Source organism: Cohaesibacter haloalkalitolerans, assembly GCF_003574655.1.
Classification (GTDB): domain Bacteria; phylum Pseudomonadota; class Alphaproteobacteria; order Rhizobiales; family Cohaesibacteraceae; genus Cohaesibacter; species Cohaesibacter haloalkalitolerans.
In genome coordinates, this window is the sequence record NZ_QNUM01000003.1 from 288,358 (window position 1) to 346,028 (window position 57,671).

Annotated in this window: 45 protein-coding genes and 1 tRNA gene (1 of these 46 running past the window's edge); 22 read left to right on the forward strand and 24 right to left on the reverse strand. The window is 56.4% G+C overall.

Going from position 1 to position 57,671, the window contains the following annotated elements; all coding sequences use genetic code 11:
• Nucleotides 1-55: 55 nt before the first annotated feature.
• From lon to DSL70_RS08875, 6 genes are all read right to left on the reverse strand, one after another.
• Nucleotides 56-2,482, reverse strand: a complete 2,427-nt coding sequence (gene lon / locus DSL70_RS08850; protein WP_245418139.1) for an endopeptidase La — start codon at nt 2,480-2,482, stop codon at nt 56-58.
• Between the two features lie 390 nt (nt 2,483-2,872).
• The gene (gene clpX, locus DSL70_RS08855) at nt 2,873-4,141 is read right to left on the reverse strand and encodes an ATP-dependent Clp protease ATP-binding subunit ClpX (protein WP_119307552.1); all 1,269 of its coding nucleotides are present in this window, start codon (nt 4,139-4,141) and stop codon (nt 2,873-2,875) included.
• 264 nt (nt 4,142-4,405) lie between these two features.
• Complete coding sequence (gene clpP, locus DSL70_RS08860; protein ID WP_119307553.1) at nt 4,406-5,053, reverse strand: ATP-dependent Clp endopeptidase proteolytic subunit ClpP; 648 nt, start codon at nt 5,051-5,053, stop codon at nt 4,406-4,408.
• Between the two features lie 485 nt (nt 5,054-5,538).
• A complete protein-coding gene (tig, locus tag DSL70_RS08865) occupies nt 5,539-6,888 on the reverse strand; it encodes a trigger factor (RefSeq protein WP_119307554.1) in 1,350 nt (449 codons plus the stop codon).
• A gap of 262 nt (nt 6,889-7,150) precedes the next feature.
• Nucleotides 7,151-7,235, reverse strand: a tRNA-Leu gene (locus DSL70_RS08870).
• Nucleotides 7,236-7,528: 293 nt separating this feature from the next.
• On the reverse strand, nt 7,529-9,187 hold the full coding sequence (locus tag DSL70_RS08875; protein ID WP_245418140.1) for an NAD(P)H-hydrate dehydratase: 1,659 nt from the start codon (nt 9,185-9,187) through the stop codon (nt 7,529-7,531).
• Here DSL70_RS08875 and DSL70_RS08880 point away from each other — a divergent pair.
• The 4 genes from DSL70_RS08880 (at nt 9,186) to DSL70_RS08895 (ending at nt 12,429) form a co-directional block, all read left to right on the forward strand.
• Nucleotides 9,186-9,503, forward strand: a complete 318-nt coding sequence (locus tag DSL70_RS08880) for a hypothetical protein (protein WP_119307555.1) — start codon at nt 9,186-9,188, stop codon at nt 9,501-9,503. The genes DSL70_RS08875 and DSL70_RS08880 overlap by 2 nt on opposite strands.
• Before the next feature lie 432 nt (nt 9,504-9,935).
• Nucleotides 9,936-10,274, forward strand: a complete 339-nt coding sequence (locus tag DSL70_RS08885) for a P-II family nitrogen regulator (RefSeq protein ID WP_119307556.1) — start codon at nt 9,936-9,938, stop codon at nt 10,272-10,274.
• Nucleotides 10,275-10,424: 150 nt separating this feature from the next.
• The gene (glnA, locus tag DSL70_RS08890) at nt 10,425-11,834 is read left to right on the forward strand and encodes a type I glutamate--ammonia ligase (RefSeq protein ID WP_119307557.1); all 1,410 of its coding nucleotides are present in this window, start codon (nt 10,425-10,427) and stop codon (nt 11,832-11,834) included.
• Nucleotides 11,835-11,997: 163 nt separating this feature from the next.
• A complete protein-coding gene (locus DSL70_RS08895) occupies nt 11,998-12,429 on the forward strand; it encodes a hypothetical protein (RefSeq protein WP_119307558.1) in 432 nt (143 codons plus the stop codon).
• Nucleotides 12,430-12,479: 50 nt separating this feature from the next.
• Here DSL70_RS08895 and DSL70_RS08900 read toward each other — a convergent pair whose 3' ends face one another.
• Together DSL70_RS08900 and DSL70_RS22220 are read right to left on the reverse strand one after the other, a co-directional pair.
• Nucleotides 12,480-13,097: a histidine phosphatase family protein gene (locus tag DSL70_RS08900; RefSeq protein ID WP_119307559.1), complete on the reverse strand. Its 618-nt coding sequence runs from the start codon at nt 13,095-13,097 to the stop codon at nt 12,480-12,482.
• Between the two features lie 62 nt (nt 13,098-13,159).
• A complete protein-coding gene (locus DSL70_RS22220) occupies nt 13,160-13,333 on the reverse strand; it encodes a hypothetical protein (protein ID WP_162916486.1) in 174 nt (57 codons plus the stop codon).
• 436 nt (nt 13,334-13,769) lie between these two features.
• Here DSL70_RS22220 and parE point away from each other — a divergent pair, with 436 nt between their 5' ends.
• The 7 genes from parE (at nt 13,770) to DSL70_RS08940 (ending at nt 21,358) form a co-directional block, all read left to right on the forward strand.
• Nucleotides 13,770-15,833: a DNA topoisomerase IV subunit B gene (gene parE / locus DSL70_RS08910; RefSeq protein WP_119307561.1), complete on the forward strand. Its 2,064-nt coding sequence runs from the start codon at nt 13,770-13,772 to the stop codon at nt 15,831-15,833.
• On the forward strand, nt 15,823-16,218 hold the full coding sequence (locus tag DSL70_RS08915) for a TIGR02301 family protein (protein WP_162916488.1): 396 nt from the start codon (nt 15,823-15,825) through the stop codon (nt 16,216-16,218). Before parE ends, DSL70_RS08915 begins: the two co-directional genes overlap by 11 nt.
• A gap of 217 nt (nt 16,219-16,435) precedes the next feature.
• Nucleotides 16,436-16,714 (forward strand): hypothetical protein, encoded by a 279-nt coding sequence (locus DSL70_RS08920; RefSeq protein ID WP_245418141.1) that lies wholly within the window; start codon nt 16,436-16,438, stop codon nt 16,712-16,714.
• A gap of 180 nt (nt 16,715-16,894) precedes the next feature.
• The gene (locus DSL70_RS08925; protein ID WP_162916489.1) at nt 16,895-17,623 is read left to right on the forward strand and encodes a hypothetical protein; all 729 of its coding nucleotides are present in this window, start codon (nt 16,895-16,897) and stop codon (nt 17,621-17,623) included.
• Nucleotides 17,624-17,764: 141 nt separating this feature from the next.
• Nucleotides 17,765-18,235 carry a hypothetical protein gene (locus tag DSL70_RS08930; protein WP_162916491.1) on the forward strand — a complete coding sequence of 157 codons (471 nt, stop codon included), beginning with the start codon at nt 17,765-17,767 and terminating at the stop codon, nt 18,233-18,235.
• Between the two features lie 228 nt (nt 18,236-18,463).
• The gene (locus DSL70_RS08935; RefSeq protein WP_119307565.1) at nt 18,464-20,002 is read left to right on the forward strand and encodes a DEAD/DEAH box helicase; all 1,539 of its coding nucleotides are present in this window, start codon (nt 18,464-18,466) and stop codon (nt 20,000-20,002) included.
• A gap of 363 nt (nt 20,003-20,365) precedes the next feature.
• Entirely contained in the window at nt 20,366-21,358 is a 993-nt protein-coding gene (locus tag DSL70_RS08940; RefSeq protein ID WP_245418142.1) for a GGDEF domain-containing protein, read from the forward strand.
• 82 nt (nt 21,359-21,440) lie between these two features.
• On the opposite strand, the gene DSL70_RS08945 is transcribed toward DSL70_RS08940, so the two are convergent.
• The 7 genes from DSL70_RS08945 to DSL70_RS08975 all read right to left on the reverse strand — a co-directional run bounded on the left by DSL70_RS08945 (nt 21,441) and on the right by DSL70_RS08975 (nt 28,845).
• Nucleotides 21,441-21,827: a HesB/IscA family protein gene (locus DSL70_RS08945; RefSeq protein ID WP_119307567.1), complete on the reverse strand. Its 387-nt coding sequence runs from the start codon at nt 21,825-21,827 to the stop codon at nt 21,441-21,443.
• Nucleotides 21,828-21,943: 116 nt separating this feature from the next.
• Nucleotides 21,944-22,282, reverse strand: a complete 339-nt coding sequence (locus DSL70_RS08950; RefSeq protein ID WP_245418168.1) for an SUF system Fe-S cluster assembly protein — start codon at nt 22,280-22,282, stop codon at nt 21,944-21,946.
• Between the two features lie 118 nt (nt 22,283-22,400).
• On the reverse strand, nt 22,401-23,651 hold the full coding sequence (locus DSL70_RS08955; protein WP_119307568.1) for a cysteine desulfurase: 1,251 nt from the start codon (nt 23,649-23,651) through the stop codon (nt 22,401-22,403).
• 70 nt (nt 23,652-23,721) lie between these two features.
• On the reverse strand, nt 23,722-25,029 hold the full coding sequence (gene sufD, locus DSL70_RS08960) for a Fe-S cluster assembly protein SufD (RefSeq protein WP_119307569.1): 1,308 nt from the start codon (nt 25,027-25,029) through the stop codon (nt 23,722-23,724).
• Nucleotides 25,030-25,042: 13 nt separating this feature from the next.
• On the reverse strand, nt 25,043-25,795 hold the full coding sequence (gene sufC, locus DSL70_RS08965; protein ID WP_119307570.1) for a Fe-S cluster assembly ATPase SufC: 753 nt from the start codon (nt 25,793-25,795) through the stop codon (nt 25,043-25,045).
• Between the two features lie 126 nt (nt 25,796-25,921).
• On the reverse strand, nt 25,922-27,406 hold the full coding sequence (gene sufB / locus DSL70_RS08970) for a Fe-S cluster assembly protein SufB (RefSeq protein ID WP_119307571.1): 1,485 nt from the start codon (nt 27,404-27,406) through the stop codon (nt 25,922-25,924).
• 251 nt (nt 27,407-27,657) lie between these two features.
• Nucleotides 27,658-28,845, reverse strand: coding sequence for a cysteine desulfurase family protein (locus DSL70_RS08975; protein WP_119307572.1), 1,188 nt, complete (start codon nt 28,843-28,845; stop codon nt 27,658-27,660).
• A gap of 364 nt (nt 28,846-29,209) precedes the next feature.
• Here DSL70_RS08975 and DSL70_RS08980 point away from each other — a divergent pair, with 364 nt between their 5' ends.
• Nucleotides 29,210-29,908, forward strand: a complete 699-nt coding sequence (locus DSL70_RS08980) for an alpha/beta hydrolase (protein ID WP_119307573.1) — start codon at nt 29,210-29,212, stop codon at nt 29,906-29,908.
• A gap of 69 nt (nt 29,909-29,977) precedes the next feature.
• Here DSL70_RS08980 and DSL70_RS08985 read toward each other — a convergent pair whose 3' ends face one another.
• Complete coding sequence (locus DSL70_RS08985) at nt 29,978-30,583, reverse strand: class I SAM-dependent methyltransferase (RefSeq protein ID WP_119307574.1); 606 nt, start codon at nt 30,581-30,583, stop codon at nt 29,978-29,980.
• A gap of 43 nt (nt 30,584-30,626) precedes the next feature.
• On the reverse strand, nt 30,627-31,766 hold the full coding sequence (locus DSL70_RS08990) for an anhydro-N-acetylmuramic acid kinase (RefSeq protein ID WP_205563206.1): 1,140 nt from the start codon (nt 31,764-31,766) through the stop codon (nt 30,627-30,629).
• Between the two features lie 151 nt (nt 31,767-31,917).
• Between DSL70_RS08990 and tyrS the strand changes: the two genes are divergently transcribed.
• On the forward strand, nt 31,918-33,174 hold the full coding sequence (gene tyrS, locus DSL70_RS08995) for a tyrosine--tRNA ligase (protein ID WP_119307575.1): 1,257 nt from the start codon (nt 31,918-31,920) through the stop codon (nt 33,172-33,174).
• A gap of 151 nt (nt 33,175-33,325) precedes the next feature.
• On the opposite strand, the gene DSL70_RS09000 is transcribed toward tyrS, so the two are convergent.
• Nucleotides 33,326-36,736, reverse strand: a complete 3,411-nt coding sequence (locus tag DSL70_RS09000) for an AsmA-like C-terminal region-containing protein (RefSeq protein WP_119307576.1) — start codon at nt 36,734-36,736, stop codon at nt 33,326-33,328.
• A 278-nt stretch (nt 36,737-37,014) separates the two neighbouring features.
• Between DSL70_RS09000 and bcp the strand changes: the two genes are divergently transcribed.
• Together bcp and DSL70_RS09010 are read left to right on the forward strand one after the other, a co-directional pair.
• Entirely contained in the window at nt 37,015-37,500 is a 486-nt protein-coding gene (bcp, locus tag DSL70_RS09005) for a thioredoxin-dependent thiol peroxidase (protein WP_119307577.1), read from the forward strand.
• A 282-nt stretch (nt 37,501-37,782) separates the two neighbouring features.
• Complete coding sequence (locus DSL70_RS09010; protein ID WP_119307578.1) at nt 37,783-39,288, forward strand: M23 family metallopeptidase; 1,506 nt, start codon at nt 37,783-37,785, stop codon at nt 39,286-39,288.
• Nucleotides 39,289-39,703: 415 nt separating this feature from the next.
• Here the strand turns inward: DSL70_RS09010 and prfB are convergent.
• From prfB to DSL70_RS09025, 3 genes are all read right to left on the reverse strand, one after another.
• Nucleotides 39,704-40,835, reverse strand: a protein-coding gene (prfB, locus tag DSL70_RS09015) for a peptide chain release factor 2 (protein ID WP_425359347.1) whose coding sequence is annotated in 2 segments (ribosomal slippage) — nt 39,704-40,768 and nt 40,770-40,835 — 1,131 coding nt in all. Because the reading frame shifts where the segments join, the coding sequence is not laid out codon by codon here.
• A 125-nt stretch (nt 40,836-40,960) separates the two neighbouring features.
• Entirely contained in the window at nt 40,961-43,417 is a 2,457-nt protein-coding gene (locus DSL70_RS09020; protein WP_205563221.1) for a penicillin-binding protein 1A, read from the reverse strand.
• A gap of 519 nt (nt 43,418-43,936) precedes the next feature.
• Nucleotides 43,937-45,190, reverse strand: a complete 1,254-nt coding sequence (locus DSL70_RS09025; protein WP_162916493.1) for an N-acetylmuramoyl-L-alanine amidase — start codon at nt 45,188-45,190, stop codon at nt 43,937-43,939.
• A gap of 846 nt (nt 45,191-46,036) precedes the next feature.
• On the opposite strand from DSL70_RS09025, the gene DSL70_RS09030 reads away from it, so the two are divergent.
• Nucleotides 46,037-49,060 (forward strand): Rne/Rng family ribonuclease, encoded by a 3,024-nt coding sequence (locus DSL70_RS09030; protein WP_119307582.1) that lies wholly within the window; start codon nt 46,037-46,039, stop codon nt 49,058-49,060.
• A 91-nt stretch (nt 49,061-49,151) separates the two neighbouring features.
• On the opposite strand, the gene DSL70_RS09035 is transcribed toward DSL70_RS09030, so the two are convergent.
• Nucleotides 49,152-50,303 (reverse strand): pyridoxal phosphate-dependent aminotransferase, encoded by a 1,152-nt coding sequence (locus tag DSL70_RS09035; RefSeq protein ID WP_205563207.1) that lies wholly within the window; start codon nt 50,301-50,303, stop codon nt 49,152-49,154.
• A 166-nt stretch (nt 50,304-50,469) separates the two neighbouring features.
• Between DSL70_RS09035 and DSL70_RS09040 the strand changes: the two genes are divergently transcribed.
• The 6 genes from DSL70_RS09040 (at nt 50,470) to aat (ending at nt 56,398) form a co-directional block, all read left to right on the forward strand.
• Nucleotides 50,470-51,918, forward strand: a complete 1,449-nt coding sequence (locus DSL70_RS09040) for a M48 family metalloprotease (protein WP_245418143.1) — start codon at nt 50,470-50,472, stop codon at nt 51,916-51,918.
• A gap of 228 nt (nt 51,919-52,146) precedes the next feature.
• Entirely contained in the window at nt 52,147-52,938 is a 792-nt protein-coding gene (locus tag DSL70_RS09045; RefSeq protein WP_119307583.1) for a DsbA family protein, read from the forward strand.
• Nucleotides 52,939-53,297: 359 nt separating this feature from the next.
• Nucleotides 53,298-53,747: a type II 3-dehydroquinate dehydratase gene (gene aroQ / locus DSL70_RS09050; RefSeq protein ID WP_119307584.1), complete on the forward strand. Its 450-nt coding sequence runs from the start codon at nt 53,298-53,300 to the stop codon at nt 53,745-53,747.
• A 65-nt stretch (nt 53,748-53,812) separates the two neighbouring features.
• Nucleotides 53,813-54,289: an acetyl-CoA carboxylase biotin carboxyl carrier protein gene (gene accB, locus DSL70_RS09055; RefSeq protein WP_119307890.1), complete on the forward strand. Its 477-nt coding sequence runs from the start codon at nt 53,813-53,815 to the stop codon at nt 54,287-54,289.
• A 21-nt stretch (nt 54,290-54,310) separates the two neighbouring features.
• Nucleotides 54,311-55,651: an acetyl-CoA carboxylase biotin carboxylase subunit gene (gene accC, locus DSL70_RS09060; protein ID WP_119307585.1), complete on the forward strand. Its 1,341-nt coding sequence runs from the start codon at nt 54,311-54,313 to the stop codon at nt 55,649-55,651.
• A gap of 120 nt (nt 55,652-55,771) precedes the next feature.
• On the forward strand, nt 55,772-56,398 hold the full coding sequence (gene aat / locus DSL70_RS09065) for a leucyl/phenylalanyl-tRNA--protein transferase (protein WP_119307586.1): 627 nt from the start codon (nt 55,772-55,774) through the stop codon (nt 56,396-56,398).
• A gap of 121 nt (nt 56,399-56,519) precedes the next feature.
• Here the strand turns inward: aat and DSL70_RS09070 are convergent, their stop codons facing one another.
• Together DSL70_RS09070 and DSL70_RS09075 are read right to left on the reverse strand one after the other, a co-directional pair.
• On the reverse strand, nt 56,520-56,951 hold the full coding sequence (locus DSL70_RS09070; RefSeq protein ID WP_394700934.1) for a DUF2155 domain-containing protein: 432 nt from the start codon (nt 56,949-56,951) through the stop codon (nt 56,520-56,522).
• A gap of 353 nt (nt 56,952-57,304) precedes the next feature.
• Nucleotides 57,305-57,671: the 3' portion of an NADH:ubiquinone oxidoreductase subunit NDUFA12 gene (locus DSL70_RS09075; RefSeq protein ID WP_119307892.1), read on the reverse strand. 47 nt of this gene lie beyond the right edge of the window; the window shows 367 of its 414 coding nt (coding positions 48-414); its start codon lies off the right edge, out of view — the gene reads right to left on this strand; the stop codon is at nt 57,305-57,307.

Consider the following 57,671-nt stretch of genomic DNA (forward strand, 5'->3'; position numbering starts at 1 on the left):
GCCTTATCTACGAGGACCAGAATCGACCAAAATCAGCCAGTTGATTCTCTTTCAATCAGTGAGCAACCGAAGCGTTTTCCTCGTTTTCCTGTTGCAGACTGGCCTCAGGCATCTTGCTTTCATCCCACTCGATCGGCACCAGTTTCTCAACAAGAGCATGCTCAAGCACCTGGCCAACATTGTTGACCGGAATGATTTCCATGCCGTTCTTCACATTGTCCGGAATGTCCACCAGATCCTTGGCATTCTCTTCCGGAATCAGAACAGTCTTGATACCACCGCGCAGGGCTGCGAGCAGTTTTTCCTTGAGACCGCCAATCGGCAGAACGCGACCACGCAGGGTGATCTCGCCAGTCATGGCGATGTCCTTGCGCACCGGAATGCCGGTCATGATGGACACGATAGCGGTTGCCATGGCGATACCAGCAGACGGCCCATCCTTCGGGGTTGCCCCTTCGGGAACGTGGACGTGGATGTCGCGCTTGTCGAACATTGGAGGTTCGACACCGAAATCCACCGCCCGCGAGCGGACATAGGATGCCGCAGCCTGAATGGACTCCTTCATCACGTCGCGCAGGTTGCCTGTGACCGTCATCTTGCCCTTGCCCGGCATCATGACGCCTTCAATGGTCAGCAGTTCGCCGCCCACTTCCGTCCATGCCAGACCGGTAACGACTCCCACCTGATCAACGGCATCGATTTCACCGAAGCGGAACCGTGGCACGCCAAGATAGTCCTCGATATTGTCGACGGTGACGTCAACCTTGTCGAGTTTCTTCATGATCAGATCCTTGGTCACCTTGCGGGCCAGCTTCATCAGCTCACGCTCGAGGTTACGCACACCGGCTTCGCGGGTGTAACGCTGAACCATCATCCGGAGAGCATCATCAGACAGGCTGAATTCGCCCTCTTTCAGACCATGATCGGACAAGGCCTTCGGCAGCAGATGGCGCCGCGCGATTTCCACCTTCTCGTCTTCGGTGTAACCGGCGATGCGGATCACTTCCATACGGTCCATCAGAGGAGCCGGAATATTGAGCGTGTTCGCCGTGGTGATGAACATCACGTTCGAAAGGTCATATTCCACTTCCAGATAATGGTCCATGAAGGTGCTGTTCTGTTCCGGATCCAGCACTTCCAGAAGCGCCGAAGATGGGTCGCCACGGAAGTCCATGCCCATCTTGTCGATCTCGTCGAGCAGGAACAGCGGGTTGGCCTTCTTGGCCTTCTTCATCGACTGGATCACCTTGCCCGGCATGGAGCCGATATAGGTCCGGCGATGACCACGGATCTCGGCCTCGTCGCGCACGCCACCAAGGGCCATACGAACGAATTCACGGCCGGTTGCCTTGGCAATGCTCTTGCCCAGCGAGGTCTTACCGACGCCCGGAGGACCAACCAGACACAGGATGGGACCCTTGAGCTTGTTGGTGCGGGACTGCACGGCCAGATACTCGACAATGCGCTCCTTGACCTTCTCAAGCCCATAGTGATCCACATCGAGAATCTCCTCGGCCTTCTCGAGGTCGACCTTGACGCGGGATTTCTTGCTCCACGGAATACCGAGCAGCCAATCCAGATAGTTGCGCACGACGGTCGCTTCGGCGGACATCGGGCTCATCTGTTTCAGCTTCTTCAGCTCAGCCTCGGCCTTTTCCTTGGCTTCCTTGGACAGCTTGGTCTTTTCGATCGCCTGTTCCAGTTCGCGAATCTCGTCCGCGCCTTCTTCGGAATCCCCAAGCTCCTTCTGAATGGCCTTCATTTGCTCATTCAGATAGTATTCGCGCTGGGTCTTCTCCATCTGGCGCTTGACGCGACTGCGGATGCGCTTTTCGACCTGAAGAACAGAGATTTCACTCTCCATCAGGCCAAGCACCTGCTCCAGACGCTCAATCACGCTGACGATACCAAGAATTTCCTGCTTCTCCTGGATCTTGATCGCCAGATGGGAAGCCACGGTATCGGCTAGTTTGGAATAGTCGTCGATCTGGGACACGGCCCCGATCACTTCAGGTGAAACCTTCTTGTTCAGTTTCACATAATTCTCGAATTCGGTCGCAACCGAACGGGCCAGGGCCTCGACCTCGACGCGCTCGCCATCTTCGTCATGCAACACGGTTGCGGTTGCCTCATAGAGGTCGTCGCGTTTGGTGAAGTCACCGAGCTTGGCGCGGTTTACACCTTCCACCAGCACCTTCACAGTGCCGTCAGGCAGCTTGAGCAGCTGCAATACGCTGGCCAGAGTGCCGATCTTGAAGATGTCCTCGGGAGCGGGATCATCATCACCGGCGTTCATCTGCGTGGCCAACAAAATCATCTTGTCGGACTGCATCACCTCTTCGAGGGCACGGATCGATTTCTCGCGGCCGACAAAAAGCGGAACAATCATATGTGGAAAGACAACGATGTCTCTCAGTGGCAAGACCGGATAAGTATCCGAAGCCATCGGGTTGGCTGCGCCAATCACAGGTCCTTCGGTCATGCTTTCCTACCTTTCTTGGATCATTGACCCTTCCCGTCAGAGACAGGGTACATCTGCGGCCCTTGGCCCGCAATAAAGCCGATACAGTGTCCTACGCTCTGAAGGAGCCGTTGGACCAGAAATGTCACCGGCGGATGAACAGGGTGAGACTCACACACAAACAAAAACGTCTCACGGTACCATTTAGTTGGGGCTTCGCGATATGCTTTTCAAGTCACTCCACAAGCCCTTGTCAACTTTGTGAAAAAAGACTTGAGGCCAGATGGCCAGATGCGCAACCGAAGCTCCGGTTTACCCTTGCAAGAACAGCGCCAGACAGGTGCCAGTCCATTGACAAAAAAGGCGACCCAAGGCCGCCCTTTTGAATTCATTGAGAAAACGACCGGTCGATCAGGCGGATGTCGGCTCGGCTTCGCTCTTGATGTCGCCATAGATATAGAGCGGACGCGCCTCTCCAATGACCACATCGCCGGAAATGACCACTTCTTCAACACCCTCAAGGCTCGGCAGCTCATACATTGTATCAAGCAGAATGCCTTCGAGAATGGATCTGAGGCCACGGGCACCGGTCTTGCGTTCAATCGCCTTCTTTGCAACACCGCGCAGGGCATCGTCGTGGAATGTCAGGCGAACGCCTTCCATCTCGAACAGTGCCTGATACTGCTTCACGATGGCGTTCTTGGGCTGGGTAAGAATGGAAACCAGGGCTTCCTCATCCAGATCCTCAAGGGTGGCCAGAACAGGCAGACGACCGACGAACTCGGGGATAAGACCGAATTTCAGAAGATCTTCCGGCTCCAGTTCCTTGAACAGCTCGCCAACGCCGCGTTCCTCAGGGTCTTCGACGCGTGCGCCAAAGCCGATCGAACTGTCCTTGCCGCGCGCGGCAATGATCTTGTCGAGGCCAGCAAAGGCACCGCCACAGATGAACAGGATGTTGGAGGTATCCACCTGCAGGAATTCCTGCTGCGGATGCTTGCGCCCACCCTGTGGAGGAACGGAGGCAACCGTGCCTTCCATGATCTTCAGCAGGGCCTGCTGAACGCCTTCACCGGACACGTCGCGGGTGATGGAAGGATTGTCGGACTTGCGCGAAATCTTGTCGATCTCGTCGATGTAGACAATACCGCGCTGAGCCTGTTCGACATTGTAGTCGGCAGCCTGCAGGAGCTTGAGAATGATGTTCTCGACGTCTTCACCGACATAGCCGGCTTCGGTCAGGGTCGTGGCATCAGCCATTGTAAACGGGACATCCAGGATGCGCGCCATGGTCTGGGCAAGAAAGGTCTTGCCGCAACCGGTCGGGCCGATCAGCATGATGTTGGACTTGGCAAGCTCAATGTCAGAACTTTTCTTGCCATGTGCGAGACGCTTGTAGTGGTTGTGCACGGCGACCGAAAGAACCTTCTTCGCCCTGCCCTGACCAATGACATAATCGTCCAGCACGTCGCAAATTTCCTGCGGCGTCGGGATACCATCCTTGGACTTCACCATCGAAGACTTGTTTTCTTCGCGAATGATATCCATGCACAGCTCAACGCATTCATCACAGATGAACACCGTCGGGCCCGCGATCAGCTTGCGCACTTCATGCTGGCTTTTGCCACAGAAGGAGCAGTAGAGCGTGTTTTTGCTATCACCGCCACTGGCCTTACTCATGTATGTGCCTCTTCCTTCGTTGTCGTCGGCATACTCGTTTGCCTACCGACTTACTAGTTTAAGATGCTCAGCAGTGGCTGCAAGCAAAATAAACCCGATCTCCCTGACGCCTGATGCATAAATTTGCCAAATTCAGCAGGCAACCGCCAGATTCATGAAAGCATGTACCCGAAAAGATCAATATAGGTTTAACGTGGTCTTTTCCGAATACATGAACGGCCAATCTCCTTGGGAGCCAGATTGGCAATTTCAACTTGAAGGGCCTTAGCCCTTGTCTTTGTCCTTCTTGTCCTCAGGGGCGAGAGACGACCGGTTTTCAACCACCTTGTCAACCAGACCCCAGTCCTTCGCCTCAGTGGCGGTCATGAAGTGGTCGCGATCAAGGGTGCGATCGACCGTCTCGTAGTCCTGTCCGCAATGCTTGACATAGACTTCGTTCAGACGACGCTTCATCTTGAGGATATCCTCGGCATGGCGCTGGATGTCCGATGCCTGACCCTGGAAGCCGCCGGAGGGCTGATGCACCATGATGCGGGCGTTCGGCAGCGCAAAGCGCATGCCTTTTTCACCAGCGCACAACAGCAGCGAGCCCATCGAGGCAGCCTGCCCCAGACACAGGGTGGCTACAGGAGGCTTGATGAACTGCATGGTGTCGTAAATCGACATGCCTGCGGTCACCACGCCACCTGGCGAATTGATATAGAGCGAAATCTCTTTCTTGGGATTGTCAGCTTCCAGAAACAGCAGCTGGGCGCAGACAAGGGCAGCCATGTGATCTTCAATCGGCCCAGTGATGAAGATAATGCGTTCTTTCAACAGGCGGGAGTAGATGTCATACGCGCGTTCGCCGCGGTTGGACTGCTCCACCACCATTGGAACCAGATTCATAGTGAGATCGAGTGGATCCTTCATTCGTCTTTCCTTATCAACACCAATTGGGCACAGGCATCGTCTACCCACTGCACCGCACGTCAAACCTTAAACACTAACGCTGAATAAGGCCATCTGGTGGCACAGGCCACCATTTTCGAACTCGCCCCGCCTAATGCTTTAGACAGGACAACGCCAGGCACATCGTCATTCATGCCGCGACTGGCAGCCCACCTCAGTGATACAGAACCCCGCCGGATTCTGAAGAATCATGAGGGTGGACCTTTTCTTCCCTTAACACCCTGACCGTGAATATTTTACTGACAAATACTCAAAGAGTCGGGAATCAGCCGACATTATGCCGCAGCCGAAATCCTATCCGCAAAAAGCGCACACTGGCCAGTCCATTCACTTTCTAAAATGAATAGATATGGTTAAGCGGCCAGAATTCAACATGTTGTAAACAGAAAGGCGCCCACCGTTGAAAAACGGCAGGCGCCCGGTCTGTCAGTCATGAAGAAAGGATCTTATTCCTCGTCTTCGGTGACCATCTTTTCCAGCTCTTCCTTGGAGACGGTCTTGTCTTCGACCTTCACCAGTTCGAGCAGATAGTCGACAACCTTCTCTTCGAAGATCGGGGCGCGGATGGAAGCAAGCGCTTCAGGGTTCTTCGTGTAGTATTCGAAGACCTGACGTTCCTGACCCGGGAACTGCTGGGCGCGCATCATGATGCCGCGCTGCACTTCTTCGTCGGTTACCTTGATTTCGTTCTTCTCACCGATTTCGGAGAGAACCAGACCCAGACGAACGCGACGTTCGGCAATGGCCTTGTATTCTTCCTTGGCTTTCTCTTCGGTGGTATCTTCGTCTTCGAAGGACTTGCTGGCTTCATTCATTTCAGCCATGACCTGACGCCAGATATTCTCGAATTCCTGCTCAAGCAGGGTCGGTGGAACGTCGAACTTGTGCAGCTCGTCCATCTTGTCGAGCAGCTGACGCTTCACGCGCTGGCGGGTCATCTGACCATACTGGGAAACGATCTGATCCTTGATCAGGCCCTTGAGGGTTTCAAGGGATTCAATGCCCAGCTTGGTTGCGAAGTCATCGTCGAGTTCCAGAGCGCCTGGGGCCTGAACTTCCTTGACAACGATTTCGAACTCGGCGTCCTTGCCAGCCAGATGCTCTGCGCCATATTCCTCAGGGAACTTGACCTTGACGACGGTTTCGTCACCGGCAGAAACACCGATCAGCTGATCTTCAAAGCCCGGAATGAACTGGCCGGAGCCAAGAACCAGCTGGCCATTTTCGTCAGCGCCACCTTCAAAGGCTTCGCCATCGATCTTACCCAGATAGGACATGACCACACGGTCGCCTTTTTCGGCCTTGCCTTCCTTGGTTTCAAACGGACGGGAGCTTTCGGCGATCTGGTTGAGACGCTCTTCAACTTCGCTGTCTTCAACTTCAACGACCGGACGCTCGATCTCGACGCCGGAAACATCGGCAACTTCGATGCTCGGCAGAACTTCGTAGATGATGCTGAAGTCAAGGTCGGCCTGGCCATCCATGATCTTGGCAGCTTCGAGTTCATCCTCGGTCAGCTTGTACTGGGGCTGCATCGCAGCTTTCTCAGCACGTTCTTCAAGCGTGGTGCGTGTGGTCTCGTTGATCAGCTCCTGGATGATTTCACCCATCAGAGCCTTGCCATGCAGCTTGCGGACATGAGATGCCGGTACCTTGCCTGGCCGGAAGCCGTTAATTCGGATCTGACCCTTGATTTCATCAATTTTGGCGACCAGCTTGGCTTCGAGATCAGAAGCAGGAACCACGACTTTCAGTTCGCGTTTCAGACCTTCGGACAGGGTTTCAGTGACCTGCATATCAATCTGCTTTCGTTCTTTGTCAAATTCAGTTTGGTTCGGGGCGCTCCATCGAGGCAAAACCCCGACCTTCCGGAACGTCCAATTTCTTTTCGATTTGCTGTCGTCAAACAGCCAACGCCGTCTCAAACGGCAAGGAATGGCAATAAACCAACCGGCGATCGAGCCAACAAAGACAGGCCGCAGCAGAGGCAATCCCTCTTTCTTGCGACCAGACCATGTCTCCCCCCTCTTTTCCGAATAGACCTGAAAAGAGAAGTTCTGGTACGGGTGGAGGGACTTGAACCCCCACGGCTCTCGCCACCAGAACCTAAATCTGGCGTGTCTACCAATTCCACCACACCCGCACAGCGCGGCACCTGTTGCGCCAGCAAATCGAGCGGAGCCTCTATAACACCCGATATGGAAAGCGCAAAGGGAAATTCACAAAAAGTGCAAAATTCCCCATGAGCCTTGGGGGTATTAAGGGAAATTGGCCCCAAAATCCCAAATCAGGGCAGCATCAGAGCTGCATTTCCATGCCCTCGCGTGCGGATGAATGTCGCATTATCCACCATTCCCGACCGATGATAACCCCGCAAAAAACGGGGCACAAGAAGCGGGAAAACGAACGGGTGCGAGACCCGCCGGAATCCCCTCCTCAATCGTCGTCATCTTCGTCATCATCACCGTTATAGGCATCGAGATCGGGACCGTCTCCGCCATCGGCATCATAATCCTCGAACAGGGCTTCATAGACCTTGGGCAGAGCCTCGATGATATCCTCGGAAATGAGCCCCGGCCCGAGCATCATCCCTGCCTGACTGTGCAGCCAGACCCCGGCACAGGCGGAATCGAGCGTCGGCATTCCCTGCGCCATCAGGCCACCAACAATCCCCGCCAGCACGTCGCCGCTGCCAGCGGTTGCCAGATAAGGAATGCCCTGAGAATGGATGACGCCATAGCCGTCGGGGCTTGCAACCACCGTATCGGCGCCCTTGAGAATGATGACCGCGCCGCACATCTGCGCCGCAGCAAGGGCACAATCGAGCTTGGACAGTCTCTTCTCTTCCCGCATGCGATAGGACAGGTCCGGGAACAGACGGGCAAACTCGCCCTCATGTGGAGTCAGCACAAGACGACCAGAGCGGGCCGACGGACTGTCCTTCATCATCTCGAAGCCGAAGTCACCGCTGGCAACGCCGTCGGCAAAACAGGTGATCGCATCAGCATCCAGCACCACGCCCATATCAAGGCCCAGCACATTCCGGATCAGCACATGCTGCGCCTCAGCCACACCAAGCGCGGGCCCCGCCACCAGAACATCGCAATCCCGGCGGGCAAAAACATCATTGAGAGACTCCGGACCCTTCAGCGGCTCCACCATGATGGAGGTCACTTGTGCCGCAACAGCCAGCGCCGAATCCGCAGGAGGCGCCAGCGTCACCAGCCCCGCCCCTGCCCTGAGCGCCGCGCGCGCCGCCAGCCGGGCGGCTCCGCTGTGCAAGGCATCTCCTGACAGGACAACACAATGGCCGCGATGAAACTTGTGATCGGCCAGACGCTCGGCCTGAATGACTTCAAGCGGCTTCAGCGCCTCCGGCCAGTTGCCCAGCCACAGAGTCGGTGCATTTTCAAACGCACAGCAGCCGGTTTCTTCAAGAACCGCATCCTCTATACCAATATCGGCAACGAGCAGACGGCCACACAGCGCCTTGCCCGGATACAGCACATGAGCCGGTTTCTTGCGGAAGAAGGTCACGGTCTGATCTGCCCGGACAGCAGCTCCCCCGATCTGTCCACTTGCCCCCTCGACACCACTGGGCAGATCGACCGACAACACCGGCAGCCCGCTTTCATTGATGGCATCGATCAGATCGGCCAGTTCGCCCGTGATCGGCCGATCCAGCCCGGCACCAAACAGGGCATCGATGATGATGTCCGAATCATCCCAGAGACTGGCAGAAAGACCATAAACCTCATCGCCCCATTCTTCTGCCGCCTGCTGCGCGTCGCCCTTGAGGTCCTCGACATCCACGGCACAGCCGATAATGACGCTCCAGCCCTCCTCTTCCAGCAACTGTGCCGCAACGAAGCCATCACCACCATTGTTCCCCGGCCCGCAAAGAATACAGACCATGCCGGAAGCCCCCGACCCGGTCTTTCTTTCCAGAAGGTCGATCGCCGCCGTCGCCACCGCCTGGCCCGCAGATTCCATCAATTGATACCCTTCCACCCCACCTTCAATGGTCAGGCGATCCGCTTGACCCATCTGCGCGGGAGTTAGGATTTCAACGGCACTTTCTTTCATTTCAGCCATGACGGGCAATTCCTTTAAAAAGACGAACCGGCTTTCTGCTCACGATCTCGAAAAGATTCCCGAACAGCAGCAACCAAGGCGCAGCAAAAACCTGATAACGACACAGCAGCCAAAGCAGCTGGCAATCAAAAGAATCTATAACCTCAACCGCAAAACGACAATCGCCCAACGCACAATTGTCCGCCATTTGCTGCCCGCAAGCCACGATACCCCCAAGTGTCTTGGGTCAGTCAACTGGCAGCCATTCGTCAACAGGAAAACGCAGAGCCCGAAAGAAGGTCCCGGCAGCCAGAAACACCGGGTTAACGATAAGTAAATGCACGTAACAAGCCACAACAGTTTATGCCTCGATATTATGCAAAAGTAGCGAGATTTCAGCGAAAATGATTTAAAAGTGACCATAGCCCCAAAGAGGGACGACATTCAGATAGACACACAAATGCACAAAATTAGGTCAACTGCCTATTTTTACATCAATTCATTTCCCCAAAATGCCTCAAAATTCGACCCTTGGGGACTGGCGAATTCGCAGATTTCCTGCTTTTATTTCCACCAACAGATTTGGCACATAGAATGCATAAAAATTCACTGACCGGAAAGCGGCAGACGACCTCCCTCAAGGAGGTCTGACGCGGCAGGCAATCCGGTTCAAGATTTGATCTGGGAGAGAGCGGTGAGGAAACTGGCGAAGTCCCGGGTTCGGATTTAGAGGCTCCAAAGCACAAATAGTTTGGGAAAGCGAACAGCCATGAAAAAAATCGAGGCAATTATCAAACCTTTCAAACTCGATGAAGTCAAAGAAGCACTGCAGGAAGTTGGTCTGCAGGGTATCACCGTGATTGAAGCAAAAGGGTTTGGCCGGCAGAAAGGTCATACCGAACTGTATCGTGGCGCAGAATATGTCGTCGATTTTCTTCCCAAAGTGAAGGTTGAAGTCATCCTCGCCGAGGATCAGGTCGATGCCGCCGTGGAAGCAATCCAGAAGGCAGCCCAGACCGGTCGCATTGGCGATGGCAAGATCTTCATCTCCACGATCGAACAGGCGATTCGCATCCGTACCGGTGAAACCGGCAACGACGCCATCTAATTCAGAGACAAGGAAGCTGCCGGCCTTCCCTGCCGGGGCTTTTACAATCACCTTCCAGGGAAACAGTTGAGACAAAAAGTCGGAAAATGGAAAGAACGGAGTGCAAGACGTCTTCCTTTTTCCAATTCACAGACAGTAAAGGATACTGGAATGACCACAGCAGCTGAAATCGTTAAATTGATCTCAGAGCAGGAAGTCAAATATGTTGACATCCGTTTTACCGACCCTCGCGGTAAATTGCAGCACGTAACCGTAATCGAAGACCAGGTCGATGAAGACTTCCTCGAAGAAGGCTTCATGTTTGACGGTTCCTCTATCGCCGGCTGGAAATCTATCGAAGCTTCCGACATGAAGCTGATGCCAGACTGCGACAGCGCTTACATCGATCCGTTCTATGCAGAAAAGACCCTCTGCATTCACTGCTCTGTTGTTGAGCCTGACACGGGCGCTCCATACGAACGCGATCCGCGCGGCACCGCTCTGAAAGCTGAAGCTTACCTGAAAGCGACCGGTATCGGCGACGTTGCATACTTCGGCCCAGAAGCTGAATTCTTCATCTTCGACGACGTCCGTTATTCCAACACCATGAACAAGGTTTCCTACGAAGTTGATGCAGCTGACGCTGCATGGAACACCGACACCGAATACGAATCCGGCAACACCGGTCATCGTCCGGGCGTCAAGGGTGGCTACTTCCCGGTAAACCCGACCGATTATGCTCAGGACATGCGTTCCGAGATGCTTTCCACCATGAAATCTCTCGGCATGAAAGTTGACAAGCATCACCACGAAGTGGCTTCTTGCCAGCACGAACTGGGCCTGATTTTCGGCAGCCTGACCAAACAGGGCGACGAGCTGCAGAAATACAAATATGTGATCCACAACGTTGCACAGGCATATGGCAAGTCCGCTACCTTCATGCCAAAGCCGATCTACGGCGACAACGGCACCGGCATGCACTGCAACATGTCCATCTGGAAAGACGGCAAGCCACTCTTCGCTGGCGACAAATATGCCGACCTGTCCGACGAAGCCCTATACTTCATCGGTGGTATCCTGAAGCATGCGAAAGCCCTGAACGCTTTCACCAACCCGTCCACCAACTCCTACAAGCGCCTGATCCCGGGCTTTGAAGCTCCGGTTCTGCGTGCATATTCCGCACGCAACCGTTCTGGCTGCATCCGTATTCCTTGGACCGATTCTCCGAAGGCAAAACGCGTTGAAGCCCGCTTCCCGGATCCGTCCGCCAACCCATATCTCTGCTTCGCAGCTCTGCTGATGGCTGGCCTTGATGGCATCAAGAACAAGACCCATCCGGGCGATGCCATGGACAAGAACCTCTACGATCTGCCACCAGAAGAACTCGAAGGTATCCCAACCGTTTGTGGTTCCCTGCGTGAAGCTCTTGAAGAACTCAAAGCCGACAGCGACTTCCTGCTCGCTGGCGACGTGTTCACCAAAGACCAGATCGCTGGCTACATCGAACTGAAGGAAGAAGAAATCCAGCTGTTCGAGCACACCCCGCATCCGGTTGAATTCCTGATGTACTACAGCTGCTAATCCCAGTCTGTTAAAGCATTACACGAAGGGCCGGCGTTTCCACCGGCCCTTTTCTTTTGCCTAGACTTTGCCTAGTCTTGGGGCTCTCCTTTACCCAGCCTTAAGCCGTGACTGGGATCATAAGGAACACCATCCACACCTGCACCACAGCCAACTGCTCAATATGCGAAACCTGAAGCAAAGCCTGACACATGTCAGTCACCAAGAAGCTCTGTCCAAACTCAAGGAATACCGTGAGGTCAAGATCTCTCCGGTGGATAGTCTGGCAGCATTCGCTGAACTGTTCATTCAAGAAGCCGGTCTGAGCCTGACTGCCTTGCCAAAGCTCAACCAGTCATTGCAAGGCTTTCAACACAACTCCAAGGCCCCTCTTGGTGCAGCTTGCTCATTTGCCCTTAAACACACCGAAGGCATAGCTAGGTTGTCATTGATTTTTCAGACGAACCGGGACTATCTATTGCTCGAAACAATCGACCCGGCCACGGGCTCCATATCCCACCAACATCTCAACTTGAGGATACATCTCGACGATCCCGAGCGAATGAAAAGCCTGGGCCGAAAAATTTACAAAGCCTTTCGTCAATTTGACACCTAACGCTCTGGGTCAAGATTACGCACTTTTCTAAGCAAGATTTGGACTGGAAACTAGCCATCATTAGGCATTGCAAACATAGCGGTCGTTAGTTCATGCATCGGACGCCACCCATGCAGCATCTTGCGCGCACCCCAGTCATAGGCGAAATGGTGCCCCGGTAGAGGTGCGTCTGCCTGCGAGCCGATTGACTGCCCTGTCAAGTGGCACTGGAGCAGGGCACCAATCCGGCCATGACCGACAAACAGCACGTCACCACGCATCCCGCGGGCAATCACCTGTTCCATGGCCAAATGATAGGCTGCGGCGATCCTGTCCTGCGCATCCTGTGCCGTCTCGCGGCCTTCCAACTGACCGGACAAAGGTTTGGCAAAAACCTGACCTATGCGGTCAAGCACCCCTCTCTTTGGCAGCGGGGCGATGACCATGGTTTCGCATTCGTTCATGTCGGGGTCGGCTACGGGGCGGACGGTCAAATGCTCTGCAAGAACGCTCCCGGCCTGTCGTGCCCCATGCCACTCACTGGTGAAGATATAGCTTATCCCGGTGAGCACATCGCTACGGGCGAAAATCTCAAGCTGCTCGATCGCCACATCGCTAAGCATCTGTTCTGATGCAGCACGTTCGACGTCGGCAACGACCTCAGGGCAAATGAGATATCGAACCAGCATAGGGGAATCAGACCCTGTTCTGTTTGCAGGACGTCAGGAGTGACAAAAGAAGCACAGGCCTCCTACAGCAGCAGGAAAAACATTGCAAGGAAGCAGGTCGCGGTCGCATTGAGCCACGGAGACATGCCGGAAACATGCTGATAACGCGCACGCGCCCGGTCAGCCCGGTAAAGGCTCGACTTCAGCTCAAACACCGACGCTCGCAGATTGTCTATTTCGGCTTCAACCTGTTTCATGAATATTCCGTTTGATCTGTCCCCGTTGCCTCAAATCTACCGCCTCAATGGTTAACAAAGATTAACCATAACACGAAACTTCGACCTCCATTTGCCCTCCATTTGACATCTATGGGCAAATGATCCTGAAGGAATGAAGCAGCCCGACCAGACACGGCTTGTGCCAGCGCACTCCGTGCAGGTCTGCGCGCGAAACGTCCCTGTTCTGCGGCGGATTTCCGCTGCGCTCCACATTTCCTTGTTACGACCTCTTGACCGGAAAGGCTTTGCTGAAGACATTGTGGAAACGAATATGAGCCTGATTCGCGCGGTTTAAAGCGCATCATTTGGCTTGCGAACAGCCCGGAAACTGTTAAGACCGAACTGAAGGGATTGGCGACATCCAACACATTCGTTGCCAAACCGGAATTGTCCTGTCGGAACCCAAGAGTAGTCCATGTCTGCGTCTGACGATCTTTTTGCCTCTGTGCCAACACCAAAAGGCGGCGCCTCTGCCCCAAGGCAACCCAAAGCGGAAACGCCAAAGCCTCAGGCCCAGAGCAATCCGGCACCGTCCGTTCCCGGCGTCAAGGCTGATTATACGGCAGCCGACATCGAGGTTCTGGAAGGTCTCGAGCCCGTGCGTCGCCGTCCCGGCATGTATATTGGCGGCACCGACGAAAAGGCGCTGCACCATCTGTTTGCCGAAATCATCGACAACTCCATGGACGAGGCCGTTGCGGGCTATGCGTCATGGATCGAGGTGGAACTGCTGCCGGACAATGTGATCACCGTCACCGACAACGGGCGCGGCATTCCGGTTGATCCGCATCCGAAATTCCCCAACAAGTCGGCGCTCGAAGTCATCTTCACCACCCTGCACGCCGGCGGCAAATTCGATTCTGCGGTCTATGAAACCTCCGGCGGTCTGCATGGCGTGGGCGCATCGGTTGTCAACGCCCTGTCCGAAACCATGTCCGTCGAAGTTGCCACCAACAAGAAGCTCTATCGCCAGAGCTTTTCCCGCGGCATCCCGACCGGTTCGCTGGAATTTCTGGGCGACATCCACAACCGCCGCGGCACCAAGGTCACCTTCAAGCCCGACCATGAAATCTTCGGCAAGAAGATTCGCTTCAAGCCGGAGCAGTTGCTCAACATGGCTCGCTCCAAGGCCTATCTGTTTGGCGGTGTCGAGATTCGCTGGAGCTGCGCGCCCGAACTGCTGGAACACAATCCCGAGGTTCCTGCCAAGGCGACCTTCCACTTCCCGAGCGGCCTCAAGGACTATCTGGCCGCAACGCTGGGCAAGCAGAATCTGGTGACGCCGGAAATCTTCGCTGGCCGCACTGAGAAGACCTCCGGCCATGGTGCCGTCGAGTGGGCCGTATGCTGGTTTGGTGGCGACGGATTCTTCAATTCCTATTGCAACACCGTGCCTACACCGGAAGGCGGCACCCATGAGGCTGGCCTGCGCACCGCACTGTTGCGTGGCCTCAAGAATTACGCTGAGCTGACCAACAACAAGAAGGGGGCGGTGATCACTGCCGATGACGTGATGACCAGCGCCGGGGCCCTGCTCTCGGTCTTCATCCGCGAGCCGGAATTTGTTGGCCAGACCAAGGATCGTCTGGCAACCATGGCCGCCACCCGCATCGTCGAGCAGGCCTTGCGCGACCAGTTCGACCACTGGCTGACCAACGCACCGCAACAGGCAAACCGCCTGCTCGAATGGGTCATCGACCGTGCCGACGAGCGCCTGCGCCGCCGCAAGGAAAAGGACGTCAGCCGCAAGTCTGCCGTGCGCAAGCTGCGCCTGCCGGGCAAGCTGGCCGACTGTTCGCAGAATGCCAAGGGCGATACCGAACTGTTCATCGTGGAAGGGGATTCCGCTGGTGGCTCCGCCAAGCAGGCCCGCAACCGGACCACACAGGCCGTTTTGCCCCTGCGCGGCAAGATCCTCAACGTCGCCAGCGCCTCCAGCGACAAGCTGCACGCCAACCAGTTGCTGGCTGATCTGGTTCAGGCTCTGGGCTGCGGCACGCGCAAGAATTACAATGATGACGATCTGCGCTATGACCGCGTCATCATCATGACCGATGCTGACGTCGACGGAGCTCATATCGCCTCGCTGCTGCTGACCTATTTCCAGCGGGAAATGCCGCAGTTGATCCATAACGGCCACCTGTTCCTCGCCGTGCCGCCGCTCTACCGCATCAGTCAGGGCGGCAAGACGCTCTACGCGCGCGACGACCTGCACAAGGAAGAGCTGCTCAACAAGGAATTCAAGGGCAAAGGCAAAATCGAGATCGGCCGCTTTAAAGGCCTTGGCGAAATGCGCTCGGATCAGCTCAAGGATACGACCATGGACCCCAAGAACCGGACATTGCTGAAAGTGCAGATCGTTGATATGGTTCCAGGTCAAACCAAGGAAGTCGTAACGCGCCTGATGGGAAACAAGCCGGAAGCACGCTTCGAATTCATTCAGGAGAATGCTGAATTTGCGACCGATCTTGACATTTGATGCTAAGGCTCGCCCCTTCATCCTGATGTTGATGCTGACATTCAGCCAAGGTTCAATGCCAGCCCGGGCGGCGGACAACAACCTGCCGCCTTATGAGCAGAATTTGCGGCGCCTCAGCTCCGTGGTCGGTGCGCTCATGTATCTGGACCCATTGTGTAACCAGAGCGACCCAAAAGACTGGTACTTCCACATGGCGGCGCTGCTTGAGGCAGAGAATGCCGACGACTCGCGAACCCGGCAATTGAAGGACCGTTTCAACAAAAGCTACCAGACTTTTTCCCACACCTACCGGAGCTGCAACGAGCAGGCCCGCAAGATCACTGAGCTTTATCACGCTGAGGGTCAGGCCCTTCTCACCACGCTGAAACTCAAACACGCCCGTTAACCATGCAGGTTAATTTCTACGGAAAACCTTAACCTTTTGGTAACGAATTCCTCCGCACCTGATCAGAATCTGATATCTCTAGGTCATCGATTGAAGAATCAAGGCCTTGAGAATCGGCAGCCTGCGACATTGCCCGTTGAAACAGTTCAACAGACACCGCAGCATTCCTCCGCTTTCTCATACAGTTAAGACAAGTGTTCCGAGGAGACGCGTAACCATGACTGATCGCACCTGTTTGAACCAAGGTTCAGCCCCGGAACTCGAAATCGTTGATCTCGACAAACAGAAGCAGCGTGCGCTCTGCATTCTGGGCGATCTGTGGGATCAGGCTTCCGATGATGGCATCAACATCGACTGCCTCGCCCATGCAGCGCTGTTTCAGGCCCTCAGCAGTCTTGTTCTGGCCTATGGCGAAGAGACGGTTTCCAAATTCTGCTCTGACCTGCCAAACCGCATTCTCTGCGGCGACTATACCCTCGACAGGAATCTGCAATAACCCTCTGTTGACGAGATCGTGAACAGAGCACCTGCGCGCCACCTTTTCTCCTTGCAATGGGGCGCGTCTGCAGGAACACTCGTGGCCAGAGAATAAGGCCCTGAAGCGCGGCACGCCTTCAACGTCAGGCGCAGCGCGGGGCTTCATACCATCGAGGTCGCCTGCACGATGTTCGGACACATGCTGAAGATGCCGTCCCGTTCCATATCCGCCATACTGCTTTCGATGGCCCTGAACCTGCCACTGCTCGCCGCATCCATGGCGGCAAGCGGTGTCACCATTGATGGTGTCGTTCCGGAACCGGACTTTTCTGCCGCCAGTCAGGGTGCGCCCTACACCACCGAGGACGGCCCAATCACCTCGATGGGCACCGTTGATGGCTACCCGGTCGGCAGTCAGAACGGACTGACCATTTCGACCACCACCCCGCAGGGACCAGAGATATATCGCGATCTGAACCTGCTCCCCGAGCCGGTCTGGCGCATGGTCAATGCCCTGCAGACGGGTTGTCAGGCAGGCAATCTCGAAGCCCTGCGTGGCGCAATCGAGATGAACGAAATGCCGCCTAGCTTCGGTCCGGACGCTTCAGATCTGCCAGACCCGATCGCGCGCCTGCGAAGTCTTTCCGATCACGAAGACAACAAGGATCAGGACATCTGCGACGCGCTGGAGAAGATTCTGGCCAGCGGCTTCGTTCTTGCTGACTTTGAGGGTCCCTATGAAATGTTCGTCTGGCCCTATTTTGCCCACTATCCGCTGGCCGCTCTCAACGACCAGCAAAGGGTGGAGCTGACGCAAATCGTCCCCGAAAAAGGCTATGCCGATCTGCTGCGCACCGGCTACTACACCTATTTTCAGCTAGGTATTAGCCCGAATGGCGTCTGGCAATATTTCTTCAAAGAGCAGTAAATTGCCCCAGCAGCCGGGTTTTTGCCTTTTCATTCCTTGAAACAACGTCCATCCTTTCCATATGCAATCTTAACGACCGGAGAGGAAACAAGGTCGGCCCCAAAAGCATCATCTTGGGACCTGCAGGGAGACAGGGAACACATGGGACGCTCCAGACAGCCACGGCAACGGCGCATTTTTGCCCCCTTGCAAAACCACCATGAAGACTACCGCCGGGAATTCAGCCTCAGAACGCGAAAACCCCAAAGCTACGGGAACGTGATCCGACGCACCTTGTTCTTCCAACTGCGTCTCGCCGCAGACAATCTGCGCGACCTCCTGCTTAGCCCCATCGCGATTTTCGCAGCCCTATTGGGTCTGCTCCGCCCCAGTGACCCCTCATGGGCACTCGACCGGCTGATGATCTTCGGCAGGGCAACCGATCGCTGGATCAACCTGTTTGAGGAAGAACCCCACGTGCCAGCAGAACGCGGCGCCTGCACCATCGACGATCTGTTCGATCATGTCGAAACCAAAATAAAGTCGACGCTCGACCCGGAAACCCCGACAGAAGAATCTACATGGGCAAGCAGCTTTGCCGCTTTTCAGGCCACGCACCAGTCGAGAAAATGATAAGCGCGGTTTTACACCGAATGGTTTTGCCCAAGACGGTTCAAGTTTGGGGAAAATCGTCTAAATGCGTCTTTTGACGTCGCAAATAAACCGTATTTACTGCATTGCATTGACAAATTCGCTCAGAATCGTATGGTTCCGCCAATTCTAAAACCTATGCACGTTTTCAGGCTTGCTCAATCTTGAGAAACACCAAAAACGCAGCACAACAATTGGTTCCATCATCTGATGAATTTTTCGGATCTAGGTCTGAGCGAAAAGGTGCTCGCAGCAGTGAGATCTGCTGGGTATGAAAAACCGACTCCAATTCAGGAGCAGGCCATTCCCCATGTTTTGGCCAGACGTGACGTTTTGGGCGTAGCCCAGACCGGCACCGGCAAAACCGCCTCCTTCACTCTGCCGATGCTTTCTTTGCTCGAGACCGGACGCGCCAGAGCGCGCATGCCTCGTACTCTTATTCTGGAACCGACAAGAGAACTGGCTGCCCAGGTTGAACAGAGTTTTGTAGTTTACGGCCAGAACCACCGACTGACGGTATCCCTGCTGATTGGCGGCGTTTCCTTTGCGGACCAGCTCAAGAAGCTTGATCGCGGGGCCGACGTGCTGATTGCCACGCCGGGTCGCCTGCTCGACCATTTCGAACGCGGCAAACTGCTGCTGACCGGCGTTGACACCTTTGTTGTCGACGAAGCCGACCGCATGCTGGACATGGGCTTCATTCCGGATATCGAACGCATTTGCAAACTGCTGCCCCCCACACGCCAGACGGTCTTCTTCTCGGCAACCATGCCCAAGGAGATCCAGCATCTCGCGGACCAGTTCCTGCGCAATCCCGTCAAGGTCGAGGTGGCACCGGCCGCTTCTACCGCCAAGACGATCACCCAGCGCCTGATCTCGTCCGGCTCCAAGCCATGGGACAAGCGCGCTGTTCTGCGCTCGCTCATCGACAATGCCAAGGACCTGAAGAACGCCATCATTTTCTGCAACCGCAAGCGCGATGTTGCTACGGTCTGCCGATCTCTGACCAAACACGGCTACAGCGCTGGTGCCCTGCATGGCGACATGGACCAGACGTCCCGCATGGCAACGCTTGACGGATTCAAGAAAAACGAAGTCACACTGCTCGTCGCCTCCGACGTAGCAGCCCGCGGCCTTGACATTCCAACCGTCAGCCACGTCTTCAACTTCGATCTGCCAACCCATGCGGAAGACTATGTCCATCGCATCGGTCGTACGGGCCGCGCCGGTCGCGAGGGAACAGCCATTTCCATCGCCACCAAAGCCGACCGCAAATATATTGACGCCATCGAAGCGTTGACCGGTGACACGATCGAATGGATTGGCGCTATCGATTTCTCGTCAAGCTCATCCGAGGGCGATGATGAAGAGCGCGGCAATTCGCGCAAGCCATCCCGTCGCGGTCGCGGCAAACAGCGCTCGGACGCACCGAAAAACACCGAAGCAAGGAAGCAGGATACTCCCAAGCAGGAAGAGCGGCGTCAGGAAAAGGCTCCCGCTCCGCGCAGGAAGGAACAGCCAGCACCGACGCCGGCGCCGGTTTCGGCTCCCGTCAGCGCTGCGGACTATGGCGACCCTTCGCCGAGGCCCGTTCCTTCCCGCAACGAAGCCTCGCGCAACAACAGGGGACGCTCCAAGGATCGCGGTGAACGGCAAGTGATTGGCATGGGCGATCATGTCCCTGCATTTCTTTTGTTGCCCATTCGCCCGACCAAGGAAAAGGAACAGAAGAACGGCACTTCCGATTGAACCATCGGTGCACGCTTTCTGCTTTTCGCACGAACAATGCCGTATGATCCGGCTTGAAACACCCCTTTTGAAAAGGGGTGTTTTTTTATGTCCGCAGACACAAACCCGGTACGAAAGCCTCCCCAAAACACATCAAACGCAGCATTTTTCATTCAGTTTGGTACAGAATTTTTCCTTCCGGAAACATGAACTCTGCCATATTTAACGTCGCTTTAAGCCTTGATCCAATAAGATTACCCAAAATTTGGGGCGAACCGAGGGGATTGCGTGACTAGTCACGTAGAAAACGCAATGGACAATAGCGATTTCAAACGCACATATATCTATGGTGAGTCAGCGCTGGGGAATCTGAAGAAAAATCAGATGCCGGCTTACCCGCGCAACTATGAAATCTGGTACACATATGCAGCCGGGTTCAATCGCGGATTGAACAAGGCAATCAACGATATCCTCCGCACGAGCGGGTCAATCACGCTCTCTCAGCTGGATGCAATCTACAATGAGCATCTGGCTCCGAGTCGGCTTGGCGACCGCGTCGATGAAGTCGGGGGCAAGATTTCGAATGAAATCCGGTCCATTGTCCGCGAGGTCGAAGGATATATTTCCGCAACGGCCCACTATGGCGACACCCTTATGGGTGCTTCGCGCAATCTTTCCCAAACGGAAGACCGGCACGTCATTCGCGAAATCGTCAAGGAACTCATTCAGGAAACCAAGGAAGCCGAAGAGCAGAACCGGACCCTGAGTGAACAGCTGGCTGCGTCGCAAGCGCAGGTTCAGCAGCTTCGCGAGTCTCTGGACACCATCCGTTACGAATCCCTGACCGACGATCTGACCACCCTTGCCAACCGCAAACATTTTGACCGGTCGCTGGCACAGGCGATGGAAGAAGCGCAGGAAAGCGACGAACCATTGTCGCTGCTGATGACGGACATCGACCACTTCAAGAAATTCAACGACACCTATGGCCATCAGACGGGGGATCAGGTGCTCCGCCTCGTGGCTGTGGCGGTCAAGCAGAATGTCAAGGGACGCGATGTCCCCTGCCGTTATGGCGGCGAGGAATTTGCCGTTGTCCTGCCAAACACCAATTTGCGCCAGGCCGTTGCCGTTGCCGAGAGCATCCGCAAGGCCGTGATGGCCAAGGAACTGATCAAGCGCTCGACCGGCGAAAATCTTGGCCGCATCACCATTTCCATCGGCTGCTCAACCCTTTCCAAGGGCGACACCATTCAGGATCTGATCGAGCGCGCCGACCAGTCGCTCTATGCTGCCAAACGCGGTGGCCGCAATCTGGTCAAGTGCGAGACCGACCCGGACGTCAATCTGCTGGCCGATGCCTCCGGCGCGGCCTGAGAGCACAAGCCAGTCTTGCGATAACAAAAAAGCGGCCTGAAGGGCCGCTTTTTTGTATCCGGATATTCGCTCGGAGCCAGTCTCAGGCGTTGTTACGCATTGCGTCCAGTGCAGAAGGATCGACAGGCGTCAATTCAACCGACTCGCCGCAACCACAAGCGGATGTCTGGTTAGGGTTATTAAAAGTCAGCCCCGACCTGAACTTGGTCTGTTCATAGCCAAGCTCTGTCCCCAACAGGAAGAGCACCGCCTTCGGATCGACATAGACGGACACGCCCTTGTCCTCGACCAGATCATCCGCCGGATTGACCTCGGTGACCTTGTCCAGCACATATTCCATACCGGCACAGCCGCCGTTCTTGACGCCAATCCGGATGCCCTTGATCGGCTCGTCGGAGCCGTCAACGATCGACCGGATGAAATCGGCGGCCTCATCCGAGATCGACAGAACCTGAAATCTGCCTGCCATATCCGTACCTTCCTAAAAGCAAGTCCGAGCGAGCAAAAGCCCAGGCAAGGACAACAACAATTCCCAGCGCGCCACAAACAGCCAGAGAGCCAGCCGATGCTATTCGCACGCAGATCCTAGTACCAGTTGATGGCGATCTTGGCTTCTTCGCTCATCCGGTCCGGCGTCCAGGGCGGATCAAACACCATGTTGACCTTGACGATACCGACACCGGCCACAGACCCGACGGCATTTTCCACCCATGCGGGCATTTCCCCGGCAACCGGACAACCGGGAGCCGTCAGCGTCATGTCGATTTCGACATTGCGGTCATCATCGATATCGACCCGGTAGATCAAACCGATCTCGTAGATATCGGCCGGAATCTCGGGGTCATAGACGGTTTTGAGCGCTTCGATGATATCGCCGGTCAGCCGTTCAAGCTCAGCTTCGGGAATACCGGAGCCCTGCTTCATGTTCGGCACATTTGGCTCTGCGGCCTCACCATTGCTAACTGTTTCACTCATCATTTCGAACCTATCTTTCTGTCCCTTGTTCTCTGGTCACCGGAAACCGGCCACACAAGACAGCTCCTCATGAGAAAAAGGACCGAGCCTTCACCAACGCGTCGGCGAGAATATCAATTTCCGCCTTGGTGTTGTAAAGGCCGAACGAGGCCCGGCAGGTAGATGTCACCCCATACCGGGTCAATAGCGGCTGTGCACAATGCGTGCCAGCTCGAACAGCAACACCGGACCGATCGATCACCATCGATACGTCGTGCGCGTGAATTCCATCCAGAGCAAAGGAAATGATGGCGCCCTTTTCCCTTGCATGGCCGAGAATGCGGAGCGAATTGATCGAGCCCAGCTTGTCGTGCGCATAGGCGCGCAAGCTCTCCTCGTGGGCCGCAATCCGTTCACGCCCGATACTATCCATATAGTCAAGCGCCACGCCCAATCCAATGGCCTGCACAATCGGCGGCGTGCCTGCCTCGAATTTATGCGGCGCCACGCCATAGGTCACGCCCTCAAGGGTCACGTCCTTGATCATCTCGCCACCTCCCATGAAGGGCGGCATGGCATCGAGCAGTTCACCCTTGGCATAGAGCGCCCCGATACCAGACGGACCGTAGAGCTTGTGCCCGGTGATCGCGAGAAAGTCCACGTCGAGATCCTGCACGTCAATCGGCATGTGTACCGCGCTCTGGCTGGCATCAACCAGAACCTTGGCCCCGGCTGCGTGCGCCTTGCGGATCACCTCCTTGACCGGAACGATCGTGCCGATGGCATTGGACATCTGCGTGATGGCGACAACCTTTGTCTTTTCCGTCAGAAGCTTCTCAAACTCTTCCATCAGGAAATTGCCGTCGTCATCGACCGGTGCCCACTTGATGACCACACCGAGCCGCTCGCGCAGGAAGTTCCATGGCACGATGTTGGAATGATGTTCCAGAATGGAGATGATGACCTCATCCCCCTCACCAAGCACCATGCCGCCATAGGAGCTGGCCACAAGATTGATCGCTTCCGTCGATGACCGGGTGAAAATGATGTTGTCAACCGACGGCGCATTGAGAAAGCGGCGCACCGTTTCGCGCGCAGCCTCGAACTTGTCAGTCGCCAGATTGGACAGGAAGTGCAATCCCCGGTGCACGTTGGCATAATCGTTGGAGTAGGCATCACTGATGGCATCGATCACCACCTTGGGCTTCTGCGCCGAAGCACCATTGTCGAGATATACCAATGGCTTGCCATAGACTTCCCGCGACAGGATGGGGAAATCCGCTCTGATGGCCTCAACATCATAATGCTGATCCGCGGCCTGCGGGAGAGATTGCGTCATGGTCCTAGATCCAGTTTTCGCCCCCCTCATGAGGGGGACTTGTCATCAAAACAAAGCCTGTGTGCCCCGGTCAGTCAGCGAGGCCAAGACGGTCCAGAATGTAGGCCTCCAACGCTTCCACGAAACGGTCGTCGGAAACATTTTCGATGGCCTCTGCAAGGAAAGCCATGACCAACATTTTCTTGGCCAAGTCTTTGGAGATGCCACGTGCCCTGAGATAGAACAGGAGATCCTCATCCAGCTCGCCACAGGTTGCACCATGGCCGCAGACGACATCGTCCGCGTAGATTTCAAGCTCGGGCTTGTTGTTGAAGGAGGCATCCTCCGACAGCAAAAGCGCCTGACTCATCATCTTGGCGTCGGTCTTCTGGGCATACTGCCGCACGATGATCTGCCCCTGGAACACGCCCACGGCCTTGTCATCAAGCACTGTACGATACTGTTCCTTGGAATTGCAGTTCGGCACCGCATGATCCATTTTCAGCGTGATGTCGCTGTGGCGTGAGCCATTGACGAGGGATGCACCAAACAGATCGGCATCGCTATATTCACCGAGCATTGCCACAAAGGACTGGCTGCGGACAAACTTGCCGCTGGCCGACAGGGTGAAATGCTCGAAATGCACATGGCCGCCGACAGTCGCGGTGGTCGAACCGAGATGCAGGCCGTTATCGCCCTCATTGATGATGCGCAGAACATTGAGTTTGGCATCGTCGGCAACGCGATAGTCGATCGCGGTGTTGAGCTGATAGGCAGCCTCATCGCCGGTGAAGGTCTCGATCACGCCCACCTTGGAACCCTTGCCGATCACCACGCGGTTGCGCACGGTTGCCATGCCACCGCCAATCATGATGTGACGGATCTCCAGAGGCTTGTCGATCTCCGCACCCGCGGCGATTTCAACGATCACGCCGTCTTGCAACAGCGCAGTGTTGAGCGAAAGCGCGATATCACCCTGGGCAATGGCCGGGTCATCGAGTTGGAATTCCCCAGCCTGCAGCGCCTCGGCCACAGAGCGCACGGAAATCGCGTCGCCCAGATCCGCCAGATCAGACAATTCGGCAGAATAGATGCCATTGACCAGCACAAGGCGGCAGGTCTCCACCGCCTTGATGATATCAGCTCCGGAAAGCTGCTGCTTGGCCAGAGCACTGTCAACGGGCTGGGCAAGCGCCAGATCAGCAGGCATCGCCTTCTTGAGATCGGAATATTTCCATTCCTCGACCCGCCGCGTCGGCAGGCCATTTTCCTCAAAGGCGGAGGCCGCTGCCGAACGCAGCGACGCAAAACTCTCATTGCCCGGCAGAGCACCCTTGGCGCTCTCGATCAGGCTGGCCAGAGCCTTGTCGGCGGCAGTCTTGATTGCAGGAGTTGTCATGGTCACCTCCCGATCAAGCCGCTACTTCGCCAGTGAACTCGGCATAGCCTTTTTCTTCCAGCTCCAGCGCCAGAGACTTGTCGCCGGTCTTCACGATCTGGCCCTTGTACATGACATGCACCACATCCGGCACGATGTAGTTGAGCAGGCGCTGATAGTGGGTGATGACCAGCATGGAGCGTTCCGGCGACTTGAGGGCATTGACGCCTTCTGACACGATACGCAGAGCGTCGATGTCAAGACCGGAGTCCGTCTCGTCCAGAATGCAGAGCTTCGGCTCAAGAAGGGCCATCTGCAGGATCTCATTGCGCTTCTTCTCGCCGCCGGAGAAACCGACGTTGAGCGGACGGCGCAGCATTTCCTGCGTGACATTGAGCTTGGCCGACAGTTCCTTGACCTTCTTCATGAAATCAGGGGTTTTCAGCTCCCCCTCACCGCGCGCCACGCGCTGGGCATTGAGCGCGGTCTTGAGGAAGGTCATGTTGGCGACGCCGGGAATTTCGATCGGATACTGCATGGCAAGGAACAGACCGGCGGCGGCGCGCTCGTCGATTTCCATCTCCAGCACATTCTCGCCGTTGAAGAGGATTTCCCCTTCGGTGATCTCATAGTCTTCCTTGCCCGCCAGCACATAGGAGAGCGTCGATTTACCCGATCCGTTCGGGCCCATGATGGCATGGATTTCGCCCGGATTGATGGTCAGGTTGATACCGCGAAGGATCTTGTTGCCTTCGACTTCTGCATGAAGATTCTTGATTTCCAACATGGTTTTGTTTCCTTTGGGGCGTCGTCTTGAAGACTTCGCCATCCCGGTAATAACAAATGTCCGCTACCCGCCCACAGGAACCGGGCGCAACAGAATGAACATCGTTTCACAACACATGAAACACGCCTAGCCAACTGATCCTTCAAGGGAAATATTGATCAGCTTCTGCGCTTCGACGGCGAATTCCATCGGCAGCTGCTGGATCACATCCTTGACGAAACCGTTGACGATGAGGGCCACGGCCTCTTCCTCGCCGATACCACGTGCCTGACAATAGAACATCTGGTCATCGGAGATTTTGGAGGTGGTGGCCTCATGCTCGAAGATGGCTGACGCGCTCTTGCTCTCCACATAAGGCACCGTGTGGGCACCGCACTGATCGCCGATCAGCAGGCTGTCACACTGGGTGAAGTTGCGCGCATTGGCTGCCTTCTTGTGGGCCGAAACAAGGCCACGGTAGGTGTTGTTGGACCGCCCGGCAGAGATACCCTTGGAGATGATGCGGGAAGAAGTGTTCTTGCCCAGATGGATCATCTTGGTGCCGCTGTCGATCTGCTGATAGCCATTGGAAATGGCGATCGAGTAGAATTCGCCGGTGGAGTTGTCCCCACGCAGGATGCAGCTTGGATATTTCCAGGTAATGGCAGAGCCCGTTTCGACCTGGGTCCACGAGATCTTGGCATTCTTCTCGCGACAGTCACCACGCTTGGTAACGAAGTTGTAGATGCCGCCCTTGCCTTCACTGTCGCCCGGATACCAGTTCTGGACCGTCGAATATTTGATTTCGGCGTCTTCCAGAGCGATCAACTCGACCACAGCAGCGTGCAGCTGGTTCTCGTCGCGCTGCGGAGCGGTGCAGCCTTCCAGATAGGACACATAAGAGCCCTTGTCGGCAATGATCAGCGTCCGTTCGAACTGGCCCGTGTTCTGCTCGTTAATGCGGAAGTAGGTTGACAGCTCCATCGGGCACCGTACCCCTTCAGGCACATAGACGAAGGAGCCATCGGTGAACACGGCGCTGTTGAGTGTTGCGTAGAAATTGTCGGATACCGGCACCACGGAGGCAAGATACTTCTTGACCAGCTCCGGATGCTCGCGGATCGCCTCGGAGATCGAGCAGAAAATGACACCGGCCTTTTTCAGCTCTTCCTTGAAGGTGGTCGCAACGGACACCGAGTCGAACACGGCATCGACGGCAACCTTGGAATACTGACGGTTCTCTTCGGTGACACCGGCCAGAATTTCCTGTTCCTGCAGCGGGATGCCAAGCTTCGCATAGGTCTTGAGAAGCTCCGGATCCACCTCATCAAGGCTCTTGGGCCCTTCGGCAACCTTCGGTGCGGAATAGTAATAGATTTCGTTGAACTTCGGCTTCGGATAGTCGAGCTTGGCCCATGTGGGCTCCTCCATGGTCAGCCAGCGCCGATAGGCATCCAGCCGCCACTCCAACATCCATTCCGGCTCATGCTTCTTGGCAGAGATGAACCGGATCACGTCCTCGTTCAGTCCAAGAGGGGCTTTTTCGGATTCGATATCCGTCACAAAGCCATATTTATACTGGTCAACGTCGATCTGCTTGACTTGATCGACCGTCTCCTTCACAGCAGCCATTTGCTACTCCATGCTAGCGCGGTTTCAAAGACCGCCGGTCATAGGGCTGCCCGCCCAGTTTCCTGCATTATCGAGGATCCAACACTGGTCTGTTGGCAAAGCAAAAGCGACGTGAGATGCCCGATAGCAGTTTTTAACTCATCTCATTTTGCCTTGATGCAGCAGGTAGGAACCCGCAGCACACCCGCTTAAAACACTGCCTCATCGCATGAGGGCAGAAACTTCAAACCGTGAACTCTATATAAGCGCGCTCACGATGCCTTCTCAATGCCTCTCAAACTATTTTTTGAGTTTTTGACGCATATTTGTTCAAGAGCACTGACAAGTGCATGTATTTCGGTCTCTTTACTGCTCCAGCCAAGGCTCACGCGAATGGCACAGGCCGCCAGAGACGACTCGTATCCCATGGCTAGAAGCACATGGGAGGCGGAAATCTTGCCCGAAGAACAGGCCGACCCGGAACTGACGGCAATCCCTGCCAGATCCAGCCGGATCAGCGTTGTCTCGCCCTTAAGGCCCGGAATGGCGAACTGGCAGCCATTGCCAACCCGTGGTGCACCTTCGCCGAAGATGACCGCGTCCGGCGCCATTTGCCGCAACCGCACTTCAAAGGCATCCCGCATTCTGGCAAGCCCGTCCATGACCTCGCCTGTCGCAAGTGCCTCATGCACCATCTGGCAGGCGACACCGAATCCGACGATGCCCGCCACATTCTCCGTACCGGCGCGCAACCGATTCTCCTGCGGTCCGCCCGTGATCAACGGCTCCGGCTCTGTTCCCTCATCGGCCATGACCAGAGCCCCAACACCCTTGGGGCCACCGAGCTTGTGAGCCGAGAGCGACAGGCTGGTGCAGCCAATCGCCCCGATATCAAGAGGAATACGCCCGGCAGCCTGCACGGCATCAAGATGGAAATAGGCGTTATAAGCCTTGGCCAGCGCCCCAATTTCTTCCATCGGCTGAATGACGCCGGTTTCACTGTTCACCGCCATGACGGCAATCATAGGTCGACCAGCGTCCTGATCGTGCGCTTCCAGCAGACGCCGCAGCGCATCAAGGTCAACCACGCCATTGGCAAGCACCGGAATCTCGGTGCGGTCCCCAAGTGCAAACCGCCCGCCAGACAGCACGGAAGGATGCTCGATGGCGCTCATATAGAGATGGGAAGCACGGTCCAGTTGATACGTGACCTTCATGTTCGGCGACAGGGCCAGCATGTTCGCTTCGCTTGCACCGGACGTGAAGATCACCTGACGCATCACGCCACCGACCAGCTCTGCCACCTGTTGCCTTGCCCGCTCGACAACAGCCCTAGCGTCGCGCCCTTCCTTGTGAACCGACGAAGCATTGCCGATGATGTCCCAGGCAGCAACAATGGCTTCCCGGACTTCCGGTCGCAAAGGCGACGTTGCATTATGATCCAGATAGGCGCGCTGCATACCGATTCCTTGTCAGTGCCCTTGTAAATTGCCCCACGGAAACAACTCCGGGGCCTTGCTCTATCCATTTACCACGGCGCCACATAAAATTAAGCCGCCTCGAAAAGTTATTTCGTCTAGCCGATGCAAAAAAGCTTGAAATTCAACCATTCATCTGTGCTATGAAGGGCAATCAAATGGATCGCAGCGCTTTCAGTTTTGAACTATTCTAAAGCAGATTTATAAAACTTGCCTCAATTAGTCAAGTTTTATGATCCCATCCTCTTGCGGGATGCGCAAATGTACACATATTAGTTCGGTGAGCTTCACGCTGAAGCCGCGAGATCCCCATAATGAACCAATTTGAAAGAGGACCGGGCAACCAATGCCAGAGGTGATCTTTAATGGCCCTGCCGGGCGCCTGGAAGGACGGCTGCATCCCTCCAGAAACCGCAAGGCTCCAATTGCACTTATTCTCCATCCGCATCCGCGGTTTGGCGGCACCATGAACAACGAGATCATCTATCATCTCTATTACATGTTCGCCCGCCGTGGGTTCACCGTGCTTCGCTTCAACTTCCGTGGCGTCGGCAGATCACAGGGCACCTTTGACCATGGTGTCGGTGAATTGTCGGATGCAGCGGCCGCTCTGGACTGGGTACAGACCTTCCATTCCGAAGCGCCCGGCGTCTGGATTGCAGGCTTCTCCTTTGGTGCCTGGATCGGGATGCAGCTCTTGATGCGGCGTCCGGAAGTGGAGGGTTTCATCTCCATTGCTCCACCGGCAAACCTTTATGACTTCTCCTTCCTTGCCCCCTGCCCGTCTTCGGGTCTCATCACCCACGGCGGCATGGACAAGGTGGTCCCGCACAAGGATGTTCAAGCGCTCGTTGACAAGCTCAAGACCCAGAAGGGCATTGTCATCGATCAGGAGATCATCCCCGGTGCGAACCACTTCTTCAAGGAAGAGACCGATCAGCTGATCAACGTCTGCGCCAACTATCTGGACAAGCGGATCGGCTTTGATCCGTCGCAGTTGGAAGACATCGCGGAAAAGGGCGATCATACTGACGCCACCGAGTAGTATCTTCAGACACACGAAAAAAAGGCCGCTTCAACAGCGGCCTTTTTTCATGCGCTCATGTCAGAGTTGTCAGCCCTTGCGGAAGGCAAAGCGGCTCCAGGTGATACCCTTGGCCTTGTTGAGCGGCTGGGTTGATTCGACATTGGCGTGGCTGACCAGCGTCAGCCCGAGGGTTCGGGCCGCCTCGATGATCTCCTCATCGGTAACCTCGAACATCAACCGCCCTTCCGGCGGTTCGCCGTGGCGCACGGTCATCGCCATGAAGCCTCCCGGATTGAGCAGCGCGCACAGACGCTCCATGCCCAGCACCCGTTCATCAACATCGAGATGCATCCAGACCGCGATCAAAGTGACAATGTCAAAGGTGCGATCACCAAGCGACGCCAGTTCAGGCAGAGTATCCTCAAGCCATTCAACAGCTTCTGCCCCTTCCTTGGCCAGCGCAATGGTCCGGAAGGCATCGGTCGGTTCCACCGCCGTCACTTGATAGCCCATGGATGCATAATGCAGCCCATCCCGGCCAGACCCGGCCCCCACATCCAGAACCGTCTGCGGCGGCTCAGGCAACATATGCAGAAACCAGCTATGCGTCTCTTCGATATTATAACCGTCGTAACGCTTTGCAAGACTGCCTGCAGTTACCTCATAACCCCTGTTGCTTGGAACACTGACCATGAATTCCCCTCTTCTTGTCGTGTTTTCAATCAAGTGTCGACCATTACACCGGCAATGACAAGACCCCTCCCGATAATGGAGCCTTCACGCCGGTGGTGCGCGGAAATGTAAGTGGCAGTTTCCGCAGGGACCGGACAGCCAGATAGCCAAACGCTTCTGCTTCCATCGAATCCCCATTCCATCCAAGGGCGTCAGCCTGCATGACCGGGCTGTCCAGAGCCTCGCCAAGCTGCGCCATCATGTAGTCATTATGCTGTCCGCCACCACACACGACAACCATCTTGGCGGCTTCGCCTTCCTGGATCTCCATATGCTCCAGTCCAAGACAGATGGTCTCGACCGTGAAGGCCGTCAGCGTTGCAGCGCCATTTTCCAGCGACAGCGCCTCGATCGGTGCGACATCAAACGCATTGCGATCCAGCGACTTCGGTGCCGCCTTGCGGAAATAGGGGTTGCCCATCAGCGTGATGAGAGCAAGGAAATCGACCGATCCGCTCGCTGCAATCGCGCCCCCCTCATCCATCGCCAGATTGTCCTTTCTGAAAACCCAGTCATTGATCAGGGCATTACCCGGCCCACTGTCAAAGGCGGTAAGCGTGCCATCCTTGCCGATCCAGGTGATATTGGCAACCCCGCCAATATTGATGATCGCCAATGGTTGTTGCAGCGGAATGACACTCGAAGCCTGCAGCGCCTTGTGATAGATCGGCACCAGCGGTGCGCCCTGCCCGCCAGCGGCCACGTCAGCCGCCCGGAAATCATGCACCACCGGCACCTTGCAGGCATTGGCCAGCGCCTGACCATTACCGATCTGAACCGTGATCCCCGAAGCGGGATCGTGCCAAACTGTCTGTCCATGAAAGCCGATGACATCCGGCTGCAGCCCGCGCGCAGAATCCTGTGCCATCAAACGGCCAACCGCCTCGATATGCGCCCGGGTGATCAACGCCTCCGCCTCGATAAGGCAACCGGGGCGGGCCGTCCTGTTCTTCATCCCCTGCGCATCCTCCATCGCACGACGCAGCAGGGTCTGCTCCGCAGGCTCATAGGGCCTGAAGGCCGAGGCAAGGGACCTCAGCTGTCCTTCCCCATCGGTTTCGATCAGTGCGGCATCGACGCCATCGCAAGACGTCCCGCTCATCAGCCCGATGGCAAGCGACAGTTTTTCTTCATTTTTTGCCATTTTTGTCCCCGTCTCCCAATCTTGCTAGTGATCTTTTCCAATAACTTTGCTAGACCAACTCCCCGAAAGGCCGTCCTGTCCGGTGTGCCCAACATCAAAGACATCTGGCCAGACTAGCAGTAACAACCGTATCTTTAAGGAGAAAAGCGGCATGACCGCCTTCAAATCCGAATTTCTACACACTTTGAGTGAGCGCGGCTTCATTCATCAGTGCTCAGACCCGGAAGGGTTGGACAAACTCTTTAGCTCGGAGACGGTAACTGCTTATGTGGGCTACGACTGCACGGCTCCGTCTGTCCATGTGGGCAACCTCGTCTCGATGATGATCCTGCACTGGATGCAGAAAACCGGCCACCGCCCGATCGCCCTGATGGGCGGCGGCACCACCATGGTCGGCGATCCGTCCGGCCGTGATGAAACCCGCCAGCTTCTGACCCCGGAAAAGATCCAGTCCAACAAGGAAAGCATCCGCGAGGTTTTCTCCAAATTGCTCGACTTCGGCGACGGCCCGACCGACGCCATTCAGGAAGACAATGCCCGCTGGCTGCTCGAACTCAACTATGTCGAATTCCTGCGCGACATCGGCTCCCGCGTTTCGGTCAACCAGATGCTGGCCCGAGATTCCGTCCGTCTGCGTCTTGAACGCGAACAGGCCCTGAGCTTCCTCGAATTCAACTACATGCTCCTGCAGGCCTACGACTACACCCAGCTCAACAAGCTCTATGGCTGCCGCCTGCAGATGGGCGGGTCCGACCAGTGGGGCAACATCGTCTCGGGTATCGACCTCTGCCGCCGCATCAACAATGCCGAATGCTTTGCCCTCACCGTGCCGCTGATCACCAAGTCCGACGGCTCCAAGATGGGCAAGTCCGTCTCCGGCGCCATCTGGCTGCGTGGCGACATGTACAGCCCTTATGACTACTGGCAGTTCTGGCGCAACGTCTCCGACGCCGACGTCGGTCGCTTCCTCAAGCTCTACACCACGCTGCCGATGGACGAAATCCGTCGTCTGGAAGCCCTGCAGGGCAACGAGCTGAACGAAGCCAAGAAGATTCTGGCAACCGAAGCAACTGCGCTCATTCACAGCCGCATCGACGCCGACAACGCCGCCGAGACCGCCTTCAAGACTTTCGAGGCTGGCCAGGCTGCAGAAGCCAACCTGCCTACCATCGAAGTCTCTTCCAGTGAGCTTGAAGCTGGCATTGGCATTCTGGCCGCCTTCGTCAATGCTGGCCTTGCGAAATCCAACGGCGAAGCCCGCCGCTCCATCAAGGGCGGCGCCCTGAAGCTCAATGATGACACCGTGACCGACGACAGCCTGGTGCTGACAAAGGCTCACCTCAATGAAGACGGCGTCATCAAGCTCTCCATGGGCAAGAAGAAACACGTCCTGCTGAAGCTCTCCTGAGCTCAACCACTGGCGCCTCCTGCAAAAAGCCGACTTCCAGTGAGGAAAGAACCAGACATGAAAAAGGCTCCCGCAAGGGAGCCTTTTTTGTTTGCTTCGCAAGGACGGCAAAAGCGGTAGCTGCCTTCCTCCCTCCCTGTAAGAGAGGCCATCAAAACTCGAATATCTTGCGGAACACGCCCGGTGCCAGCAGCGAGGCAGGATTGACGATCAGCGTCGGGTTGGCCATGTTTCCCTTCACCACATAGGTAATGCCCAGCAGCCCCTCATTCTTGCGGTTGCCAAGCGCCCGCCCAATCACCGGCAGGCGACTGAAGATATTGTTGACCTTGTAGGCGGGTATATAAGTTCCCGAGACATTGAGGTTGCGCGACTTCATGTCGATGGACCCGTCCACCGTCGCGCCCAGCACCGGTCCCTTGAGGATGCCGCGGCTGATGTCGAACAGGCCATTCTCGCCAGAGTATTGCACGGAGAAGGAATCAAACCCGCTGTCGACATTCTGCGTCGAAGACTTCGACGACTGGCGCTTCTCCACCTGGCCGCTGATCTGAAAGTCCTTGAGGAACAGCGACCCGGCAATCGTGTCGATGCCCTTTTGCAGCGCGACCGACAGCGCGAGCTGACCGCCGACAACCCGATCCACCACCCCGAGAAAGCGGAACAGCGCCCCGGCATCAAGCGCCTCGATATGCAGGGTCGGATATTTCTCCTTCGTGGTGGTCACCTCAAGCATGCTCGTTCCATTGAGTGCACCCCGTACATCGACCTGCCTGATTTGCCCGCTGGCGATTTCCGCGCTCGCGCTAAACCCAGAGATAGCCTGACCGGACAAGCCGATCACCCGCTTGATTTCCGCATTGAGGATGACGCTTTCCCTGGATTCATCCTTCTTTTCCTTCGAAATGAACGGACTGCCCATCAGCTTGCCACGCAAATCAAGCACATCGCCAGAGACGGCTATGCGATAAGGTCCCTGCCCGTTGCGGGTCACATCCAGCGCCAGCCGGTCACCGCGGCTGAGTTCCAGACGGGTAAGCTTGAGGGCTTGCAGCCCATCGTCCTTGCTGATCTCAACCGAACCCTCGGCTTCGAAGCCATCGCCCGAAACGGCCAGATCCTTGACCTCAAAATGATCGCCACGATCTATAAGCTCAAACTTTGCCGCACCCCGGACGTTCGGCTTCTTGCTCCAGCCCAGCTCGTTGAGATCCAGCTCGGCCTTGGTCAGATCCGCTTCCACCTTTATAACCTTGGGAGCATCGCTGCTCTGCGTCGCCCGGACGGAAGTCGCCCCTCTCAGCCATTCATCAAGCCCGAGCCCCAATCGCTTCCTGTCGGCATCAGTCAACAGCAGATCAAAGCTCGAGGACGTCACAACCTTGCTGTCGCTCGAGGAAGACAGATCGAGCGCCGCACTGATCCCGTCAATGGTCGCCAGTCCCTTGATGTCCATGCGATCACCATCGGTATTGATGACCACGTCCGCACCAGCCACCTCATGGCCGCGCAAGGGCACCTTGCTCGCCACATCCTTGAGGGTGATCTGCGCATCATAATGCACGTCGTCCAGCGTCAGGGGATCGATGAAGGGGAAGCTCAGTCGCACCTTGGCGCTCGCTGTTCCACTCAGATCCGAAGCCTTCTGCTTTTCCTTTTTGAGGGTGTTGAGCGGCTCACTGTCGATGATTTCACCAAACGCCACAGCACTGCCTTCACCTTCCAGCGAGACGATGCCGGTTGCCGGCTTCTGGGAATGATCGGGAATCTCGAACCGACCGTTACTGACAGGGAAGAACAGACCGCTTTTGGTCACGAACCGCCCCGCATCAATCGAGGTCTGGAATGTGCGGCCCGTCACCGTTCCCTTGCCCGCCAGCTGGTTGCTGGACGGCAGGTCGCCAAATTCCTTCAGGCTGACATCCTCATAGCCGAACGATCCCTTGACAGCGTCGTCAGGCAGCACAAGGCGCCCCTCTTCATTGCGCGCAAACATGCTTTCGGTCAGGGCGAGATCAAACCGGCCACCGGTGGTGCGCCCACCCTGAAGATGGTTCAGCAGCCACCTGCGCGCGCCATTGGCGATATTCACCGGCCACATGTGCAACAACAGATCGTAAGGCATGGCGGAAATGTCAAAGCCCATATTGAGGGCGACCTCGCCATCGACCTGAGAAATCGTTCCGCTGCCATGCAGGCTACCTTCATTCGCCACCATGCGGAAATCATCAACCGTGGCGATGCCGCTCTTGCGCTCGATATGGGCAAGCAGCAGGATCTGCTGCAACATACGGCTTGGATGAGGATTGTCCCGGGCGGCAAGCTTTATGTTGTTGGCCTCCACCTGCACCTGGATGTTGCCATCTTCTGTCTCAGGCCAGACAATGACACCCCGAAATGCCCCGCCGGTCTCACCAAACAGCACATGGCTGTCCGACAGACGCAGCATCCGCTTTTCCGGCACCCAGTCAAACCGCAGCATGGCGCTGTTGAGATAGGCCTCATCTTTCTCGCCGAATTCCAGCAACCCCTCGCCGACATTAAGCACCATCTTCACACCGGAAAGCGCATCCTTGTCGTTGAAATCCAGTTGCGCCCGCCCGGCAAAGGCAGAGCTGAAATTGAAATTGACGGTTTCATCAGAGAAGCGCGGCAAAAGATCCGGAAGCGAAATATTCTCGAAAACCAGCTGAACCGAACGTCCGCCACCATTGGCCTCGGACGATGTCAGCGGCGTTTCCCCCATCGCCGAATGAATACGGCCATGGCGCCCATCATAGGCAAAATCGATCCGCCAGAGGCTGTCTTCCTCTCCCAGCGGGTTATAGGCGAAGGCCACATTCCTGTAGATCTTGTGCTTGTTCAGCACATCATCGTGGAAGGTGATCTCCGTGTTGCGGATCAGGATCTGCGGCGGCCGCCGATCCAGATCCTCATCAGCCAGCGGCTTGAGCGCCCGGCGCATGGCATTGATGGCCGACACGAACTGTGGCTCATTGGGGTCATAAAGCCGCGTTTCGGGAACAGCCCTGCTGCTCAGCACACTCGGATCCTGCCCGGCGATCAGCAATCGCCCGGTCTGGTCGCGCCAGACCTTCACCGACATGCTCAGAATAATGATGCTCTTGGCGCGAATCTGCTGTTGCACCAGTGCAAGAAGATCGAGCTCGAGATCAATCTTGGGCGCCGAAAGAAGTTCCTCATCACCCTCGGACAGCGCCACATGACTGAGCTGCAACGACAGCCTTCCATTCTCGGAAAGCCCAATCATCACGTCCTCGATCTGAAGGTCCTGGCCTGCGGGAAGAGTCGTCTTGACCAGATTTTCCACCTGATCACGCAGCCCGCTGATCGAGAGAGGCGCGTAATAGAGACGCAGCGCCAATCCCCCAAGCAGCAGCGCAACGATCACCACCAGCGCAATCAGGGCGATCATGATGCGTCGCTTGGCTTTCGAAGGTTTCCTGATAACGGCGGGGGCAGAGGAAGACAGATCGGATGCAGCCTTGTCCTGCGCGGAAGGATGCTCGTTATCCGGCGGCGTCTCCAAGCGATCAGTCAAAGTAACATGCCTCCCTATGCACTTCAGTTTCAGTCCCGAACGCCCATGTCGTCCGACCACATTACCCAGACTGCCCCTTGTCCTGTTAGGCCAGATTCGGGTACCCCACAAGAGCTTTCTAAGTCGCAGAAGCCCGGGACGAGGAAATTTTTCTCTTCACCGCAACAGGCCAATCGCCCTATGATCTGCGGTGGTGCGAACATCGTGCGATCGGTCAAAGCCCCGACCGCCCCGTGTCAGGTTACCTAGACCGCACAAAAGAGACGAAAGGATGACCCATGGCTGAAACGAACACAAATCCGGAAACAGGCGATCTTGCCCCTGACTTCACCCTGAAAACCAACGGGGACGGCGAGATTTCCCTCAGCGCCTGCGAGGGCAAGCCGATCGTCCTCTACTTTTATCCCAAGGATAACACCCCCGGCTGCACCATCGAAGCTGTAGACTTCAGCGCCCTGTCCGCCGAATTCTCAAAACTCGGCGCCCTGATCATCGGTGTCTCGCCAGACAGCGTGCAGAAGCATGACAATTTCATTGCAAAGCATGATCTCTCCATCGTGCTGGCCTCCGATCCAGATACTGCCGTTTGCCAAGCCTATGGCGTGTGGGTTGAAAAGTCGATGTACGGCAAGACCTACATGGGCGTTGAACGCAGCACATTCCTGATCGATAGCACTGGCAAGATCGCCAACAGCTGGCGAAAGGTGAAGGTCAAGAATCATGCGGTTGAAGTTCTCGAAGCCGTCAAAGGCCTTGATGCCTGAGACTGCGTCTTAGACGGCGTCTGGGACGGCGTCCGAGATGGTGCCCAGGATGGACGCCTGAGGAAAGACCCGCATTCGCCCATTACGACAATGACGCTGGAGCATCATCCACCCAGCGTCCATCCTTGCCCGTTAACCACGTTGATTTTGCCTAAATCAGCAGAATACCAAGGCTTTCAGCGCTCCACCCCGCCTCTGTAGACAGTTGTTTAAACGAAATATTAACCATATTCGCTGTGTAATGGATTCCAGTTGAGAGTCTGTGTATTGGCTGGATGTTGAATGCTGTCTGGAGCAAGAAGTAGAGAGTTCGGGCGCCGCAAGGAACCACATCGCATCATCATCGCCCATGGCGATGTTGTGCAGGACTTTGTCGTTCGTCCATGGATCATGTCGAGCCTCGCCTTTCTCGGCGTCGTTTTCAGCGTGCTCTACCTTTCGGCCACTGCCTATCTTGTCTTCCGTGACGAAATCATCACCTTCTCGCGCTCAGAACAGGCGCAGATGCAAAGCGAATATGAAGACCGCATTGCCCAGTTGCGAAGCCAGATCGACCGCATCGCCAGCCGCCAGATGCTGGACCAGCAGGCGCTGCAAAGCCATGTCCAGACCCTGATGCAGAAACAGGCCGACTTCGAGGCCTATTCCTCCGTTCTCGAACCGATCATAACCAAGGCCCGCAAGGCTGGACTGCCCATTCGCTCCGAGCTGAAGGTTCCGCTGCCGCGGACTGCCCCTTGGCGCCAGAATGAAAAGCAGGCAGATGCAGGTCCGGCCCCCGCTAGCGGACCCAATGTTCAGGCCAGCGCCGAGCAAGACAAGCGCCTCGTGGTGGCCCAGGCAACAGCCGACGTAACACCGGAGGCCATCTCCAGCCGCTTCAAGGAACTGACACGACTCGGCTTCCGCAGCACCAATTCCTTTACCGACGCCGCCGAAGCCAATTCTGACAACGGCCCAGACACCGGCACGAATGAGACCTTGCCACTCTCTTCAGGCTCGGATGACATTCTCCTTGCCTCCGCATTTGATGAAGCGGACCCGTCCATCATCGACGCGCCGGAAGCCTCGCCAAATGGCAACCAGACCATCGTCAAGCTTGCGGACGCCGCAGGCAGGCTCGAGCAGGAAATGGTTGATAGCAAGGTCATTCTGCACAACCTGCTGACCGACCTCCGGTACAAGTCGAGCCGCGTCGAGCAGCGCATCGCAGCGCTTGGCATCAAGGTTGATCTGCCGGAAGAAGAAGGCGGTATCGGCGGTCCCTACATCCCCATCACCGAGGATTATGACCACGATCAGCTGGCTGAAGATGCCGAAAAGGTCGAGTTGGCACTTGATCGTTTCACCCAGTTGAAAAATCAGGTCATCAAGCTGCCCATCAGTCATCCTCTGGTTTCCGGCCATCTCAGCAGCAAATTCGGTATCCGCAAGGACCCGTTCCTTGACCGGATGTCCATGCATTCCGGCATCGATGTTGCCGACACCTATGGCTCACTCATCCGGGCTGCCGGCTTTGGCACAGTGACCTATGCTGGTCCGCGCGCCGGTTATGGCCTGATGGTAGAAGTCGATCACGGCAACGGTGTTGTCAGCCGCTACGCTCACATGAGCAAGGTGTTGGCCAATGAAGGTGAGAAGGTCACCACGGCAACCGTGCTGGGCAAGGTTGGTTCGACCGGGCGCTCCACTGGTCCACACCTGCATTTCGAGACCCGGGTTGGTGGCAAGGCCGTGAACCCCTATTCTTTCCTTATCGCAGGAAAAGAATTGCATAAGCTGATTTAGGCCTATTTTAACTTATCCTTAACACTTCCTTTTGCTTTCAATCTCCATCACCAGACAGCGCCCGCCCAATGGCTCCATTTTCTTTCCGCCAGCATTGGTGTGAAAACGACGACTCGTGCTCTTCTGTCTGGAGTTGCCACAGACCTCGTTGGTTGCCCGCCGCGTGGATATGGCGTAATCGGCGATGGTAAATCCGAACCCTAAAATCCTCCTCATTTGGGCTCCAAACCACGCCAATGGTTCAAGTGAGGCGGTTTCTTGCCGAAATCGTGGAACCTGCCCAGTTCTCCGCCGTAGGTGGAGTTGGAGGTGGAGATTTACTGTAGATACAAAAATGGCCCGAACCGGAAACCGGTTCGGGCCTTTTCAATTTCAGAAAGACAACAGAGCGGCCGCACTGGATCAGGGCTCCGCCCTAGACCAGATCTTCGACCTCAGCCCCTTCCGTGCCATAGGCACGCTGCGCCAAAGCGGCTTCCATGTAAGGCGTTAGCGCTCCATCGAGCACATCCTGAGGGCTGGTGCTTTCCACACCGGTGCGCAAATCCTTGACCAGCTGATAGGGCTGAAGGACATAGGACCGGATCTGATGCCCCCACCCGATATCGGTCTTGGATGCATTCTCGGCACTCGCCTTGTCCTCACGGATCTGCAACTCGCGCTCATAGAGACGCGCCCGCAACATGTCCCAGGCCTGAGCCCGGTTCTTGTGCTGGCTGCGCTCGTTCTGACACTGAACCACAATCCCCGTCGGATAGTGCGTTATGCGGACAGCCGAGTCGGTCGTGTTGACATGCTGGCCACCAGCACCGGAGGCGCGGTAGGTATCGATGCGGCAATCACTCTCGTTGATTTCAATCTCGATCGTGTCGTCGATCACCGGATAGACCCAGACGGAGGAGAATGACGTATGACGCCGCGCCTGACTGTCGAACGGCGAGATGCGCACCAGACGATGCACACCGGATTCGGTCTTGGCCCAGCCATAGGCATTCTCGCCCTTGACCATGATGGTCGCAGCCTTGATGCCAGCCTCTTCACCGGCAGTGACTTCAAGCACATCCACCTTGAACCCGGCCTTCTCGGCCCAGCGGGTATACATGCGCAGCAACATGGAGGCCCAATCCTGGCTCTCCGTACCACCCGCACCGGAATGCACTTCGATATAGCAGTCCATTCCGTCAGCCTCGCCCGAGAGCATCGTCTCGATCTGCTGGCGTGAAATGTCTTTCAGAAGGGCATGCAGGGTCTGTTCTGCATCAGTGATCACATCCTGATCCCCTTCCATCTCGCCCAGTTCGATAAGCTCGATGGAATCATTGAGATCCTGATTGGCCTTGAGATAGCCATTGATCGCCGTCTCCAGCTTCTGGCGCTCCTGCATCAGCTTCTGGGCATTCTGAGGATCATTCCAAAGGTTGGGATCTTCGGCGAGGTTATTCAGTTCAAGAAGGCGTTTCTGGGCAACATCCCAGTCAAAGATGCCTCCTCAGCAGAGCAAGACCCTGCTTGATTTCGTCGACTACATTCTGGATTTCTGCGCGCATGCGGTTCTCTTTATTCGTAACGGAGAGGATGGACAAGCCGCCCCCGGTCTCAAAAGCAATTCATCTGACGACAAAGCGGACGCAAGTCTGGCTGCATCCGCTTCGTCAGCATTGTCTATCGGGCTTTAATACAGACCACCCGTGCCTTGCGTCAAGGCATGTTCAGCTTCTTCCGCAGATACCGGCCGCCCCATGTCTTCGGTAAAGCCGATGACGGAATAGCTGTCCGGCGGCAGGGTGCCCGGTTTGAAGGCCTCCAGAATGACCCCTTCACTCTGTGCCGAGGCCCTGAGGCCAGTGCGCCGGTCGATCGGGATCAGCTCAATACCTTCCGGCACCTTGAACGGTTTCTTCGGCTTGTCCTTGAGGGCCACCTTCATGAACTCGGCAAAGATCGGCGCGGCCAGATGACCACCACTGGCGCTGCGTCCCATCGGCCGTGGACGGTCATAGCCGACATAGACACCGACCACCAGGTCGGGAGAGAAACCGACGAACCAGGCGTCGCGTTCGTCGTTGGTCGTTCCAGTCTTGCCGGCGATCGGCTTGCCAACCACCTTGTTGACGATGGTACCGGTACCGCGCTGCACCACACCTTCCATCATGGAGGTGATCTGGTAGGCGGTCATCGGATCGAGCACCTGCTCGCGGTTGTCGATGACTTCAGGTTCTCTCTGATGATCCCAGCGCTGCACATTGCAGTTTTCGCAAATGCGCTGGTCATGCCGGTAGATGGTCTTGCCATAACGATCCTGCACGCGGTCAACAAAGGTCGGCGTGATCCGACGCCCGCCATTGGCGATCATCGAATAGGCCGTCACCATGCGCAGAACCGTCGTTTCACCGGCACCGAGTGACATCGAGAGCACCGGCATCAGATTGTCATAGATGCCAAACCGCCGAGCGTATTCAGCCACCAGCGGCATGCCCATGTCCTTGGCCAGACGTACGGTCATGACGTTTCGCGACAGCTCAATACCAAGCCGCAAGGTCGATGGGCCGTAGAATTTGCCGCCATAGTTCTGTGGACGCCAGAGGCCCTGCCCGCCGCCCTGATCGATTTCGATCGGCGCATCCATAACCACGCTCGAAGGCGTATAGCCATTGTCGAGCGCCGTTGCATAGACGAAGGGCTTGAAGGAAGACCCCGGCTGGCGATAGGCCTGTGTCGCCCGGTCGAACTGGCTTTCATCAAACGAGAAACCACCGGCAATCGCCAGAATGCGGCCCGTGATCGGGTCCATCGCAATCAGGGCACCGGAGACCTCCGGAATCTGTTCCAGCTCGAAGCTGCCATCTTCCTTGGCGGAAACATAGATGACATCCCCCGGCGTCAACACATCGGCAACCGATTTCAGGGCCTTGCCCTTGCGATCACCCGTAGACCACTTGGCCCACTTCATGTCCTTGAAGGACAGCGTCGTGATCTGGCGTTCATTGACGTTGCCTGGCGTTTCTTCATCGCCCTCGGAAGGACGCAGACCGACCGTTGCTTCATTGCCATCCGCCGTCAGGACAACGGCCATCCGCCATTCAGGCACGTCGGAAAGCGGCTTCTCCGCCAGAAGTGTCTTGCCCCAGTCGCCGGAGATGTCGATGGTCTTGAGCGGACCACGCCAGCCCTTTTGCTTGTCAAATGACACCAGACCATGGTTGAGCGCCACCCGGGCTTCCCTTTGCAGATTGACATCAAGAGAGGTTCTCACAGACAGACCGCCGTTATAGAGCTTCTCTTCACCGAACTCCTTGTCGATCCAGCGGCGAACCTCTTCGGCGAAATAGTCGGCCGCGAAGATATGCGCACCACGTGGCCGGAATTTGACCTGCAGGTCCGTAGCCTTGGCCTTGTTGGCCTCTTCCACGGTCACATAGCCATTACTGACCATCTGGTCGATGACCCAGTCCCGGCGCTCGATGGCCTTTTCCTTGTGGCGGATCGGATGATAGTTGTTCGGCGCCTTCATGAGAGCCGCAAGATAGGCCATCTCGGAGAGCGAAAGCTCATGTACCGACTTGTCGAAATAGTTGAGCGAGGCCGACCCGATGCCATAGACGCCGATGCCGAAATACATCTCGTTGAGATATAGTTCCAGAATCTCGTTCTTGGAGAAGGTCTGCTCGATACGCATGGACAGGAGCGCTTCCTTGATCTTGCGCTCATAGGACTGTTCAGACGTCAGAAGAAAGTTCTTGGCGACCTGCTGCGTGATGGTGGAAGCACCAACAAGGCGGCGGTTCTGGCCCACATTCTTCAGGTTGGTGACAACAGCGCGGGCGATACCGGTAAAGTCAAGACCGGCGTGGCTGTAGAAATTCTTGTCTTCCGCAGAGATGAAGGCTTCCTTGACCCGCTCCGGAATGGCCTGAATGGGAAGGAACAGACGCCGCTCTCTGGCATATTCAGCCATCAGCTGGCCATCAGCCGCATGAATGCGCGTGGTCACGGGCGGCTCATAATTCCTCAGCGCCGTAAAATCAGGCAACCCGGCCATCATCGAATTGAGGAAGATATATACAGCGGTGGCGATCACTATGAACAGAATCGAACCTGCGGCGAAGAGAAAGCCGAAGAAGCGCCAAATTATCATATCTGTTCCTACTTAATCCCGTTAAATTCAAGCGTCATGCCATCGCAAACACAGCCAATCGGAAACACGCCCATCAGAAACGCACCGTGAGCGCATTTGCTTCACGCCCACTTTGGGCCACTTCCTTATGGCTTGCGCCCTGAACTGGCCCCTCACCCATTAGCAGAACCAATGAGCAGAACCAGTGAGCAGGCCCCAGAAGCGAAGCAAACAGCCAGAAAGCGCGCTTTGCACCCCTACACCAGCAGTCCCTGCTTCTAAAACTTCGGTCGCCATCATCAGCCCACACAAACGCCCTCAGAACTCGCATAAAGCGCCCGATCCAAATTACGGACAGACTTATTCTGCTGCCAATCATTTTGCAACCATCACATGACATTGGGGCAGCAAAAGGGCTTCGTTAAGAAATTTATCCGCACATATTCAGCAATCATGTCGTCAGTCGGGTTGTCGTTTGGGCCAGAAAAGCGACATTCCCGCCACAAGAACATCACCCGCAAGGGGTGGCGATTCTCAGCCAGACCTGGGCAGGAAAAGGCCGCTCGACTGCGCGGACCGTTTGGCGAAGAATTTGTTGATCGACTTGACGATGGATTTGATCGCCTTGTCGCGCCAGCTGTCAGACAACAGATCCGCCCTGTCCTCCTTGTTGGAAAGATAGCCCAATTCAAGCAGAACGCTCGGAATGTCTGGAGCCTTGAGCACACGGAAACCAGCCGAGCGTTCCGGTGACTTTGACAGGCGAACGGAGGACTTGAGCGCGCCCACCAGCGTGCGGGAATAGAGGGCGGAATGATTGGCTGTTTCCCGGCGCGTGAGATCAATCAGGATGTCGGCGACCACGTCATCGGTCTCCTCGATTTCCAGCCCGGCAATCAGGTCCGATCTGTTTTCCTGTTGCGCCAGCGTGTGCGCCACCGCGTCAGACGCCTTGTCGGAAAGCGTGTAGACCGTTGCCCCGCGCACATAGTGTTCCTTGACGATATCCGCATGGATCGACAGGAACAGATCCGCCTTCTTTTCACGGGCGAAGGCAACCCGCCCGCCAAGAGAAATGAACCGGTCGCGGTCTCTGGTCAGCAGGACGCGGAAATGCTTTTCCTTGACCAGCACATCGCGCAGCGCCTTGGCAAATTCAAGGACGATCGTGCTCTCATGCGCGCCACTGCTGGAAACAGCCCCTGTGTCGATACCGCCATGTCCGGGATCGAGAACAATCAGCGGGCGACTGTCCTCGACTGCGTCCGCCTCTTTGTCGACTGTCGCAGATGGTGCCACCGGCGCCGTGTCCCGCTTGCCGTCAGCCCGAATGCGGATCACGTCCCGCAGGGCCTGTTCGGCAAATTCCTTCTTGCTGACCGAAGCCATTTCGATGACCAGCCTTGCCGGGTTGTCATCCACTGAAGGCAGGGTGTAGGCCTTGACCACCTTGGTCGGTTTGGAAAGGTCGAGCACCACGCGGGAGCCGGAATGCCCGAAGCTGCCAAAGCGGAAATTCTTCACCATGGCGCGCTCAACCAAGCCGATCCCCTGCTCCATCTGAAAGGTCATGTCAGGCAGGTCGATGACCAGCCGATAGGGCCCTTCCAGAGCAAAGACACTGAAACCGACCGGCTTTGCAACATCAAGGATGAACTCGGCGGTCTTGTCATTGCCGTCCGTTCGGGCGCCATGAACCACAACCGGTGTCTCTCCCCCCTCCTGAGCCATCAGGGGCGCGCAGTAAAGGGACGTCAGCAGGATCAGGATAGCTTGGAGCAAACGCATAGCAGTTGTCATCCGCCTCTTTCATCGAAACAAGGGTCACCGACCGTTGGCCGGATCATTGCCAGACCAGTGGGTCTCCTCCTAAGGAGCCCCATATCTTGGAAAGCAATGTGGCAACATGACAGCGAATAGCTTGATTTTTGAGCCGCTGCCACCCCAGAACACTGGGGCCTGAGGGTTAACCACATCTTGACAGAATGGTGCTATCAACATCTCAGCATGGTATATCTGTAGATATAAGTATAGATAACAAGCAAAAACAGCGTATCAAATCACTTGTTAAGCAGCCTTGCACTTGCATATTTGCGTAAGGAACCCTACAAAGACGTTTGGGCCAATGTTGCCAAGCAATGATCCGATTCGAGAATCCGTATTTCTGACGAAACATCTATACGTCAAGAATACGTGACTGGCGAAAACCCCGACGCCCCCGAAAACGGGAACGTCTTCAGGAGTTTCGCGCCGGCGAGGCGGACATACCAAGCTCTGGCGAGTGGCCCGGAATTTCGGGATCGGTCCCGAAGGCCACAACAAATTCGCGGCAATCTGGAGCGCGTAAATAATTTCCGGATTGCATGCCAAGAACCCTGCCGAGGATGAACAGCGTCCTCTGGCATCGAGTATCAACAAGAGGACCCACCCTGGGATGTGTCAACACATGGTCCATAGTGCCGGAGATAGCCTTGCAGCTCGACTGCATGCCCTGGCGCTCGGTCATTTGCACAGCCGAAAACCGATGGTGGTCGGGTCGTCAATAGACAAAAGCGAAGAAGCGCGAACCTGCCGAGCGTCGAGTCATTCGGCCATAACGGTTGCCGGCGCGCTTTTCCGTGGAGACAACACTTTATGGCAAATCAAATGCTCGTTGATGCGACGCATCCGGAGGAAACCCGGGTTGTGGTCGTACGCGGCAATCGGGTTGAGGAATTCGACTTCGAGTCCGCCAATCGCAAGCAATTGCGTGGCAACATCTATCTGGCAAAGGTAACCAGGGTCGAACCGTCCCTGCAGGCCGCTTTTGTCGATTACGGCGGCAACCGCCACGGCTTCCTCGCTTTCAGCGAAATCCATCCTGATTATTATCAGATCCCGATGGCGGACCGTCAGGCTCTTCTCGAAGAAGAACAGAGCCACGACGACGAAGATTTGCATGAAGAAGAAAAACCGGCCAAGAAGTCGAGACGGCGCCGGTCTTCCAGAAAATCTGAAAACCACAGCTCACGGGCTGCAAAGGAAGAGGCATCTTCCGCTGAAACGGTCGAGGCCGAAGCTCCGGCAGAAGGCACCGCTGTTGTTGCCGACGCTGCCGACGAAAGCGAAGGGGCAGCAGAGGTTGCAGCCGACGCTACTCCGGTAGAAGCAGCACCTGTCGAAGAAGGCGAGAACGCACCGGTTGACACCGATGACGCTTCAAGCGACGAGGATGACACCAACACCCCGCCGGCTCAGGCTCATGCCGTTGCCGACGATGAAAGCCTCAGCGCCGATCCGGACGACCTCGATGACGAGGACGACGAAGAGGAAGAAGAGCTTTCCGCTTCCGACGATGAGGATGACGACGAAGACGACGACGAGGATGATGAAGAATCCGGCGTTGAACATGTTGGCGCAGAAGACGCTCTGGAAGAAGTTCCGGAACGCCGCAGCCGTCGTCGTGCCAAGCAGTACAAGATTCAGGAAGTGATCAAGCGCCGCCAGATTCTTCTGGTTCAGGTCGTCAAGGAAGAACGTGGCAACAAGGGCGCCGCCCTGACCACCTATCTTTCCCTTGCCGGTCGCTATTCGGTTCTGATGCCGAACACCGCTCGTGGCGGCGGCATTTCCCGCAAGATCACCAACGTATCCGACCGCAAGCGCCTCAAGCAGATTGCCTCCGAACTGGAAGTGGCCGACGGAATGGGCGTCATCCTGCGCACCGCAGGGGCATCCCGGACCAAGACCGAGATCAAGCGCGACTTCGAATATCTGCTGCGTCTGTGGGAGAACGTCCGAGATCTGACGCTGAAGTCCGCCGCGCCGATGCTTGTCTATGAGGAAGGATCGCTGATCAAGCGCTCGATCCGTGACCTTTACAACAAGGACATCGATCAGGTTCTGGTCTCCGGCGAGGAAGGCTACAAGGAAGCCAAAAGCTTCATGCGCATGCTGATGCCAAGTCACGCGCGCAACGTCCAGCCTTATCGCGAGCCACAGCCGATCTTCACCCGCATGGGCATCGAAAGCCAGCTGGACGCCATGTTCAGCCCGCAGGTGACGCTGAAGTCCGGCGGCTATATCGTCATCGACCAGACCGAAGCCCTCGTCTCCATCGACGTGAACTCCGGTCGCTCGACCCGCGAACACAATATTGAAGACACTGCGCTTTCCACCAACCTGGAAGCCGCCGAAGAGATTTCCCGTCAGTTGCGCCTGCGCGACCTTGCCGGTCTGGTCGTCATCGACTTCATCGACATGGAAGAGAAACGCAACAACCGGGCCGTCGAAAAGCGCCTGAAGGATTGCCTGAAGTCCGACCGCGCCCGCATTCAGGTCGGTCGTATCTCGCACTTCGGCCTGATGGAAATGTCCCGTCAGCGCATCCGCACCGGCGTGCTGGAAAGCACCATGGACCCATGCCCGCATTGCCAGGGCACCGGTTATGTCCGTGCGGCAGCTTCAGTCGCTCTTTTGGTGCTGCGCAGCATCGAGGATCATCTGCTCAAGGGCGTCAACCACCATGTTGTGGTCAGAACCCGCGGCAATGTCGCTCTCTATATTCTCAACCAGAAGCGCGAGAATCTGTTCGAACTCGAAAACCGGTTCGGCGTGCACATCCATGTTGAAGTGGATGATCATCTGGAAGGCAAGCATCTGGAAATCGAACGGGGCGAACCGCTGGCCCAGCCGGTAGCGCCGACCCCGACCATCTCCATGCAGACCATGGAAGTGGATGACGAAGACGACGAGGCCTTCGAAGCTTTTGAAATGGCTGAAGAGGAAAAGGAACGCGAAGAAGAAAGCAGTTCCAAGAAACGTCGCCGTCGCCGCCGCCGCAAGAAATCCCAGTCTGACGCCAGATCGCCACGTGATGAAAATGGCGAGCACGACATGGACAGTGATGACACAGCCGATGCTGATGCTTCCGACGAAGGCGACGAGGCTGCAGAGGCAAGCGACGATGATGGATCCAACGACGACAAGCCAAAGAAGAGCCGTCGCAGGGGTCGCCGTGGTGGTCGCCGCAACCGTCGCAACCGCAACAGCGATGCAGAAGCACAGGAAATGACCGCCGAAGCCATGGAAGTGGTCGGGCATGCACCTGAGTCCTATGGCTTCTCCAGTAGCTTTGATGCAGAAGACACCGACAGCAACTCCATGCCGGAGGTCTACATTGCCGAAGGCGGCGTTGCAGTATTGGAAAGCAACGACAGCGTCGCTGAAACGCCTGCTGCTCCTGCTGAAGAACAGCCTCAAGACGTGACCGTCGCTGAAGCCGAAACCGCTCCTGAAGCGTTTGATGCACCAGAGACGGAAACCGAAACCTCGGCATCCGAGGCTCCTGAAGCCATCGCGTCAGAGCCAGAAAACGTCGAAGAGCCTGCAGCTGAAGAGGTTGCCTCCGCTCCCGAAGCTGAAGCAGCACTGGAAGCATCGGAAGAAGTTCCGGCAGAAGAAACCACGGCTCCGGTTGAAGAAACCGCAGCACCGGCCGCTCCCGCCGATGAAGCAGAAGCCGCAAGCGAAGAGCCAAGCGCCGAGCCCGTTGAAGAGCTGACCGCCGTTGCCGCTGAGGCGGCTGAAGCGGAAGCCGAGCCCAAGGCGGAAGAAGAACAGCCAGACGACAACCGTCCCAAGCGGACCGGCTGGTGGAACCGTTCCGGCTTTCTCTAAGCCTCAGGTCCCGTAGATCATGAAAAAGCCGCATCGATTGAATTCGATGCGGCTTTTTGTTTGCCTTGTTTCTTGCGGAGAGGCTGAGACGTCAGGCCAGCCAGTCACCCAGCCGCCGAATGGCTTCCTTCATATGCTCTTCGGTTCCGGCAAAGGACAGCCGCACATACTGGTGCCCCCTCTCCCGATCGAAATCGGCCCCCGGCGTGATGGCAACACCAGCTTCGCTAAGCGACCGCATGGCAAAATCCATCGAGTCATTGGTCAGCTTGCTGACATTGGTATAGACATAGAATGCCCCATCCATCGGCATGAAGTCGCCAAGGCCGATTTCCGGCAGAGCTTGCATCAGATAGGACCGGTTGCGACCATATCCGGCCTTGACCAGATCCAGCTCCTCATGGGCATCAAAGGCCGCAGTGGCGGCCACCTGCGACAGCATCGGCGGGCACAGATAGAGCGACTGGCTGAGGCATTCCACGGACCGTTGCGCCAGTGGTGGCAGGATCATCCAGCCAACCCGCCAGCCGGTCATGCAGTAATATTTGGAGAAGGAGTTGATGATGACGGCATTGGGCGAAAAGCGCAGAGCCGTCTCCGCCTTGCTGCCAAATTCGAGGCTGTGGTAGATTTCATCCGAGATGAACCAGATGCCAAGCTCGTCGCAAACGTCGACAACAGCCTTCAGCGCCTCAGCCTCCATGATCGTGCCCGACGGATTGGCCGGGCTGGCGATCAAAACACCCTTTACCGGCTTTTCCGCATGAACCCGCCGGATATCCTCTGCAGTCAGGCTCCAGCGGTCTTCCGCCCGCGTCTCCACCTCGACCACATCCAGCCCTAGCGAGAACAGGATATTGCGATAGGCCGGATAGCCCGGGCTGGGCAGGATCACCCGGTCTCCCACTTCAAACAGCGACAGGAAGGCCAGATTGAACCCGGCGCTGGAGCCGGTCGTGACCGCCACAGCCTCTGGCGACACGGTCACCCCATAGTGCTCGGCATAATGCCGGGCGATGCGTTCGCGCAGGGAGCGGATGCCAAGCGCATCGGTGTAACCGATCCGGCCATCCACCAAGGCCTTTTGTGCCGCCTCCCGCACCAGCCTTGGTGCCGGAGCCCCCGGCTGGCCGATTTCCATATGGACAATGTCTTTACCCTGCGCAGCCAGTGCATTAGCCTTGGCCATGATGTCCATCGCAAAAAAGGGTTCAATGGTGCCGCGTTTGGAAATAGTGAGCATTTATCTTTTCCTTTTGGCTCTTCCATTTGTCTGTGCCACATTTTCACCATGGCCGCAGGTAAGGATATTGCCGAATGTTTCGAATCCTTACCACCCAGACAGTAAGTGGCTTTGATCTCCGACAGATCTCTTATGGGGATTGAGAAAATCAAAGAAGGTTGTGATCATGTTTGAGGGCTTTGGTATCAAGTCTTTGCAGAAAGTTCCACCCACTGCCAGGCAGAAACAGCATGGCTTTCTTGCCTCCATGCACCGAAAAGCCCTGTCGGCGCTGATGGTATCGCTCATTGGCCTGCAACCTCTGCTGCTGGCGAGCGCTCCGGCTGACGCTCAGGGGCGCAGCATCAAGCTGGTGCGCGATGCTGAAACCGAGGAATTGATCCGCGACTATGCCCGCCCGATCTTCGAAGCCGCAGGTCTCAAATCAACAAACATCCGCATCCACCTGATCAACGACAGCCGCTTCAATGCCTTTGTTGTCGACAGCAAGCGCATGTTCATCAACACCGGCACCATCATTGACGCCAAGACGCCCAACGAGGTGATCGGCGTTATCGCCCACGAAACGGGCCACATCGCCGGTGGCCATATGATCCGCCTGCGAGAAGCAATGCGCCGCGCCCAGACCATCGCCGCGATTGGCATGCTGGCTGGCGCTGGTGCAATGGCCGCAGGCGCGGCAGCTGGCAGCCCTGATGCTGCCCGCGTTGGCGGCGCCGTCGCCGCAGGCTCCCCCGGCATGGCCCAGCGCACATTCCTCAGCTATGCCAGAACCGAAGAAACCGCAGCCGACCGTGCGGCGCTGCGTTATCTGGCCAAAACGGGACAATCGGCCAAGGGCATGCTGACCACCTTCGAGCGTTTTGCCGATCAGGCGCTGTTTTCCAGCCAGTATATGGACCCCTACATCCAGTCTCACCCCCTGCCCCGCGACCGCATCGCGCAGGTGGAAAATCTTGCCAAAAAGAGCAAGTTCTTCAACAAGACCGACAGCGCCGCTCTACAACAGCGCCATGATCTGGCGCGCGCCAAACTGGCAGCCTTCACCCAGGACCCGAAGCGGGTTCTGCGCAACTACAAGGGCAACGACCTGCCGAGCCTCTATGCGCAGGCCATCGTGACCTATCGGATGGGCAACCGGAACAAGGCCGTGAAGATGATCGACCAGTTGCTCAACGCACAGCCGAACAATGCCTATTTCTGGGAACTGAAGGGCCAAGTCTATCTGGAAACGGGACAGCCGGACAACGCCGTAGCCCCGCTCAACAAGGCAGTTTCCCTGAAACCCAACGAGGGCATCTTGCGCGTCATGCTCGGTCAGGCGCTTATTTCCTCCAAGTCCAACCGCAACTACAGCGCCGCCGTCACGCATCTGCAACGTGGCCTGCAGCATGACCCGGATCTGGCCGTCGGTTATCGCTTTCTGGCTCAGGCCTACGAGAATCTGGGTCGCCGGGCAGAAGCCGAAATCGCCACTGCCAACGGCTATTTCGCATCCGGCGACATTGCCTCCGCCAAAGCCATGGCGGCGCGCGCCCAGAAGAAGCTGAAGCGCGGCTCTCCAGAGTGGCTTCAGGCCGATGACATCATGTCCTACAAACAACCGAAGTTGTGACCGGAGGACAGCCAGAGGATGAGCAGAGCGTCGAATGAAATGCGTTGAACTGTATGCCCCTATGCCGCCACTCGCCAGAGTGAGGCTAAAGGTCACAATCAAGTGAACAATTCAAGATTTGTCTCGCAACACACGCGTTCTGCCCTATTCTCCAACGCAGTTTTACCGATCACACCACTTGCTTATCCAGTTTGAAACGCTCTTTTAAACGCACAAGGACGCCAACTCATGCGCCACAGATTTTCGCCGATTTCCTACCTGTTCGCTGCACTCGCCCTCATCGGCGTGACCAGCGCGCCAGCCAACGCGACGGAATTCAACAATCTGCAGAAGAAGGAAATCGAGACGATCATTTCCGACTACCTGCTTGAAAATCCTGACCTTATCCGCAAGGTCTTCACCATTCTCAGCCAGCAGGAAGCCGAAAAGCAGCAGCAGGCCGAACTGGAACGTGCCGAGAAGGCAAAACAGGCCGTGGTGGAGCATCAGGACGAGATTTTCAACGGCAAGGACCAGATCGTGCTCGGCAACCCAAAAGGCGACGTCACGCTGGTCGAGTTCATGGATTACAACTGTGGCTATTGCAAACAGGCCTTCGGCAGCATGCTTGAGCTGATGGATAAGGACAAGAAATTGCGCGTCGTCCTCAAGGAGTGGCCAATTCTCGGCCCGCAGTCGCAGGAGGCCGCTCTGGTTGCCGTGGCTGTAACCAAGGCTGCACCGGACAAATACTGGGACTTCCACAAGGCCATGATGACCATGCGCGGTACGGCCAACAAGGAAACCGCCCTGCGTGAAGCCGAAAAACTCGGAATAGCTCGCGATGCCCTGGAAAAGCTCTATGAAGACAAGTCGTCTCGCGAACCGATTCAGGATGCCTATCGTCTGGCCGACGTCCTCAATCTGAATGGCACGCCGGGCTATGTGCTCGGTGACGAGGTCATTCCAGGCTACATTTCGCTTGAAGCCTTCGAGAGCAAGATTTCCAATCTGCGCAGCTGCGGCTCGACCAATTGCTGATCGTGATTGCGTAAAAACGGTCGTTATGCGGGCCTGAAAGTTCCGCAACAGACCTGTTCACGAAACACCGGAGACGAGGCGCGAAGGGCGCCTCTCCCGCCTATCCCCAGCGGCATTTTCCAATGCTGGCAAATGCCACAAAATGGTCATTTTTGCTGAAAATCATGACGATAAGTAGGAATGAAAAGCATTACCTCCCTTTTCGTATCTTTTCACTCAGCCAGGGACAGCCTATAAGAAACCAGACGAGTGGGCCGGACAGCCGGGCCTGCTGCTGTTGCTTTGCCGAAATTCTGCAGAATTGGCGAGGCATGCTGTACATTCTCGCTTTAAAAATGTGCTCTAGCGCGGACTAAAAAATGACCAATACGCTCTTTGTTCTGAACGGACCCAACCTCAATATGCTTGGTCTGAGAGAACCCGGCATCTACGGCTCAACCACCTTGAATGACATTAGGGACATGTGCCTTGAGAAGGCCGCATCAATGGGCTGGACGGTTGATTTCCGCCAGAGCAATCACGAAGGTGTACTCATCGACTGGATCCATGAAGCCCGTGAGAAGTCCCGCGGGATCATCATCAACCCTGCGGCCTACACGCACACGTCCGTTGCTCTTCAGGATGCCATTCGGGCGGTCAGCCTGCCAGTCATCGAAGTGCATCTTTCAAACATTCACGCACGCGAATCCTTCCGCCATCATTCCTATGTTTCTCCCGCAGCGCTTGGCGTCATTTGTGGGCTGAACGCAAAAGGATATACAGTGGCGATCGAAGCGCTCGTGGAGCATCTGGAAAAGTCTCAGGCCTGATGCCTGCGCACCAACAGGCTCCCAAACCATGAGAACCTGGTATTAAACCAATGGAATGCGAACATATGACCAAAGAGAAAAGCAAACTTGATCCTGATTTCATTCGTCAGCTGGCGGAGCTGGTAAAGTCCCAGGACCTGACGGAAATTGAAATCGAACAGGACGACTTGCGTATTCGTGTTGCCCGCGAAATCGTGGTGCAGCAGGCCGTAGCAGCAGCCCAGCCAGCCGCATATGCAGCAGCGGCTCCGCTTGCAGCGCCAGCAGCCGCTCCGGCCGCAGCCGGCAAGGACGCTGATGCAAATCTGGCAAACGCAGTTCGCTCGCCGATGGTCGGCACCGCCTATCTTTGTCCCGAACCGGGCGCAGCAGCTTTCGTTGCCGTCGGCGACCAGGTCAAGCTTGGCGATACGCTGATGATCGTTGAAGCGATGAAAACCATGAACCAGATTCCTGCCACCAAAGCCGGCAAAATCACGGCAATCCTGGTGGAAGACGGCCAGCCTGTCGAGTTCGACGAACCACTGGTCATCATTGAATAGTCAGGAATTTAGGGGAAATCCATGTTTTCAAAGGTTCTGATCGCAAACCGGGGCGAAATTGCCCTTCGGGTGTTGCGAGCCTGCAAGGAACTGGGCATCCAGACAGTGGCCATCCATTCCACTGCCGATGCCGAGGCAATGCATGTCAAACTGGCGGACGAAAGCGTCTGTATCGGCCCGCCGTCGGCACGCGACAGCTATCTCAATATCCCACAGATTCTGGCGGCCTGTGAAATCACCGGCGCTGATGCTGTACATCCCGGCTATGGCTTCCTTTCCGAAAATGCGCGTTTTGCGCAGATTCTGGAAGAGCACAAGATCGGCTTCATCGGCCCGAGCGCTGAACACATCCGCATCATGGGTGACAAGATCGCTGCCAAGCAGACCGCAAAACGGCTTGGCATTCCGGTCGTTCCCGGCTCGGAAGGTGGCGTCGACAGCCCGGAAGAAGCCAAGCGTGTGGCAGCCGAAATGGGCTATCCCATCCTGATCAAGGCAGCATCCGGCGGCGGCGGCAAAGGCATGCAGGTGGTTCATTCTGAAGACAAGATCGCCCTTGCCTTCACGACGGCCCGCTCCGAGGCTCTGGCCAACTTCGGCGACGCAACGGTCTATATCGAGAAATATCTCGAAAAGCCGCGCCATATCGAAGTGCAGGTCATGGGTGACGGCAAGGGCCACGCCATCCATCTCGGTGAACGCGACTGCTCTCTGCAGCGCCGCCACCAGAAGGTCTGGGAAGAAGCACAGTCCCCTGCTCTCAACGAGGAACAGCAGAAGCGCATTGGCGAGATCTGCGCCACGGCCATGCAGGGTCTGGGCTATTCCGGCGCTGGCACGATCGAGTTCCTGTATGAGAATGGCGAGTTCTATTTCATCGAAATGAACACCCGCCTGCAGGTGGAACATCCTGTCACCGAGTCCATCACCCGCATCGACCTTGTCAACGAACAGCTGAAGGTTGCCTGCGGTGCCGGCCTCGACATCAAACAGGAAGATGTCATCTTCCAGGGCCATGCCATCGAATGCCGCATCAACGCGGAAAACCCGGAAACCTTCGTCCCGTCACCGGGCAAGATCACCTATTACCACCCACCGGGGGGACTTGGGGTTCGTGTCGATTCCGGCGTTTATCAGGGCTATTCAATTCCGCCCTATTATGACAGCCTTATCGGCAAACTGATCGTCACCGGCCGCAACCGCGTTGAATGCATGATGCGTCTCAGACGCGCGCTGGACGAGTTCGTGGTGGATGGCATCCAGACCACCCTGCCTCTGTTCCGCAAGCTGGTGGACGAGCCGGATATCGCCAATGGTGCCTATGACATCCACTGGCTGGAAAAATATCTCGGCATGAAGTAGGCCGTCCGAATACCCATTCGGTACAACATCATGGAGGACCGCGCGTTTCGTGCGGTCTTTTTGCATCATCGGGGGCCCCGATAAAGACAGTTCAAAGAGAGCCGTGATACAGTTTCTGCCATGACAGACGATTCATCCACATTGGAAATCACCCCCCAGATCCTGCTCAGGGCCTACGCCTGCGGCATCTTCCCCATGTCCGAGGGTGCCGACGATCCCACCCTGTTCTGGATCGAGCCGGAGATGCGCGGCATCATTCCGCTGGATGCCTTTCATGTTCCCAAGCGGATGGCTAGGACCATGCGCACCACATCCTTCAGGATCAGGGTCGATACGGACTTTGGCGGCGTCATGGATGCCTGTGCGGAGGCCGCCCCCGATCGTCCGACCACATGGATCAACGAGCAGATCCACGAGCTTTATCGCGAGCTGTTCACCATGGGCCACGCCCATTCCGTCGAGGTCTGGGACGACGACAAGCTGGTCGGCGGGCTCTATGGGGTCAGTCTGGGGCGGGCCTTCTTTGGCGAGAGCATGTTCTCCCGGGCACGCGATACCTCCAAGATGGCACTCATCCACCTGGTCGAGCGCCTCAACGCCGGTGGCTACACCCTTCTCGATACCCAGTTCATCACCGACCATCTCAAGCAGTTCGGCACGATCGAAATCCCAAAGGTGGAATATCACGCCCTGCTCGATCACGCGATGCGCTCCTCGGCAGATTTCTACGCCATCGACGACGAATGACGGCGCTGGCGGAACTGCACGCCCACCAGCAAGAAGTTCCAAAAACGCAAAAAGCCGGACATGATCCGGCTTTCCTTTTGGGTCTCTCGCTGAGGCTTGCCTCTTGGAAGTTTGCCAAAGTCTAGTTCGGCTTGGGAACCTCGGTCTCCCGCTTGCAGCCAACCAGCCAGACGTCATAGACCGGATGCTCCACGGCATTCATGCCCGGGCTGGAAGCGAACATCCAGCCGGTGAAGATCCTGCGCACCTTGCGCTCAAGGGTGATCTCGTCCACCTCAACAAAGGCTGTCTCTTCCTGACGTTCCGTTTCAGGGCGCGTATAGCAGACCCGCGGCGTCACCTGCAGCGAGCCGAACTGAACGGTCTCGTCGATATAGACGTCGAACTGGATCATCCGGGCGGTGATCTTGTCCAGACCGGCGAAGGTGGCAACAGGATTGGCAACCTCCTGTGCGGCAGCCTGAAAGGATAGCAAACACACAACGGAAAACAGGGAAGCAAGTGTCAGCCTTCCCGGCATCCAGCCCCATTTGCAGCCCACCAAAAAATTCATCAGTTTCTCCGGCTATCAGGCGGAAAGCATGTCACCGGCACCATCAGGCACTGGCCACTCAACAGCCCTTCAATCATTCAACTGGGTCCGGGGCAAACAACTTGCCCATCAAGACATCTGCGCCTCTTTGCGCCTGCGGGCAGCACGCTCGCCACCGGAAAACACAATCATCAGACCGCGAAAATCGCACAACCAACCCGTTCCTAGCCCTGTTTCAGGGCCAAAGGCAAGGCTGATTTGCCGATTCCCCCGTCTTGCGTTGGAGGAACTGGCACCAGACGGTGTTATGCAGCAAAAAAGTCAATAGTTTGACAGACTTTGCCAAACGGCACCAATGGAGGAAAAAACCGGGTTCAGGGCGTCCATGCTTCGTAGTCGGCGCGCGATTCGGCAGGCTTTTGTGCCGAAAGCAATGACCCGGCTGGGCGATAGGCACGCGCGGTGCCTGTCATGTTGGGCTGATGCGCCCGCTCCCACGGCCAATGCGGCATCTCGTCCTGACTGGGCGCCACGTCGGTACGATAGTGCATCCAGCCATGCCATCCGGCAGGAATGCGGCTGGCTTCGGACGGGTCGGCATAGACCACCCAGCGGCGTTCGCCCCTGCGGACGTCGGCGTAACTCGCGTTTTTCGGAACCTTTTGCTTGTAATAGCTGTTGCCGAATTCGTCCTTGCCGACGAACTCTCCGAACCGTTTGGTGTGCAGCCAGGTTCCGAAT

Bases quoted from the DNA above. Each gene is read 5' to 3' on its own strand.
- DSL70_RS09035 (WP_205563207.1), bottom strand. From the start codon at position 50,303: ATGCTCACTATTTCCAAACGCGGCACCATTGAACCCTTTTTTGCGATG.
- DSL70_RS08940 (WP_245418142.1), top strand. From the start codon at position 20,366: ATGCCGGCTTACCCGCGCAACTATGAAATCTGGTACACATATGCAGCC.
- DSL70_RS08990 (WP_205563206.1), bottom strand. From the start codon at position 31,766: ATGGCAAAAAATGAAGAAAAACTGTCGCTTGCCATCGGGCTGATGAGC.
- DSL70_RS08975 (WP_119307572.1), bottom strand. From the start codon at position 28,845: ATGCAGCGCGCCTATCTGGATCATAATGCAACGTCGCCTTTGCGACCG.
- aroQ (WP_119307584.1), top strand. From the start codon at position 53,298: ATGACCAATACGCTCTTTGTTCTGAACGGACCCAACCTCAATATGCTT.
- DSL70_RS08950 (WP_245418168.1), bottom strand. From the start codon at position 22,282: ATGAAGCAGGGCTCCGGTATTCCCGAAGCTGAGCTTGAACGGCTGACC.
- DSL70_RS08980 (WP_119307573.1), top strand. From the start codon at position 29,210: ATGCCAGAGGTGATCTTTAATGGCCCTGCCGGGCGCCTGGAAGGACGG.
- bcp (WP_119307577.1), top strand. From the start codon at position 37,015: ATGGCTGAAACGAACACAAATCCGGAAACAGGCGATCTTGCCCCTGAC.
- DSL70_RS09070 (WP_394700934.1), bottom strand. From the start codon at position 56,951: ATGAATTTTTTGGTGGGCTGCAAATGGGGCTGGATGCCGGGAAGGCTG.
- DSL70_RS09030 (WP_119307582.1), top strand. From the start codon at position 46,037: ATGGCAAATCAAATGCTCGTTGATGCGACGCATCCGGAGGAAACCCGG.
- sufB (WP_119307571.1), bottom strand. From the start codon at position 27,406: ATGGCTGCTGTGAAGGAGACGGTCGATCAAGTCAAGCAGATCGACGTT.
- DSL70_RS08885 (WP_119307556.1), top strand. From the start codon at position 9,936: ATGAAAAAAATCGAGGCAATTATCAAACCTTTCAAACTCGATGAAGTC.
- tig (WP_119307554.1), bottom strand. From the start codon at position 6,888: ATGCAGGTCACTGAAACCCTGTCCGAAGGTCTGAAACGCGAACTGAAA.
- DSL70_RS08935 (WP_119307565.1), top strand. From the start codon at position 18,464: ATGAATTTTTCGGATCTAGGTCTGAGCGAAAAGGTGCTCGCAGCAGTG.
- DSL70_RS08925 (WP_162916489.1), top strand. From the start codon at position 16,895: ATGCTGAAGATGCCGTCCCGTTCCATATCCGCCATACTGCTTTCGATG.
- DSL70_RS08930 (WP_162916491.1), top strand. From the start codon at position 17,765: ATGGGACGCTCCAGACAGCCACGGCAACGGCGCATTTTTGCCCCCTTG.
- DSL70_RS08955 (WP_119307568.1), bottom strand. From the start codon at position 23,651: ATGACGCAATCTCTCCCGCAGGCCGCGGATCAGCATTATGATGTTGAG.
- aat (WP_119307586.1), top strand. From the start codon at position 55,772: ATGACAGACGATTCATCCACATTGGAAATCACCCCCCAGATCCTGCTC.
- DSL70_RS08985 (WP_119307574.1), bottom strand. From the start codon at position 30,583: ATGGTCAGTGTTCCAAGCAACAGGGGTTATGAGGTAACTGCAGGCAGT.
- accB (WP_119307890.1), top strand. From the start codon at position 53,813: ATGACCAAAGAGAAAAGCAAACTTGATCCTGATTTCATTCGTCAGCTG.
- DSL70_RS08920 (WP_245418141.1), top strand. From the start codon at position 16,436: ATGACTGATCGCACCTGTTTGAACCAAGGTTCAGCCCCGGAACTCGAA.
- DSL70_RS08895 (WP_119307558.1), top strand. From the start codon at position 11,998: ATGCGAAACCTGAAGCAAAGCCTGACACATGTCAGTCACCAAGAAGCT.
- clpX (WP_119307552.1), bottom strand. From the start codon at position 4,141: ATGAGTAAGGCCAGTGGCGGTGATAGCAAAAACACGCTCTACTGCTCC.
- accC (WP_119307585.1), top strand. From the start codon at position 54,311: ATGTTTTCAAAGGTTCTGATCGCAAACCGGGGCGAAATTGCCCTTCGG.
- sufD (WP_119307569.1), bottom strand. From the start codon at position 25,029: ATGACAACTCCTGCAATCAAGACTGCCGCCGACAAGGCTCTGGCCAGC.
- DSL70_RS08875 (WP_245418140.1), bottom strand. From the start codon at position 9,187: ATGGCTGAAATGAAAGAAAGTGCCGTTGAAATCCTAACTCCCGCGCAG.
- DSL70_RS09010 (WP_119307578.1), top strand. From the start codon at position 37,783: ATGCTGTCTGGAGCAAGAAGTAGAGAGTTCGGGCGCCGCAAGGAACCA.
- sufC (WP_119307570.1), bottom strand. From the start codon at position 25,795: ATGTTGGAAATCAAGAATCTTCATGCAGAAGTCGAAGGCAACAAGATC.
- parE (WP_119307561.1), top strand. From the start codon at position 13,770: ATGTCTGCGTCTGACGATCTTTTTGCCTCTGTGCCAACACCAAAAGGC.
- tyrS (WP_119307575.1), top strand. From the start codon at position 31,918: ATGACCGCCTTCAAATCCGAATTTCTACACACTTTGAGTGAGCGCGGC.
- DSL70_RS08945 (WP_119307567.1), bottom strand. From the start codon at position 21,827: ATGGCAGGCAGATTTCAGGTTCTGTCGATCTCGGATGAGGCCGCCGAT.
- DSL70_RS08880 (WP_119307555.1), top strand. From the start codon at position 9,186: ATGACGGGCAATTCCTTTAAAAAGACGAACCGGCTTTCTGCTCACGAT.
- DSL70_RS08900 (WP_119307559.1), bottom strand. From the start codon at position 13,097: ATGCTGGTTCGATATCTCATTTGCCCTGAGGTCGTTGCCGACGTCGAA.
- DSL70_RS09040 (WP_245418143.1), top strand. From the start codon at position 50,470: ATGTTTGAGGGCTTTGGTATCAAGTCTTTGCAGAAAGTTCCACCCACT.
- clpP (WP_119307553.1), bottom strand. From the start codon at position 5,053: ATGAAGGATCCACTCGATCTCACTATGAATCTGGTTCCAATGGTGGTG.
- DSL70_RS09045 (WP_119307583.1), top strand. From the start codon at position 52,147: ATGCGCCACAGATTTTCGCCGATTTCCTACCTGTTCGCTGCACTCGCC.
- DSL70_RS09025 (WP_162916493.1), bottom strand. From the start codon at position 45,190: ATGCGTTTGCTCCAAGCTATCCTGATCCTGCTGACGTCCCTTTACTGC.
- glnA (WP_119307557.1), top strand. From the start codon at position 10,425: ATGACCACAGCAGCTGAAATCGTTAAATTGATCTCAGAGCAGGAAGTC.
- lon (WP_245418139.1), bottom strand. From the start codon at position 2,482: ATGACCGAAGGACCTGTGATTGGCGCAGCCAACCCGATGGCTTCGGAT.
- DSL70_RS22220 (WP_162916486.1), bottom strand. From the start codon at position 13,333: ATGAAACAGGTTGAAGCCGAAATAGACAATCTGCGAGCGTCGGTGTTT.